A 48,752-nucleotide genomic window follows, 5' to 3' on the forward strand; every position below is an offset into this window, starting at 1 on the left:
AGATCTCCGATGCGGCTCGCGCACCGGCTCCGGCCCGTAAGCGCGCGCCCGCACCGATCGCCGACGCGGCCACGGAACTGGTCCGCAGGCCGGAAAGCAGGGTGAGCGAATGAACACACCTCTGCGTCGTGTCGCCGTCGCCGTCATGGTGATGGTGGTGGCGTTGCTCGTGAACGCGACCTACCTGCAGGTGGTCAAGGCCGACGATCTGCGCAGCGATCCGCGCAACTCGCGGGTGCTGCTCGACGAGTACTCGCGCCAGCGCGGTCAGATCTCCGCGGGCGGCACCGTGCTCGCCGGCTCGGTCGCGACCGACGACCGGTACAAGTACCTGCGCGAATACCCCTCCGACCCCTCGGCGTACGCGCCGGTCACCGGCTTCTACTCGATGCAGTACGGCAAGACCGGGCTCGAGTTGGCCGCGGACCCGCTGCTCTCGGGCAACGACTCGAGCCTGTTCGGGCGTCGGCTCATCGACATGTTCTCCGGGCGCGATCCGCGCGGCGCGAACGTGCTCACCACGCTGAATCCGATGATGCAGCAGGTCGCCTACGAACAGATGACCTCGAAGGGCTACACCGGCGCGGTCGTGGCGATCGAGCCGAGCACCGGCAAGATCTTGACCATGGTCTCCACGCCCAGCTACGACCCCAACGAACTGTCGGGCCACGACGGCGCGGCGGGCCGGGCGGCCTGGGAGCGGTTGAGCACCGACCCGAGTCAGCCGATGCTCAATCGCGCTGTCTCGCAGACCTATCCGCCGGGGTCGACGTTCAAGACCGTCGTCACCGCGGCCGCGCTGTCCAACGGTGTCGCCGGTCCGAACGACCAGTTCACCGCGGCGCCCAACATCACCCTGCCCGGGACCAGCACCACGCTGGAGAACTACAACGGCACCACCTGCGGTGACATGCCGACGGCCAGCCTCTACGACGCGTTCCGGCGTTCGTGCAACACCGCGTTCGTCGAACTCGGCGTTAAGGTCGGCGCGGCCAAACTCAAGGACGAGGCCGCCGCGTTCGGCATCGGAGTCGAGGATCCGCCCAGTGTGCCGATCCCGGTCGCCGAATCGACCGTCGGCCCGATCCCGGACAACGCCGCGCTCGGCCAGTCCAGCATCGGTCAGCGCGATGTGTCGGTGACACCGCTCAATGTCGCGGTGATCGCCGCGACCATCGCCAACGGCGGCACCAGGATGCAGCCGTATCTGGTCGATCAGACCCAGGCACCCGATCTGTCCGAGCTCAGCAAGACCAAACCGGTCAGCGTCGGGCAGGCGGTGAGCCCCCAGGTAGCGTCGACCCTGACCGATCTGATGGTCGCCTCGGAGGCCAATACTGTGGGCGGTGGGCGGTCGCCTTACCAGATCGCGTCGAAGACCGGAACGGCCGAACACGGCAGTAATCCCCGTAACACCCCGCCACATGCTTGGTATATGGCCTTCGCGCCCGCGCAGAACCCGAAGATCGCCATCGCGGTGATCGTCGAGAACGGCGGCAACAGGCAGTTGGCTGCCACCGGAGGCTCGGTGGCGGCACCGATCGCCAGGTCTGTGCTCGATGCGGGCCTGGCAGGGGGCTGAACGAAATGAGTGTGCGAGTGACAACACGGGGGCCCCGATGCTGAACAACGGCGCCATGATCGCCGACCGCTACCGCCTGCAGCGGCTCATCGCCACGGGCGGTATGGGTCAGGTGTGGGAAGCGATGGACACCCGGCTCGATCGCCGGGTGGCGGTCAAGGTCCTCAAAACCGAGTTCTCCGCCGACCCGACCTTCCGTGCGCGGTTCCGGGTGGAAGCGCGCACCACCGCGCAGCTCAACGCACCCGGGATCGCGGGCATCTACGACTACGGCGAGACCACCGACCCGTCGGGCGGCGAGACCGCGTACCTGGTGATGGAGCTCGTGCAGGGCGAACCGCTCAACGCGGTGCTCAACCGCATGGGCAGGCTCTCGGTCATCCAGGGTCTGGACATGCTCGAGCAGACCGGGCGCGCGCTCGAGGTCGCGCACGCGGCAGGCGTGGTGCACCGCGACGTGAAGCCGGGCAACATCCTGGTGACGCCGACCGGTCAGGTGAAGATCACCGACTTCGGCATCGCCAAGGCGGTCGACGCCTCGCCGGTGACCAAGACCGGCATGGTGATGGGTACCGCCCAGTACATCGCGCCCGAACAGGCCGTCGGCGAGGACGCCACCGCGGCCTCCGACGTGTACTCCCTCGGCATCGTCGGCTACGAAGCACTGGCCGGAGTCCGTCCGTTCACCGGTGAGGGCGCGATCACCGTCGCGATGAAGCATGTGCGCGACGCGCCCCCGCCGATGCCCGACGACCTGCCCGCGAACGTGCACGAACTGATCGCCATCACGATGGCCAAGGATCCGTTGCAGCGCTACAGCAGCGGTGGCGAGTTCGCCGACGCCGTGGCCGCAGTGCGCGCCGGACACATGCCGCCGATCCCCGGCGGCGCCACCGGTCCGTCGATGACCGGTGCGACCAGGGTGCTGCCGCCCGGCCCGACCGTCGCGATTGCCGCGGCCGGTGCCGCCGCCGCGGCCGACTACGACGGCGCGACCATGCGCTTCGGCCATCAGCCGGGCGGCCCGGTCGGTCCGCCGACCGGCGGTTACAGCGGTCCGGCCACCCAAGCGGCCGCGCCAGCGCCGGTTCCCGCGAGCAACGCCAAGAACAACCAGAAGTGGCTGATCGCGCTCGGTGTCGGCGCGCTGCTGCTCGGCGGCGGCGTGCTGTGGTTGCTGTTCGGCGGTGAACCGAACCGGGATTCGGGCACCACGACCACCACCGTGCAGACCACCAAGCCGGTGCCGCCGCCGGTGACCACCACCAGGCCCGTGCCGCCGCCGGTCGTCACCGAGGAACCGCCGACCACGACGGAACCGCCGCGTCCGACGACCACTACCGAGCCGCCGACGACGACCCCCGAGCCGACCACCACCACGGCGCCGCCGACCACCACCAGCAAGACCAAGCCGACGACGACGCCGAAGACGACCAAACCGGAAGCGACCACCACGGCGCCCGCCGGGGGAACCACCACCGTGGGCCGCCCCCGGCTGCCCACCTTCGACCTGCCGTTCCCCGATAGCGACACTGCCGTAGGCCCGACCATAGGACAACCATGACGACCCCGAAGAATCTCTCCTCTCGGTATGAGCTGGGCGAGATCATCGGGTTCGGCGGCATGTCGGAGGTGCACCGCGCCCGCGACGTTCGCCTGTCCCGCGACGTGGCGATCAAGGTGCTGCGAGCCGATCTGGCCCGCGATCCCACGTTCTACCTGCGGTTCAAGCGCGAAGCGCAGAACGCGGCCGCGCTGAACCACCCGGCCATCGTGGCCGTGTACGACACCGGCGAGGCCACCGTCGACGGCGGGCCGCTGCCCTACATCGTCATGGAGTACGTCGAGGGCGACACCCTGCGCGACATCGTGCGCGGCAAGGGACCGCTGGCCCCGCGCAAGGCGATGGAAGTCGTGGCCGATGTGTGCGCCGCGCTCGATTTCAGCCACAAGGCCGGAATCGTGCACCGTGACATGAAGCCGGCCAACATCATGATCAACCGCGCGGGTGCGGTGAAGGTGATGGACTTCGGCATCGCGCGCGCGATCGCCGACAGCGCCAACCCGATGACCCAGACCGCCGCGGTGATCGGCACCGCCCAGTACCTCTCACCCGAGCAGGCGCGCGGCGAGACCGTCGACGCGCGCTCCGACGTGTACTCGGTCGGCTGTGTGCTGTTCGAGATCCTCACCGGGCAGCCGCCGTTCACCGGTGACTCGCCGGTCGCTGTCGCCTACCAGCACGTGAAGGAAGATCCCCCGCTGCCGTCGTCGGTCAACCCCGGCGTACCGCGCGAGCTCGATTCGGTGATCCTCAAGGCGATGGCCAAGAACCCGGCCAACCGGTACCAGACGGCCGCGGAGATGCGCGCCGACCTGATCCGGGTACTCGGCGGGCAGAAGCCGAGCGCGCCGATGGTGATGAACGACGAAGACCGCACCGATTACGACGACGAGCCGGGCCCGCGGACCTTCCACGACCGCCGCGACGACACCTCCGAGCACCCCGCGGTCGGGCCGCCCGGCGAGGAACGTAACCGCACCGGGCTGATCGCGCTCGGTGTCGCGGCCGCGCTCGCCGTGGCGTTCGGGTTGTTCTGGGTGCTGGTCGGGCCGGGCAGCCGAGCTGATCAGGTGGCCGTTCCCGACCTGTCGGGCAAGCCGGCTCAGCAGGCGCAGAACGAACTACAGCAGTCCGGTTTCTATGTGGCCGTGCAGGAGAAGCCGGACGGCAAGGTGGCGCCGGGCAATGTGATCGCGACCCAGCCGCTCGGCGGTTCGCGCATCGACGAGGGCAGCACAGTGACGTTGCAGGTCTCGACCGGCCCGACGCAGGTGCAGTTGCCGCGATTGTTCGGGATGAGTCAAACCGAGGCCGAGCAGAAGCTGAATTCGATCGGCCTGCAAATGGATCCGAACGTGGTGCGCAAGGCGTCGAGCACAGCCGAGAACGGCAAGGTGATCGCGCAGGATCCGAGCGAGGGCGTGCGGGTCGACATCGACCGGCCGATCATCGTCACCATCGGCAGCGGTCCGGAGCAGGTCCGGGTGCCGACCGTGGTCGGCCAGGACATCTCGATCGCCCAGCCGAATCTGGTCGACCCCGCCGGTTTCAAGGTCGAGATCCAGGAGGTGAAGTCCTCGCTGCCGAAGGGCCAGGTGCTCGCCACCAACCCGGCGGGCGGAAGCAACGCGGAGAAGGGCTCGACCATCACGGTCCAGGTCTCCGCCGGTGACCGCATCACCGTCCCCGATCTCACCGGGCTCACGCCGGTGCAGGCCCAGGAAAGACTGCGCAGCGAAGGGTGGACCGGTCAGCTCAGCCAGACCACGGTGATCACCCTCGACGGTAATGCCTCGGGCAAGGTCGTCGGGCAGAGTCCGGCGGCCGGTTCGGCAGTGACGATCAACGGCAATGTGGTGCTGCATGTAGGAGCTTCACCGATTCCGCGTTGAGGTCTCGATTGGATGGCGAACGCGTCTGTCGCGCCTGCACGGGCGCAGAATGAGGCTGCTTTCATCCCCATCCAGCGTTGCTGACGAGGAGGTACAGCCCCTTATGACGACAGCCAGGGACATCATGAAGCCCGGTGCGCAGTGGATCACCCGCGGTGACACCGTGGCGACCGCGGCGACGGCGATGGCCGATCTCGGGGTCGGGTCGCTCGTCGTCGCCGACGACGACGAGCGCATGTGCGGCATCATCACCGACCGCGACATCGTGGTGAAGTGCGTCGCGCTCGGTCTGTCTCCCGATCTGACCACGGCCGCGGAACTCTGCGAGTCGACACCGCGATGGGTTAGCGCGGACGCCGATGTGGAGGACGTGCTCGACCAGATGGAGTCGCACCGGGTGAAGCGGATGCCGGTGATCGAGAACAAGCGCTTGGTCGGCATGATCAGCGAGGCCGACCTGGCTCGCCACCTCGACGACAATCAGCTCGGCGAATTCGTGACCGCCATCTACGGGCGGCCGTGAGCTAGCTCAAATCCAGGTGGGTGTTCATCGACATGGCTTCGGTGGCCAGGTCGGTGAGCTCCACTACGCGCACGCCGTGGGTGCGGAGTTTGTCCACACCCTCGCAGGCGGCGACGAACAGGCTCGGCTCGCGCCAGGCGATAACCACCGTGGGAATGCCCGCGGCCAGAATGCGATCGGTGCACGGCGGCCGGGTCGCGGTGGCGCGGGTGGAGCACGGTTCCAGGGTGCTGTAGATCGTTGCCCTGGTCAGGCGGGGGTCGTCGGGGTCGAGCTTGTTCAGCGCGGCCTCTTCGGCGTGTACCTTCGCATCGGTTTCGCGGGAGAAACCGGTCGCGATCTCCACCCCGTCGGCGACGATCACCGCGCCGACCGAATAGGCCGTCTCGCTGGGGGGACAGTTCCTGGCGAGTTCTATCGCCCTGTGCATGAACCGGTGGTCGGTGTCGTCGTAGCTCATGTCTTTTCCCTGTGGTGGGCGAGTTATCCACAACCCTCGCGTGATGTGGAATCTGTCATGTTCAGGTGTGGAGAAAAGTTGTCCGCGAACTGTGGACAGTGCAATTTTCCCAGGTCAGTGCAGTGATTCCATTCGCGGTACCAGTTAGTTGCGGGGCCTGGAAGCAGGTCTGACCAGGTAGTTCAGCACAGCGACATCCCCAAGTTGTTCCACATCCGCCAGGTGCAGCCTGCGACCGGCGCCGCCGGGGAAATCGGCCGGTCCGACGAAGCGTGGGGCCGCCGGGTCGCCGACCAGGATCGGAGCGATCGCCAGGCGGATCTCGTCGACCAGGTCGGCGGCGAGGAAGCCGGTGTGCATGCCGGTGCCGCCTTCGACCATGAGGTTGTGGATGCCTCGGTCGCCGAGGTCGGTGACGAGAGCGGAGAGCGCGAGTCGCTCACCGAGGCTGACCACCTCGGCGAGTCCGTCGAGCCGGTCGCCGAGCTTCGCGGCGCCCGCGCTGGAGGTGTAGACGAGTTTGTCGCCCCCGGTGTGCCAGAAGCGCAGGTGTGGATCGAGATCACCGGAATCGGTGACGGTCACTTTCACCGGATACTCCGGTTTGCCCGCCGCCACCCGCGCGGCCCGGCGCTCGGCGCTGTTCACGAGCAACCGGGGATTGTCGGTGCGCAGTGTCTGCGCACCGATCAGGATCGCGTCGGATTCGGCGCGGATCTGGTCGACCCGATCGAAGTCGGCCGTGTTCGACAGCAGCAGTCGCTGCGCACTCGCGTCATCGATATAGCCGTCGAGACTGGCCGCCACCGAGAGCAAAACCTTCACTGTGTTCTCAGCGGCTGGCGCCGCCCTCCGCGGCCCCATGGGCCTCGATTCTTCCCTCCGGCGTTCAGTCGCTTCGCTCCTTCTCTCTGTCAGTCCAGAATCGAGGCGGGCCGCTACGGAGTCACCAGCGCGGCGACCTCCGCCTCGAGTGTGGCGACGAGTGCCTCCGACGGACGTTCGCCGCAGACCTCCAGCCAGTTGGCGAGCATCCGGTGCCCGCCCTGGGTGAGCACGGACTCGGGGTGGAATTGCACGCCGTGGATGGGCAGGGTGCGGTGACGCACCGCCATCACGATGCCGCTCTCGGTGTGGCCGACGACCACGAGTTCGTCGGGGATGGTGTCGGGGAGAACGGTCAGCGAGTGGTAGCGGGTGGCGGTGAAGGGGTCGGGCAGCCCGGCCAACACGCCGGACCCGAGATGGAACACGTCGCTGGTCTTGCCGTGCAGCAGTTCGGGCGCCCGGTCGACGGTGCCGCCGAACGCCTCGCCGATCGCCTGATGCCCGAGGCACACGCCGAGCAGCGGCATGTTGTGCTTCGCGGCCGCGTGCACGAGCGGGATGCTCGCGCCCGCCCGGTCGGGGCTGCCGGGGCCGGGGCTCACCAACACGCCGTCGAACGCGCCGCCCTCGTCGCCGGTGGTGAGCAGGGTGTCCAGATCGTCGAGGCGGGGATCGTCATTGCGCCAGACCACGACGTCGGCACCAAGCTGGCCTAGGTACTGGACCAGGTTGAACACGAAGCTGTCGTAGTTGTCGACGACCAATACACGCATGCGTCGAGGGTACGTGGCGACCCAGTAGGTCGTCGCATCCATTACCTGGTGGGATAGCCTAGGAGTTACCTGTACTCCGAATTCGAGGACGTCATGCCCAAGTCCAAGGTCCGCAAGAAGGCCGACTACACCCCGAGCCCCGCCAGCCGTACGCCGGTGAAGGTGAAAGCGGGGCCGTCGCCGGTCTGGTACGTCGCGATCATGCTGGGCTTCATGCTCGCCGGCCTGGTGTGGCTGATCGTTTACTACCTGGCACAGGACCACATCGCTTTCATGCTCGATCTGGGCGCCTGGAACTTCCTGATCGGGTTCGGCCTGATGGTCGTCGGCCTGATCATGACCATGCGATGGCGCTGATCGCAGCGGATTACACCCGTGTTATTCATGCACACCTGTGGATAACCCTGTGCACAACTCGAGGATAGAGGGGCGAACAACCGCGTGAACGACGCACAACCTGTCTCGTGGTCGACCCCTACCGCAGGCCTGCTCGTCGTCACCGGCGGCGGAATCCTGCTGGTCGTGGCCGCAATTCTCGCTCAGGACGGACCGAGCAGGCTACTCGTCGGCGTCGCCGCTGTGGCGGTGCTGGCAACGGCCGTGCTCGGTTTCCGGCAGCGCCCCCGGCTCACCATGATTCCCGGCGCCGCGCCGCGCCTGGTGGTCGGCACGCTCACCGGTCCGAAGGACTACCCGATCGACCGGATCGACCGGATTCGGATGGTGTCCTACCGTCGGATCGGCCGCAAAAGCGCGATGCTCGAGGTCGACGTCCACCACGAGGGCACCGAGCGCTTGCTGATCTTCGGCCGCTGGGACCTCGGCACCAACCCCCACGATGTGTACGACACGCTGGTCGTCAACGGCTTCGCCTCGGTGACCTCCGACTGACGTTGTTTCACGTGAAGCAAAGAACTCCCCGCCGTGATTCGTCACGGCGGGGAGTTTTTTTGTGGCTGTGATCAGTCGATACTCACGGCTGAGATGATGACCGGGTCGGTCGGGCGATCATTGCGATCGGTCTTCACCGAGGCGATCGCGTCGACCACCTTGCGCGAATCGGGGTCGACCACCTCGCCGAAGATCGAGTGCTTGCGATTGAGATGCGGCTGCGCGCCGACGGTGATGAAGAACTGTGAACCATTGGTCTCGGTGCCGGCGCCCGCATTGGCCATCGCGAGCAGATAGCCGCGGTCGAAGCGCAGATCCGGGTGGAACTCATCGGCGAACTCGAAGCCCGGCCCACCTCGGCCGGTACCTGTCGGATCGCCGCCCTGGATCATGAACCCCGGGATGATCCGGTGAAAGACGGCGCCGTCGTAGAACGGGCCACTTTCCGTACCGCCGGCGTTGACGGTGGAGTACGGCGCGGTGCCGTCGGCGAGACCGACGAAGTTGCGCACCGTCTTCGGGGCGTGGTTACCGAAAAGCGCGATCCTGATATCGCCGTGGTTGGTGTGCAGAGTCGCCACGGCCGTCTGGTTGGGTGAGGTCACGCAGTTATGGTGCCACGCGGCACGCCGAATCCGTTTGTGCCACAGTGGTCGAATGAAGCTTCGTAATCCACTGCTCGCGTCGCTCGCGCTCGCCGGGGCGGGCGCCTTGGCCTACCTGGCCCGCGCCAAGCGTCCGCAACTGCCGGAACCGGCCGCCGAGCCGCCGCGTCTGGGGTATTCCCGCAACGGCTCGACGCACTAGTTCCGGCTGTCGATCAGCGGCTGACCGACTTCTTGTACTGGATCTGAGCCAGCGGCACGAACACGACCAGGATCACCACAATCCAGACCAGCGATGTGGTGATCGGATGCTGCATCGTCCAAGCCTGCGAGGGTGGCGCCAGCGGGTTGACGTTGCCGAACAGGTTGCGCACCGCCTGGGTGACCGCGGACATCGGATTCCACTCGGCGAACACCCGCAGCGGTGTCGGCAGAGCGTCGATCGGCACGAACGCGTTGGACAGGAACGTCAGCGGGAAGATCACCATGAAGCTGGCGTTGTTGAACACCTCCGGTGCCCGTACGAGCAGGCCGACCACGGCCATCATCCACGACAACGCGTACGCGAAAAGCAACATCAACGCGTAGGCCAGCACCGCATCGAGGAACGACCCGCGGATACGCCAGCCGACGAGCAGGCCGGTCAGCGACATCACCACCAGGCTCACGATGTTGATCACCACATCGCTGACGGTGCGACCGACCAACACTGCCGATGACGCCATCGGCAGTGTCCGGAATCGGTCGATGATGCCCTTCTGCATGTCCTCGGCCAAGCTCGCGCCGGTGAACGAGGCGCCGAACACCACGGTCTGAACGAAGATGCCCGCGATCAGGAATTCTCGGTAACCGCCTTCCACACCCTCGACCTTGATCGCCGAGCCGAAGACGTAGGCGAACATGAGCACGAACATGATCGGCGACATCGTCGTGAAGATCAGCACGTCGGGCACGCGCTTGATCTTGATGACATTGCGTTTGGCGATAGTGATGCTGTCGCTAACCACCATCGACAGTCGTTCGCCGAGGCTGGGACGGTGCACCTCGGCCTTGTCGAGTGCGACGCTCATCGGTTCTTTCCTTCCACGGCGCCCACGGTCTCCGACTCGCGATCGCCGTTGACGAGTTCTTCGGCCTCGTGCCCGGTGAGCGTCAGGAAGACGTCGTCGAGCGAGGGTCTGCGTAGTGCGACATCGTTGATGTCCACCTTGTGCTCGGTGAGCCTGCCGATGGCGGTGACCAGGTCCTGCGATCCATCGGCCACCGGCACGATGAGCTTGCGCAGGCCTGGTTCGAGATGGATCTCGCCATCGGCGAGCCCACTGAGCACCTGCTGGGCGACGGCCAGTTGGTCGACGGCGCCGACGGTGAGTTCGATCCGGTCGCCACCGACGAGGGCCTTGAGTTCGTCGGCCGTGCCGCGCGCGATCACCTTGCCGCGGTCGATCACCGCGATCGAATCGGCGAGGCGGTCGGCCTCGTCCATGTACTGGGTGGTGAGCAGCAGCGTGGTGCCGCCGGCGACCAATTCCTCGATGACATCCCACAGATCGAGCCGGGCACGCGGGTCGAGACCGGTGGTCGGCTCGTCGAGGAACAGCACCGGCGGATTGGCCACCAGTGCGCCCGCCAGGTCCAGGCGCCTGCGCATACCGCCGGAGTAGCCCTTCACCGGCCGGTCGGCGGCGTCACTGAGCCGGAAGCGGTCGAGCAGTTCGCGGGCCCGTTCCTTACTTCGCTGGGTGCCCAGGTGGTAGAGCCTGCCGACCATTTCGAGATTCTCGAAGCCGGTGAGGTATTCGTCGACCGCGGAATACTGGCCGGAGGCGCCGATGCGCGAGCGCAGGGCCTGTGGATTGTTGAGCACGTCGATACCCGCGACGGTGGCGGTGCCCTCGTCGGGGATCAGCAGAGTGGTGAGAACGCGAACAGTCGTGGTCTTTCCCGCGCCGTTGGGGCCGAGAAGCGCGGTGACGGTACCTTCCGGAACGGACAGGTCGAGTCCGTCCAGGGCGACGAGCTGCCCGTACCGTTTGACCAGACCCTCGGCGACGATTGCGTCGGGCATGATTCTCCTGAAGTCGTGGTTGGCGATGTTTTGCCCAGTATTGCCCTACCCACCGACAAGTCGCATCCCAAATTTCAGCGGGCCCGCGCATCAGATGTACACAATTGTTCGACATGCCGACGCGATGCGACACGCGGCGAATCGGACTGATTTTCTGTCGCAGAGCACGAACGAGTACGTCGGTTCCCTGGGTGGTTGCCAGGCGCGGCACGAGAACATGTTCACCGGCAATTACCCGTAAAACCTTGCGTACCAGCCGATTCCGTTCTTCGTAAGACACCTGACAGGTATCGAGCGCCCACACCGGCCTCTCGCCGCACCCCGGACCACCACCGATACCCGCGCCGACATCCGGAAAATCTCGCCAACTCGCCAGGTGCGCGCACACTAATTCCGCGCGTATCGCGTAGGATCGTTCACGTCGGCCCCTCCCCCCCGGGCCGACCCTACGCGGGCCTCGGCTAACTCCCCCCCTTCGCCGAGGCCCGCTCCCCATTTTCCGGCAAGGTCGCAGCTCGGTACACCACCCGATGCGCACCGATACGCCGAGCGTCACAGTCCGGCCACGTTCCGGCGATCACCCGGCTACCAGGGTTATCGTCGCCCCATGGTGCCTGGTCGCGGTGCGATCGCCGGGGTCGTCTTATCGATGACGATCCTGGTCGGCTGCACCGGCTCCACCGACGACGAACACCCCACCGCGACGCCCTCCGCCGAGGTCCCCCCGAATCAAGTCGCCGGTGTCGCCCTGCCCGCCGACGCGGTCGACAAGGCCATCGGTCGCCTCGACGAACTGGCGGGCTCGCTGATGGACTCCAGCGGTATCCCAGGGATGGCTGTGGCCGTCGTCCACGGTGGAAAGACCGTGTATGCCAAGGGTTTCGGTGTTCGCGAAGCCGGCGCTCCGGACAAGATCGACGCCGATACCGTCTTCCAGCTCGCCTCGGTGTCGAAGTCGCTCGCCGCGACCGTCGTGGCCAACCAGGTCGGCGCGAACACGGTCGAGTGGACGACGCCGGTGGTCGCTCACCTCCCGTCGTTCGCGCTGGCCGATCCCGCCACCACCGCCCAACTCACCGTCGGCGACCTGTTCGCGCATCGCAGTGGCCTGCCCGACCACGCGGGCGATCGGCTCGAAGACCTCGGCTACGACCAGGCCGCGATCCTCGACAAACTTCGCCTCGAACCCCTCGACCCGTTCCGCGTCACCTACCACTACACCAACTTCGGGCTCACCGCCGCGGCCGAATCCGTAGCCGCGGCGGCCGGAAATGACTGGGCCCAGCTGTCGGCCGATGCCCTCTACACACCGCTCGGCATGCGCGACACCAGCTCTCGCTTCGACGACTTCCGTGCCCGTCCGAATCACGCGGTGGGGCACGTGAACATCGACGGCGAATGGGTCGCCCGCTACGTGCGCGACCCCGACCCCCAGTCCCCCGCGGGCGGCGCGAGCTCGTCGGTGAACGACATGGCCCGCTGGCTCACGATGCTGCTCGGCGACGGCACGACGGGCGCGACCACCATCGCCCCGCCCGAAGCCCTGCTACCCGCCGTCACACCCCAGATCGTCTCGGCGCCGCCCACGACCCCCACCGCGCGGGCAGGCAGCTACGGGTACGGCTTCAACGTGTCGGTCTCCTCGGCGGGTCGCACCGCCAACAGCCATTCCGGCGCCTTCGCCCTCGGCGCGGCGACCAACTTCCTGGTGATCCCGTCCGCCGACGTGGCCATCGTCGCGCTGACGAACGCGGCGCCGCTGGGCATTCCGGAGACCCTGACCGCCGAGTTCGGTGATCTGGTGCAGTTCGGCGAGGTGCGCGAGGACTGGCGCGGGCTGTACCGCGACGCGTTCGTCGCGGCCGACGCACCGGAAGGCGACCTGTCCGGTAAGACTGCCCCGTCCGATCCGGCTCCCGCACAGGCACTGTCGACCTACACGGGCACCTACGACAGCGACTACTGGGGCCCCGCGACGATCTCGGCGACACCGACCGGCCTGGTCCTCACCATCGGCCCCGCACGGCAGGAGTACCCACTGCGGCACTGGGAGGGCGACACCTTCGCCTTCGAGCCCAGCGGCGAGAACGCCCCGCCCGGCAGCGTCTCCTCGGCACGGTTCACCGACGGCAGGCTGACCATCGACTACTTCGACGAGAACGGCCTCGGCACCTTCGCCAAGAGCGGTTGATCAGGCGAGCGCGCGCCATGCGGTCGCCAGCCGCGCCGCCCTGACCTTGCCCGCCACCCCGAGCAGCGGAACGTCACGCTCCCAGCGCTTCCTGACCTCGGGGTCCACCGGCGCCCACAGCGGCTCCAGTTCGGCCCGCAAGCCGGTCAGCCGATCGAAGAGGCCGCCGAGCGCGATGTGCACACCCGGCGAGCTCGGATCCTCGGCGCCGACCCCACGTACCGCCGCAAACAGCGCCAGCAGCTGTTCTACGGGCTCAGCGGGCCACTGGGACAACCTGGCCACCCGAACCAGCTGACCGAGCACAGCGGCCACCACATGCAGGTCCTCGACCGTCCGGAACGGCTTCAGATAGTCCGTGTAGCCGTCACCGGGCAGCACTTCGCCCGGCGCGGCATCGAAGGTGACTCCCGCGTGCGGGATCTCGGGCGCGAACGGCAACGCGGGCAACGGCGACACCGCGGCGGCCGCACCAGCGGGCACCAGCACAGCTCGCAGGATCGGCCTGCCGTCGGGCTGGGTACCGGATCGGGCGATCACCAGGAACCGATCGGCGAACGTACCGAGCGTTGCGAAGGATTTCGTTCCGCTGACGGCGCCGTCCTCGCCCACCGTGGTGGTCATCGTCGACGGCCGCGCGCCGGCGCCTTCGGTCGCGCACATCGAGGACAGCTCGGTGGGATCGAGCGAGGGCACCAGCGCGTGCAGCGCTTCCTGATATCCCCCGAGAAACGCGGGACCTGTGCCGGCACTGTCGAATCCGGCGATCGCCGCGCGGTCGATGGAACTCGCGAAATCGCGGGACCGTGCGCGGTGACGTGCCCATTCCGCCGCGAAGTCAGTCGAAACCGAGTCGGCGGGGGTGGCGGTGAGGAGAAAATCGAATACCGAGGAATTCACAGATGTGGAGCCTAGGGGAATCGAACCCCTAACCCCTGCCTTGCAAAGGCAGTGCTCTGCCAATTGAGCTAAGGCCCCTTACTGGTCGCTGACCAGTTGGCAACCCGAAATCAGCGGGTGGTGACCTCGCGCCAGAGGTCTGCGTCGTCGCGCTTGCGGAATTTGTTGACACCGATGAGAACGGCGATCACAACACCGACCATGAGGACAATCTTCATGATTCCCACCCTACTGTGCTGTTCGGGAGTGGGCCTAGGAGGACTTGAACCTCCGACCTCTTCGTTATCAGCGAAGCGCTCTAACCGCCTGAGCTATAGGCCCGAACTCATTTCGATCCCCTGCCGGAGCAGTGAACCGCAACGAGAAACGAGGTTACCTTACCTGGCTGCCGATAACCAAAACGGCCGGTCAGGCCCAGTTTCCTGAGTCGACCGGCCGTTCGGGAAAACCCAGTTCTAGTCGGGATCAGCCAGGGTTACCTGGATGCCACCGACCAGATCGCAGCACTGGTTGTAGATGAACACGCCGACGGTGGCCAGCGCGGTGAACAGCACCACGTTGATGAGGCCGATCACACCCGCGTAGCCGAACACCGTGCCCGCGTCGATCAGGCTCGACGAGTTGCCCTCCGGGTTCAGCATCTCGCCCAGCGAGTTGTCCAGGTTGTCCCAGACGCCCATGCCGGCCAGGACGATGTAGAGCAGGCCGACGGCCAGCATCCACACGAAGAACAGTGCGACGCTGATCACCAGCGTGATCTTCAGGGTCGACCAGGGGTCGATCCGGCGGATCTGCACCGTCGCGCGTAGTGGCTCACCCGACGCGGCGGCCGCGATGGCCACCGGTACCGCGGGCGAGACCGTGCCCGCGGCGGCTGCCCGCGCACTCGGCCCCGGGTTGTACTGCTGGGGCTGGGGCGCCATCGGTAGCCCTGGCGGCGCCACCGGCGCCTCGGGTGCCGGGTGGCGTACGTCGGACAGGTCGGGCATGTCCTTGACCAGTTCCGGACGCGCGATGCTGCGAGTCGGCCCGTCGATACCGACGGACTTCACCATCGCCGCTTCCTTGCGAGCCGCCTTGGCCGCCAGGTCGGCGGTGGTGCGTGCGTTGGACGCGCCGCTGCCCTTGAGTCCGCCTGCCGAGGCCCCGGACGAGGGCCGGCCCTGGCTCGGCGCTTCACCGGGCCGATACAGGTTCGACTGCGGTTCACGCTGCGGAAGCTGAGCCCACCCGTCCTGGTAGGGCGAGGATTTGCTGCCCTTACCGTCGAGCGAATCGGCACCGGCCGCACCGGATTCCGGCGCCGCGCCCTCGGCCGGACCGCCCTGGCGTGGGATCGGTCGCGGCGGGATCGGAGACGTGGCGATTCGCTCGGTGACGCCGTTGGTCTGGTTCCGATCGTCGTTCGACTGATTCGGTGTGGTCAATGGAATCCTCAGATCCGTTCGTTGCCGCCGCTATTTGGTGTGTTACTCCGAAGCCACGTCGCCGAGGAGCTGATCGGGATCGGGCTCGTCGGCGTTGCGCGCGATCGCTAGCAAGGTATCGCCATCCGCGAGGTTCATCAATCGCACGCCCTTGGTCTGGCGTCCGGCTTTACGAACCTGCTTGGCTGCGGTGCGGATGACACCACCACTGGAAGTGATCGCGTACAACTCGTCCTCGTCGTCGACGATGAGCGCACCCACCAGGCTGCCACGTTTCGGGTCGTACTGGATTGTCAATACGCCTTTTCCGCCCCGGCCCTGGGCCGTGTACTCCTCGATCGCCGTGCGCTTGGCATACCCACCAGCCGTCGCGACAAGCAGATACGTCTCCAGACGCACCACGTTGAGCGAGAGCAATTCGTCGTCGGTGTTGAAGCGCATGCCCTGCACGCCGGAGGTGGCCCGACCCATCGGACGCAGGGCCTCGTCGGTGGCCGCGAAGCGGATCGACTGGCCGTGCGCCGAGACCAGGAGCAGGTCGTCGTCGGACGAGCACAGCACCGCGCCGACCAATTCGTCGTCGTCGCGCAGGTTCACCGCGACGATGCCGCCGGACCGGTTGGAGTCGAAGTCTGTGAGTTTGGACTTCTTCACCAGGCCCGCGCGTGTCGCGAGCACGAGGTACGGAGCGTCTTCGTAGGTCTTGAGCTGGATGATCTGGGCGATCTTCTCGTCCGGCTGGAAGGCCAGCAGGTTGGCCACGTGCTGACCACGCGCGGTCCGGTTGGCCTCGGGCAGCTCGTAGGCCTTGGCCCGGTAGACGCGCCCCTTGTTGGTGAAGAACAGCAGCCAGTCGTGCGTGGACGACACGAAGAAGTGCTTGACGATGTCGTCCTGCTTCAGACCCGCGCCCATCACGCCCTTGCCGCCGCGCTTCTGCGAGCGGTAGAGGTCGGTCTTGGTGCGCTTGGCGTAGCCGGTCTCGGTGATCGTGACCACCACGTCCTCGCGCGCGATCAGATCCTCGTCGGCGACGTCACCGTCGGCGGCGATGATCCTGGTCCGACGGTCGTCGCCGTACTTCTCGACGATCTCGGCCAGCTCGTCGCGCACGATCGCGCGCTGACGCTCGGGCTTGTCGAGAATGTCCTTGTAGTCGGCGATCTCGATCTCGATCTTGGCCAGATCGTCGATGATGCGCTGACGTTCCAGGGCCGACAGTCGACGCAGCTGCATGTCGAGGATGGCGGTCGACTGAATCTCGTCGATGTCGAGCAGCTGCATCAGGCCGGTGCGCGCGGTGTCGGTGTTGGCCGCGCCGCGGATCAACGCGATGACCTGGTCGAGCATGTCGAGGGCCTTGACCAGGCCGCGCAGGATGTGGGCCCGCTCCTCGGCCTTGCGCAGCAGGTAGCGGGTGCGCCGGACGATGACCTCGAGCTCGTGATTCACGTAGTAGCGAATCATCTGGTCCAGGCGCAGGGTACGCGGCACGCCATCGACGATCGAGAGCATGTTCGCGCCGAAGCTGGTCTGCAGCTGGGTGTGCTTGTAGAGGTTGTTCAGCACCACCTTCGCCACCGCGTCACGCTTGACCGTGACCACGATGCGCATGCCGACACGGTCGGAGGACTCGTCGTGGATATCGGAGATACCCGCGATCTTCGCGTCCTTCACCTGCTCGGCGATGGAGTTGACGAAGTTGTCGGTGTTGACCTGGTACGGCAGTTCGGTGATGACGATCGTGGTGCGACCACGCGCGTCTTCCTCGATCTCCACCACACCACGCATGCGGATGGAACCGCGACCGGTGGTGTAGGCGTCGTGGATGCCCTGCCCGCCGACGATCAGGCCGTGGGTCGGGAAGTCGGGGCCCTTGACCCGTTCCATGCAGGCGGCGAGGGTGGATTCCTCGTCGGCCTCGTAGTTCTCCAACGCCCAGTAGATGGCCTCGGCCAGCTCGTTGAGGTTGTGCGGCGGGATGTTGGTCGCCATGCCGACCGCGATGCCGTTGCTGCCGTTCATCAGCAGGGCGGGCACGCGCGCGGGCAGCACGGTCGGCTCTTGCGAGCGACCGTCGTAGTTCGGAACGAAATCGACCGTCTCCTGGTCGATATCGCGCAGCATCTCCATCGCGAGCGGCGTCAGACGGCACTCGGTGTACCGCATGGCGGCCGCGCCGTCGTTGCCGCGGGAACCGAAGTTGCCCTGGCCGTCGACCATCGGGTAGCGCAGCGACCACGGCTGGGCCATGCGCACGAGGGTGTCGTAGATCGACGAGTCGCCGTGCGGGTGGTAGTTACCCATGGTCTCGGCGACCGGACGCGCGGACTTCACATAGCCGCGATCGGGGCGGTAGCCGTTGTCGTACATCGCGTAGAGCACGCGACGGTGCACCGGCTTGAGGCCGTCGCGCACGTCGGGCAGCGCGCGGCCCACGATCACGCTCATCGCGTAGTCGATGTAGCTGTTCTGCATTTCGGTCTGGATATCGACCGGTTCGGTCCGGTCGCCCGCACCGCCGGACGGTGGCAGCGTGGTCTCAGTCATCAAATCTCCTTCGAGGGGCCGACATGCGAGCGGGCGCGCCCTTCAGGCGCTGCGCCGCTTACACATCGAGGAAACGGACGTCCTTGGCATTGCGGGTGATGAAGCTGCGACGTGCTTCCACGTCCTCGCCCATCAGCACGGAGAACAGCTCGTCGGCCGCGGCCGCGTCGTCGAGCGTCACCTGACGAAGTACCCGAACCGCGGGGTCCATCGTGGTTTCCCACAGCTCCTTGGCGTTCATCTCGCCCAGACCCTTGTAGCGCTGGATGCCGTCGTCCTTGTTGATCTTCTTGCCCGCGGCGAGACCGGCCTCGACCAGCGCGTCGCGCTCACGGTCGGAGTAGGCGAACTCCGGTTCCGAACGCATCCACTTGAGCTTGTACAGCGGCGGCTGGGCCAGGTACACGTGACCGTGCTCGACCAGCGGACGCATGAAGCGGAACAGCAGCGTGAGCAGCAGCGTCGCGATGTGCTGACCGTCCACGTCGGCGTCGGCCATCAGGATGATCTTGTTGTAGCGCAGCTTGGCGATATCGAACTCGTCGTGGATACCGGTGCCGAACGCGGTGATGATCGACTGGACCTCGTTGTTCTTGAGGACGCGGTCGATGCGGGCCTTCTCGACGTTGATGATCTTGCCGCGCAGCGGCAGGATCGCCTGGTACATCGAGTCGCGGCCCGACTTCGCCGAACCACCGGCGGAGTCGCCCTCGACGATGTAGATCTCGCACTTGCCCGGATCCTTCGACCGGCAGTCGGCCAGCTTGCCCGGCAGTCCGCCCAGGTCGGTCGCCGACTTGCGGCGCACCAGCTCACGCGCCTTACGGGCGGCCATCCGGGCCTGCGCCGAGGACACCGCCTTCTGCACGATGGTCTTCGCGTCGGCCGGGTTGGCCTCGAACCAGTGCTGCAGGTGCTCGTTGCAGGCGCGCTGCACGAACGACTTGACCTCGGTGTTGCCGAGCTTGGTCTTGGTCTGGCCCTCGAACTGCGGCTCGCCGACCTTGACGCTCACGATGGCGGCGAGGCCCTCGCGGATGTCGTCACCGGTGAGGTTGCCGTCCTTCTCCTTGAGGAGCTTCTTCTCCTTGGCGTACTTGTTGACCACCGTGGTGAGCGCCGCGCGGAAGCCCTCTTCGTGGGTGCCGCCCTCATGGGTGTTGATCGTGTTGGCGAAGGTGTGGACCGACTCGGAGTAACCCGAGTTCCACTGCATCGCGACCTCGAGCTCGTGGCCGGTGCCCTTGACCGTGTAGCCGACGACCGAGTTGTGGATGGCCGACTTGGTGCGGTTGATGTGGCGGACGAAGTCCACCAGGCCGCCGGGGTAGTGGTAGGTGCGGGTCTTCACCTTGTGCTCGGTCGCTTCCGCGGCGACCACCTCGGCGTCCTTGGGCGCCTCGGCGGTCTCACTGACCACCTCGTCGATGACGTCGCCCACGGCGACCCGCTCATCGGTGAGCTTGATGGTGAGGCCCTTGTTCAGGAAGGCCATCTCCTGCAGGCGCCGCGCCACGGTCTCGAAGTTGTAGGTGGTGGTCTCGAAGATGTCCGGGTCGGCCCAGAACCGCACCGTGGTGCCGGTGGCCTTGGTCGCCTCGCCCTGCGCGAGCTTGCCGGGCTTGGCGTCCTTGTAGGTCTGGGTCCAGTGGTAGCCGTCGACGTCGATCTCGACCTCGACCTTGGTCGAGAGCGCGTTCACCACCGAGATACCGACACCGTGCAGACCACCCGACACCGCGTAGGAGTCGGAGTCGAACTTGCCACCGGCGTGCAGCTGGGTCATGACGACCTCGATCGTCGGCACGCCCTGCGCGTGCATCCCGACCGGGATGCCACGACCGTCGTCGATCACCTCGACGCCGCCGTCGGCGAGCAGGGTCACCTCGACCTTGCTCGCGTAGCCGGCCATCGCCTCATCGACCGAGTTGTCCACAACCTCCCAGATGAGGTGGTGCAGACCGCGTTCACCGGTGGACCCGATGTACATGCCAGGGCGCTTGCGCACCGCCTCGAGGCCTTCGAGGACCGTGATGGAAGAGGCACCGTAGCCTGAATTGTTGCCCGATGCGTTGGAGTCGTTGGCAGCCACTTCTCGGTAGCTCTCCTTACTTGCTGATCCCTGGCGCAGCGATCCGGGCAGCACGCGCACGGCTCGGAAAGAGCCATCAGATATCACGGACTGCACAGCACGCGCCGAAGGTTCGCCGCTGGTTACGTCACCATCCTACTGGTAAGCCCAACTTACAGTGCACCTACGACACCCCTGGCGTCGCCGTGAATGCAAGAAATCGCCCAACCGCGGGACATTTCCGCCTCTACGGGAATTTTGACGGTCGTGGGAGCGAATAGGCGGGCGCGTCCGAGGCGGCGGGCGCGTGGTGCGAGATCCGGCATGTGCTCTGGGTTTAAGTTATCCACAGGCGTTGTGCACATGTCCACAACTCGAGGCGCGAGAGCGGCGCAGGCACAACGGATCTCGCCCCGGTCACCGCGCGGCTACCCGTAGGTATCGCGCGGGCCACGGCCCTTGATGTGTCGATCGCCCTTGCGCCAGCTCGGCGCGGCGGGGCCGGTGATGCGCAGTGAGGTGACCACGCCGTGACCGACCGCGGCGTTGATCTTGGCCAAGATCTGGCTCTGCAACATGCGCAGCTGGGTAGCCCACGCGGTGGACTCCGCGGCGATCTTGAGCACACCGCCTTCGAGGGTCACCGGGGTGGCGTGTGAGGCGATGTCCTCGCCGACCACCCGTGGCCAGCTGCCGAACACCGTGCCCTCGGCTACCTTGCCTGACCAGCCACGATTCTTCGCCAGCGAGCCGCTGAGCGCGCCTAGGAGCTGGGGATCGCGAGCGTCGGGGCCCGACCCCGACCAGCCGCTGCGGCGCCTGCCGCCTGCCCGCAACTTGCGTACCGGCGAGGCCCTGCCCTGCCCGATGGACTTGCCACTCGCCTTGGCCGCGGCACGCGCCTCTTCCAGCGCGCGGCGGGCCAGATCGATGCCGCGCAGCTCCGGTGCGGGTTCTTCCGGCACGGGTTTCCGCCTTCCGGTGTCGAGGGTGGCCGAGTGTGGATGGAGTCTACGCCGGGGCGCCGACTGGCTCGTCGAGCACCGATCCGGCATATGTCCAGCATGTTGCCGGTTTTCCACAGGGGCTGGGGATAACTATCGCGATCTGTGCATATCTTCGGCATGTTCGACGACTTCGGTGACGATATGTGAGGTACGCCGGTCGGCTTCGCCGGTCGTTTGCACACGCAACGGTTCGGCGGCCAGTTCCGACGGCACGTCCTCGGCCACCGCGGCCGTGATCAACACTTGCTCGGCACCCGCGGCCACCTCCGCGAGCGCGGCGCGGCGGCGGCGATCGAGTTCGGCGAACACGTCGTCGAGCAGCAGCACCGGTTCAGAACCCTCGCTGCGCAACAGCTCGAACGAGGCCAACCGTAGCGCGAGGGCGAACGACCAGGATTCACCATGACTGGCGAAGCCCTTCGCGGGGGCGCTGCCGAGCAGCAACTCCAGATCGTCGCGATGCGGGCCGACCAGACAGACCCCGCGATCGAGCTCCCGGTTCCGTGCGGCGGCCAGCTCGCGCAGCATGATCTCGTGCAGCAGCGGTGCGTCACCGGCCTCCGGCGCCCTGGCCGGATCGAGCAGTTCCGGTGGGAGATACCCCGAGCGGTAAGTGATTGCGGCAGGACGCGATTCGGGCGCGATCGACCGATATGCCTGGGACAGATGGGGATACAGGTCGTGCACCAGGCGCAGCCGTTCGGCGAGCAGCACCGCCGCGTGGTCGGCGAGATGCCCGTCCCACACGTCCAGAGTGCCCAGATCGGCGCGCGAACGCGATTGGCGCCCAGCGGTTTTCAACAGGGCCGAGCGTTGGCGCAGCACCTTGTCGTAGTCGGCTCGGACACCGGCGAGCCTGGGCAACCGGGCTGTGGACAACTCGTCGAGGAACCGACGCCGCTCCCCCGGATCCCCACGCACCAGCGCCAGATCCTCCGGCGCGAACAAGACGGTGTGCAGAATCCCCAGGATTTCGCGGGAGCGGCGCACCGGCGAGCGATTGATCTGCGCGCGATTGGCACTGCCCGCCTTGAGTTCCACGTCTACGCGCAGTTCGCGGCCGGTATTCACCACGGTGGCCCCGATCCTGGCCTGGGTAGCGCCCATCCGGATCAGTGGGGCGTCGGCGGAGACCCGGTGCGAGCCGAGCGTCGCCAGATAGCCGACCGCCTCGAGCAGATTGGTCTTGCCGTTGCCGTTTGCCCCCAGCAGCACTGTGCGCCCTGGGGACAACTCGAGGTCGGCGTGCTCCCACGAACGGAAATCACGGACCGACAGCTCACGAATGAACATGCGGGCCTTACCGGCGCCTGCCGGCTCAGCCGGGCAGCCGGACCGGCATCAACAGGTAGATGTACTGGCTCTCCAGCGCCGCGAACGCGCCCGACTCGAGCACCTTGGGCTCCTCGTCGGAGGCGGGCAGCAGCACGGCGGGACGGCTGGGGGTGGTGAACCCGAAGGTGACCCGGTCGGTGTGCAGCGCGGCGAGGCCCTCGGTCAGGTAGCCGGGGTTGAAGGCGATGGTGAGCGGTTCGCCACGGAAATCCGCCTCCAGCCATTCCTCGGCCCGGCCCGCGTCGTCCCCACCCGCTGACAACAGCACGCCGTCTGTGGAGAACTCGAGCCGCACCTGGGCACCGCGCTCGGCCACCAGGGCGACGCGCTTGATCGCCTCCGACAGCACGGCGACGGGCAGGGTGGCGATGGAGGTGTGCTCCTTGGGGAGCAACTGGCGGAACTTGGGGAATTCCGCGTCGAGCAGCCGGGTGGTGGTGCGCCTGCCGCCGTTGACGATGCCGAGCAGGCCGTCGGCGCCGCCACCGCTGCCCAGCGACAGCTGCACGGGCGCCTCGGCGGCACCGAGGGTCTTGGCGGCCTCGGAGAGCGTGCGCGCGGGGATGAGCACCGCGGTCTCGATATCGGAGCGGGTCGGCTGCCACTGCAGGTGGCGCACGGCGAGGCGGAAGCGGTCGGTGGCGGCGAGCACCACGTCGTTGCCCTCGATCTCGACCCGGATGCCGGTGAGCATCGGCAGGGTGTCGTCACGGCCGGCGGCGACGGCGACCTGGCCGACGGCCTCGGCGAACACGTCGACGGTGAGTTCACCGGTCTGCTGCGGTACCTCGGGCAGCTGGGGATAGTCCTCGACCGGCATGGTCGGCAGGGAGAACTTCGCGCTGCCACAGGCGATGAGCACGCGGGTGCCGTCGACCGAGACGTCGACCGGCTTGTTCGACAGCGACTTGGTGATGTCGGCGAGCAGGCGACCCGAGACCAGCACCTGACCGGGACCGGCGACCTCGGCCGCGACGCGCATCTGCGCGGAGACCTCATAGTCGAACCCGGAGACCGTCAGACCGTTCTCGTCGGCCACCAGCAGCACACCGCCCAGAACAGGCACCGGAGGCCGGGACGGGAGACTGCGCGCCACCCAGGCCACCGATTCGGCGAAGTCCTCTCGGGCGACCCGAAACTTCATGCTCGCAAGCTCCATCGCCCGATTTGTCCTCTCCGAGTTTCGAATCCGTGTGCGGGGGTGTGTCAGCGGAGTTGAACTGCTGTGTCGGCCGCGCATTGAGTCTCGCACAACCAACCGACAACCAAACGGTACCCGTGCAGTGCGCGAACTCCGCATCGACCCTCCCGGCCGATTCCTGTTCGTCGATCTACCCCTGTTCCTCCTTGCCTGCCTGTGAGTGGACAACCGACGAAGCCGAGCTTCCCCAACCGAGTTTCCACACACCCTGTTTTAAAAGAGTTCTCTCTAGAAGGAGAACTGAAGTAGTAGTAGGCACTGTGGAATCTGTGGATTTCGACCGAATCCGCAGGTCAGAGCGCTTGGTGGCATGGGGATGGCCTTGGGGTGACTCGAGGATGAATCGGCGGTGGCTGTGGAGGGGCGGAGTTGTCCCCATTCCATCCTCGAGTTGTCCTCGAGTTGTTCCACCGGATTCACCCAGTTGTTCACACGTCGGGCCAGCCTGGTGGCAAGGGTGGGGATTCCTCGAGGACTCCACAGGGACTCCTCGAGGAATCCACAGGCCGGATTCGGTGACATCGCAGGTCACCGCTAGTGCACAGGTGTTAGTGGAGCGTCTTGTGGATGATGTGGACAACTGCCTGTGCATGAACGCTGCACACCCGCGCCCAACACCCTGTGCACCGACCGGTGCACAAAGGTGTGGATTCCTCGAGGAGTCCACAGGAATTCCTCGAGGAATCCACAGGGCAAAAAAGAACACCGCCCCAGGTCAGGGCGGTGTTCGAGGTTGGGGATGAAATCAGCGGGAGCGCTGTTTAATTCGGGCTGTGAGTTCTTGGACCTGGTCGTAGACGCGACGGCGCTCGGTCATCTCCTTGCGCACCTTTTTCTCCGCGTACATCACCGTGGTGTGGTCGCGACCGAACGCCTGCCCGATCTTGGGCAGCGACAGATCGGTGAGTTCACGGCACAGGTACATCGCGATCTGACGAGCCTGCGCCAGCGGACGCGCCTTGCCGGGCCCGGTGAGCTCCTCGAGCGTGGTGTTGAAGTACTCGGCGGTGACGGCCATGATCGTCGCCGCGTTGATCTCCAGGGCCGCGGTGTCGGGCATCAGGTCGCGCAGCACCACCTCGGCCAGCGAGAGGTCGAGCGGCTGGCCGTTGAGCGAGGCGAAGGCCGTGACCCGGATCAGTGCGCCCTCGAGCTCGCGGATATTGCGCTCCACCCGGCTGGCGATCAGTTCGAGTACGTCGTGCGGCACATCGAGCCGGTCCATCCGCGCCTTCTTGCGCAGGATCGCGATGCGAGTCTCCAGCTCAGGGGGCTGCACGTCGGTGATCAGGCCCCACTCGAAGCGGGTCCGCAGCCGTTCCTCCAGGGTGGCCAGCTGCTTGGGCGGGCGATCCGAGGACACCACGATCTGCTTGTTCGCGTTGTGCAGGGTGTTGAAGGTGTGGAAGAACTCCTCCTGGATGCCTTCCTTGCCCTCGATGAACTGGATGTCGTCTACCAGCAGGATGTCGGTCTCGCGGTAGCGCCGCTTGAACGCGACCTTGCGGTCGTCGCGCAGGCTGTTGATGAAGTCGTTGGTGAATTCCTCGGTGGAGACGTACTTCACCCGCATGCCGGGGAACAGTCGCTGCGCGTAGTGACCCGCCGCGTGCAGCAGGTGGGTTTTGCCCAATCCCGAAGCGCCCCAGACGAACAACGGGTTGTAGGCGCGTGCGGGCGCCTCCGCGATGGCGACCGCGGCAGCGTGCGCGAACCGGTTGGACGCGCCGATGACGAAGGTCTCGAACGTGTATTTGGCATTGAGACTGGCCGACGAGGACGACTGCGGCGGCGCCTCGGGCGACTTGTTGAAGTAGGTCGGCCAGTTGTTGCGGTTGCTGACCACCGGTTCGTCGTCGACCGGCTGAGCGCCGGGCTGGCCGGGGAACGGCTTGTCCTGGCCGTCGGCGTTCGACTCCTCGGCGCGGGCCGGTGCGGGCTCTTCGGACGGCCTGCGGTTGGGTGCGCGCTGCGCGGACGGCTCGGGAGTGAACAACGACTCCTGCCCGGAGTGGTCGCGGCGCGGCGCGGCCGGCTGCTCACGGCGTGCCGGCGGTGCGGTCTCGGGAACACGCTGGTCCGGACGCGCACCGCGGAACTCACCGCGGCCGCCGAACTCGCCACCGGGGTAGTCGGGTGCCGGATACGCCACGGTCGGCTCGAAATCGCTGCCGGGGAACTCGTTGCGTTCCCCCTGGTACTCGGGTTGCTGGGGGTATTCGGAGGGTGGCTGCTTGTACTCCGGCTGCTGGCCGTATTCCGAGGGCGCCTGCTGATATTCGGACTGCTGGCCGTATTCCGATGGAGCCTGCTTGTACTCCGTCGGCTGGCTGAATTCCGCGGGTGCCTGCTGGTACTCGGGCTGTTTCTGCTGGTAGTCCGGTTCGATCGGGTACTCGCGGTGCCCGGCGTAGTCGTTGCGTTCGCCGTACTCGCCGGCCTGCCCGGGGTACTCACGGCCGCCGTAGCTGTTCGGGTACTCGCCATTGGCCGGATAGTCGGGCGACGACTGATAGTCGTTGCCGTACTCGCCGCCCTGGACGGGGTACTCGCCCGCGCCGTAGCGCGGCCTGCCGTACTCACCACGGGCGGCATAGTCGGGAACACTGAAATCGGGGCCGGGATATCCGGCGGGGGGACGGACCTGCTCGCGCGGACGCTCCGGCCTGCTCGTCATCCTGGCGTGCCGAGGCGAACTACCGGCCCGCTCCCCCGCGGCCGGGCTCGGCGCGGCGATGCGCACGCCGAGTCCTTCCACTTGGGGACCCAATCGGCGGGCGAGCGAGCGCAGGATCGGCTCGCGCAGATCACGCTCGATCGCCTCCTGTGCCAGCGACGACGGAACCGACAGCAACGCGAAACCCTGCGCGACGGTGAGCGGCTTCACCAGCTTCAACCAGGCCTGCTGTGCGCGACTCACCGCGGGGATGGCGCCGTCGGCCGAGCCGGTGGTGAGTTCGGCAACCACCTCCGGCCACACTGTGGCCAGCACGTTCTGCTCGTCGTCCATACAGCGTCCTCCCCGGACCGGTTTGTTGGGGCCCACGGCCTTCGCGCACGCCGGAAAGCACCCGTGAACAGGTGTATTCCAGTGATCCTGCGTACAACCGAAGCCGGTTCGAACGCTGTGGTCCGGTGATTCCGGACTGCGGCGCGGGCACCGACGGCCCTACGAATATGCCACTGCGGCCGTCTGTCCACATAATTATCCACAGATGTGGACAAACCTGGGGATAAAGGAATTCTGCCAGCGTGTGGCAGTGAATGGGGCTGGACCTGCGGTTCTTCAGCAATCCCCCGGCTACAGAGGTTAGCTGGCCGCGCCACGCAACGCCAGGGGTGTGGAAGAACTCACGAAAAGTGGCCGGATGCGTCACTGTAGCCCGGGCGTGTCGTGCCTGGTCGGGCCGATCCCCTGGTCCATTCGGGAGTCCGGTAGCCTTGACCCGTGCCGGTGACAGGTACGTGGGGGCCGAGTTTGACCCGTTCCTTCGGGGTAAGTACCCTCGTACAGTCACCCCTTGGCGCGGTTGGCGGCTGTCTGCTGCACATCGATCGCCAAGGCAATCTGTGCGTAGACCGCGGTCCGCAGCGCAGACAAATCATTTGTACAGACTTCGGGCGCCGAATGGTGCCCACCTACTACAGGAGTGTTGACCGTGGCCAAGGGCAAGCGGACGTTCCAGCCGAACAACCGTCGTCGGGCGCGCGTCCACGGCTTCCGTCTCCGGATGCGGACCCGTGCGGGCCGCGCCATCGTTGCGGCGCGTCGCCGTAAGGGCCGTACCGAACTGACTGCCTGATCGCGCGTAGTCGGACGCTCGGGTGTTGCCTGAGCCGTATCGGTTGCACCACCGTGCCGAATTCTCCCGCACGGTGCGCCGCGGTCAGCGAATCGGGAGGCGAGATCTCGTCGTACACGCGCTAACGCACGGGTACGACGATGTCGCCGACGGCGATTCCCTGGTCCGCGTAGGCGGTCCTCGGTTCGGGCTGATTGTCAGCAAGGCGGTGGGTAACGCGGTGGTTCGCCACCGGGTGGCCCGCCGCCTGCGTCATATGTGCGCCCAGGTGGTCGACGAACTACCGGTCGGCACCGACGTCGTGATCCGGGCCCTGCCCGGCGCCGCTACCGCTGATTCCGCCGAGTTGCTGCGCCAGCTGCGCACCGGCCTGCGCAAGCTCGGCTTGCGCGGGGAACCGGAGCTCGCGCTCGGTCGCACCTCGGCCGGTGAACGGCGATGAGGACCCTCACCCGCCTGCCCGCGAAAGCCCTGATCGCCCTGATCGAGCTCTACCGGACCTATGTCTCCCCCACCCGGATGCCGATCTGCCGGTTCACCCCCACCTGCAGTGAGTACGCGGTGACTGCCTTGCGTACCCGCGGGTTGCTCGTCGGATCGGCGCTCACGGTCGTGCGGCTCGCGAAATGCGCGCCCTGGCACCCTGGAGGGTGGGATCCCGTGCCTGAGCGCGGGTCGAAAGCCTGCACACAGTCATCGCCCGCGCTGATCGGCGATACGAACGACGGGAGTACCTAGAGCCGTGCTCGACATCATCTATTGGCCGGTATCCGCAATTCTGTGGTTCTGGCACAAGGCCTTCGGCTTTGTGTTCGGGCCTGACAGCGGTCTCACTTGGGCACTGGCGATCGTGTTCCTCGTGTTCACGCTGCGCCTGGTGCTGTACAAGCCGTTCGTCAAACAGGTACGCACAACCAAACAGATGCAAGAGCTGCAGCCCCAGATCAAGGAGCTGCAGAAGAAGTACAAGAACGACCGCGAGACCATGGCGAAGGAGATGCAGAAGCTCCAGAAGGAGCACGGCTTCAACCCGCTCATGGGCTGCCTGCCCGTCCTGGTGCAGGTGCCGGTCTTCCTCGGTCTGTTCCATGTGCTGCGCTCGTTCAACCGAACGGGCACCGGTTGGGGCCAGATCGGGATGTCGAACTACGACAACGCGCACACCGCGAACTACATCTTCAGTGCGACGGATGTCCAGTCCTTCCTCACCGCACGCATTTTCGGTGCGCCGATCGCGGCGTTCATCACCGCGCCTCCCGAGCAGCTCGAAGCCTTCGCGGACTGGGGCGGCACCCCGACGAAGATGAACATCGCGATCGTCGCCGTCCCGCTGATGATCATCGCCGGTCTGGCGACCCACTTCAATGCCCGTGCCTCGGTCCAGCGGCAGACGCCAGAAGCCGCCGCCAACCCGCAGGCCGCCATCATGAACAAGCTGTCGCTGTGGGTCTTCCCGCTCGGCGTGATGGTCGGTGGCCCCTTCCTGATGATCGGCATCCTGCTCTACTGGGTGGCCAACAACATCTGGACCTACGGACAGCAGCACCTGGTGTTCGGCCGGATGGAAAAGGAAGACGAAGAGCGCAAGCAGAAGAAGTTGGAGCTGCGGGCGCAGAACGCACCCAAGCCCGGTGTCAAGCCGGTCGACATCCGCAAGAAGCAGGACGCCCCGGCCGACGACGAGTCGTCGACCAACGGCACCGCGGCGACCAACGGCACCGCCCCCAAACAGTCGGCCAAGCAGGGCGGCGGCAAGCGTAGGCCCGGCGGGCAGCAGCGGCCGGGTAACCGTGGCCGTGCGAACCAGAAGCGTAAGCGCTGAGACGCGATCGGATAGAGGGAATCCAATGACTGTTGAGACCGAGACCGACGGAGGGGACGCCACTGTGGCGACGACTGCTGTTGACGTCGTGAACGACGCCGAAGAAGCGTTGATCGAAGAGGGCGAGATCGCGGGCGACTACCTCGAGCAGCTACTCGACGTGCTCGACTTCGACGGCGATATCGACCTCGATGTCGAGGGCGACCGCGCCATCGTGAGCATCGACGGGGGACGCGATCTGACCAAGCTCGTCGGGCGCAATGGTGAAGTGCTCGACGCGCTGCAGGAGCTGACCCGGCTCGCCGTGCAGCAGGCAACCGGCGTGCGTAGCCGGCTGATGCTCGATGTGGCCGGTTGGCGGGCGCAGCGCCGGACCGATCTCAGTGAGATCGGCGTCGCTGCCGCGAAGCGGGTACTGGAGTCGGGAGCGCCCGAGGCGCTGTCCGCGATGACTCCGTTCGAGCGCAAGATCGTGCACGACGCTGTCGCCGATATCGAGGGTGTGGCGAGCGAGAGCGAGGGCGTCGAGCCGAATCGTCACGTGGTGGTAGTGCCCGAGTAGGCTGACTTCCGCCGCAACCACGAACGATGTGATTAGGCCTCCGGTCTCGGACCGGGGGCTTTTTCATTTGCCCTCAACGGAGAAGGATGTTTCACGTGGAACGAGATTTGGGTGCGCCGTCCGACGAGCAGGAACCGCCCGCCGCCGCAGCCCGAGTGTTCGGCGACCGCTTGGACACCGCCCGCCGGTACTACGCGGCCCTGGCGACGGCCGGCGTGGAACGCGGTCTCATCGGTCCCCGTGAGGTTCCCCGGCTGTGGGAGCGCCACATCCTCAACTGTGCCGTCATCGGCGAGCTGATCGATGAGGGTGCTTCGGTTGTCGATATCGGCAGCGGCGCCGGGCTTCCCGGAATCCCCCTCGCGATCGCCCGGCCCGATCTTCGCATCACCCTCGTGGAGCCGTTGCTGCGTCGGACCATCTTCCTGAGCGAGTTCATCGAAGAAGCAGGGTTGGATGTCACGGTGGTTCGCGGTCGTGCGGAGCAGTCCGGCGTGATCAAGGAAGCGGGCGGAGCGGATGTTGTTACTTCGCGCGCGGTGGCTCCGCTCGCCAAACTTGCTCACTGGTCACTCCCCCTTCTCCGTGACCACGGACGCATGCTTGCTCTCAAAGGAACCAGTGCTGCCGAAGAGCTCGAGCGCGATGGTGCTGAGTTGATTCGCGACGGTGCTACTGATCTCCGTGTTGTCGGGTGCGGTGCGGGCATCGTGGAAATCCCTACGCTTGTCATCAGTGCCGAGCTACTCCCCCGTGCCGAGCGTCCGACTCGTCGTAGTGAACGGAAGGCTGCCGGGGTGGAGAAGAAGGCTCGAAAGCGTCGCGAAAGCTGATCGGGTTGAAATTTCTTTCGCCTTGCGGGTTTGTGCGTTTCGTAACGTGACGAATCGTGGCGAGGGTCGTTGCATGGGGCTCGGGCGGGGCTATTTTCGGTAGTTGCGGAGGGGTGGCGTGTTCGTGGAGCGGAAGTGTTTCACGTGGAACGCGACGGCCCTTTCCTCGCTTCGCCGCTGACCGAATTTCGTGATAGTCGCGGAGTCCGCTAGAGGATCGTTCTGGTGGTGGGTTCGCTTGCTCGCCTTGTTCGCATCGAGATGCTCTTTGTAGCTGAGTGAGTCGACGGCTCTGTCGGACGTGAGTGAGCTGAGCGGCATTGTCTCGGAAGCGATGTGTGGTGAGTTGGGTCGTGTCCTGCGGGATCGGATCTTCGGCTCGCTGGTAGGGGTGATCGCCGGGTGAGGTCTGTCGGGTGGGGTGAGCTTCGGCGGAGTCGAGGGCGGGAATGTGGTCGTTTGTCGTGTGGCAGTTCCGGGGATGGCAGTTGCCGTGGGTGAGTGTTCCAGGCGCACAAGGCTGTCGAACGTTTCGCGGGCCTGGACCCCAACCTGTTCTCCGGGCACTTCCTACGCGCCGGCTTCGCCCCCCGTTGTCAGCACTTAGAAGGGCTAGCCCAATTGCGGCGCGGCAGTTCGCGCTTTCAGTTCGGTATTGGGCGTTGGTGTTCCGATGGGAAGTTACGCGGCTTCGGTTCTTCTCGGCGGCAGTTGGTTCGCTTGTTGAGTGCGGCCATGGTGGTCGAGTGGAGTTCGGGGTGGGAGGAAGTCTGGCGGTTGTCTGGGCGTATCCGGTCCGGGTATGAGGTGGGTTCGGAAGCTTGGAGGTCGGATGTCAGCTGGGGATGTGAGCTGACGCCTTCGCTGACAACTGCGTGCGGCATATGGATCTGCGCGCGATAAGTGCGTGTGTGTGGTGAGCGGTGAATGTGGGAGCGGCATCGCCGCACTGACTCTGCGGGGTGGCGGTTCGGTGCTCACGCCGAGGACTGCGCCTGGGGCGAGTGGGTGACTGTGTTCGGTGGGCGGTGTTCCAAAGTCGGTGTTGTTGGGTGGTGGGTTGATGCTGAGGGGCGTCCTCGGCTGGACTCGGGGGTGGCTTGGTGGTGGGGAGTGCGGGGGTGATGGTGGGTGGGATTGGATGTTCGGTAGGCCCAGGCGGTTTGACGCTGTGTTTGTTGGCGCGCTGGCGCGCGCGTGTCCGCGGCCCTGAGGGGCCGCCGGTTAGCGCTCGAGACTCGCGCCTGCGGCGCATGCGCTTCGAGCGCTAACCGGCGACCCGGCCGCGGACCGGCCACTGCGTGTCCGCCGCTCCCTAGGGGTCGCGGGTGCGGGGTGGGGAGTGCGGTCATGGCGGATCTGGGGAGCGCCGCGTGGCTGGGAGTGCGGGAGGGTGTCGGACTTTGGTGTTGACCGGTGGGGCGCTGGGAGTGCGGGTGGGCTTGGGCTTTGGCCCGGCCTGGCTGGGAGTGCGGGAGGGTGTGGACTTGTGGCGGAGTGCGGAGGGTTTGGACTTGGGGCGCGGTGCGGCTGGGAGTGCGTGCGGGCGGTGGTCTTCGGTAGGTAAGGCGTGGCGCTGGAAGAGCGGTGCGCGTGTGGTTGGGCGTGTGGGAGGGATTGGTTCGGGAGGAGCGGGGGAAGCAGTTGGTTACCGGGGAAGCGGATCGGATCCAGTGCTAACTGGGCGGGCTAACTCTGCTGCGGAGCGAACGTGGTGATGCATCGAACCCTCCGGGCCGACCCCTTGTTTCACACGCCCAGCTGGTTGGGAGGCAGTCGGGGTGCGGGCTTCGTGAGGTGTAGGCCGGTGCGTGGGCCGGTGCGTGTAGGTGAAGTTGCGCGTGGTCCCGGACTCGCGGGCCGGGCCGGGGTAGGCCGGGGCGGGGCACGGCGGGACGGGGCACGGCGGGACGGGGCACGGCGGGACGGGGACGGGTTGGAGTGGGAGCTGTTTGGACGAGCTCGTTCTAGGTGCTGTGACGCTCAACGGTCGTCGGATTGTGGTGCCCCACTCCCCCGTTGTTTCCCGTGAAACATCGATCGCGGGATCAAATCCGTGAGTGTTGGGTGTGTCCTTGTCGGCGTGCCGCGATTCAGCTTTCCTAACTGTCTTGGGGCTGGCAAGCTGTCAGAGTCGGGCGGGAGTGAGCCACCCTCCTCGAGTCTTCGAGTTCTCCACCGACACAGTTTGTTTGTGACGACACGGCGCCGACGCTCGTCGGGGATACGTGATCTGAAGTTTCTCGGGTTAGGAGCAATCTATGTCGAGCGGTCCGGCGAATGTTTCACGGGAAACAGCGTCGCGGGTCCCGGGGATGCTGGATTCCAGCAGCTTCGACGCGGAGACGTTCGGGAATACTCCTTTCGGGCACATCTCCCCGGCCGAGACCCCGATCGCGGCGGAAGCGCAACGCGCCAGCCAGATTCTGCATCCAGGAAAGGTCAATGTGCCGAAACCTCGCGAGCAACGGATCATCACTATCGCCAACCAGAAGGGCGGCGTCGGTAAGACGACTACGACGGTCAATCTCGCTGCGGCGCTAGCGCACCAGGGAATGACGGTCCTTGTGGTCGATCTGGATCCGCAGGGCAACGCGAGTACGGCGCTGGGCGTCGCGCACAACTCGGGTGTGCCGTCCAGCTACGAGCTGTTGATCGGCGAGGTGACGGTCAAGGACGCGATCCAGGTGAGCCCGCACAGCGAACGCCTGTTGTGTGTTCCGGCCACGATCGACCTGGCAGGCGCCGAGATCGAATTGGTCTCGATGGTCGCCAGGGAAGGTCGGTTGAAGACCGCGATCCGCGAGGCGGGCATGGTCGGCTTCGACATCGATTACGTGCTGATCGACTGCCCGCCCTCGCTGGGTCTGCTCACGGTGAACGCGCTCGTGGCAGCCAAGGAGGTGCTGATCCCGATCCAGTGCGAGTACTACGCGCTCGAAGGCGTGGGTCAGTTGCTGCGCAATATCGGTTTGGTCCAGGCGCACCTCAACCCGGAACTGCACGTGTCGACCGTCCTGCTGACGATGTACGACGGCCGCACCAAGCTGGCGGACCAGGTGGCCGAGGAGGTGCGCAACCACTTCGGTGACGTGGTCCTGAAGTCGATGATCCCGCGCAGCGTGAAGGTCTCGGAGGCGCCGGGCTACGGGATGACCGTGCTGGATTACGATCCAGGCTCGCGCGGTGCGATGAGCTATATGGACGCGGGGCGCGAGCTCGCCGCTCGTGCGCAGCTGAAGCAAGACGCGTCTTAAGCGTGAGTTGGAACGAGAAAGGGATCGGTAGCCGATGAGTCAGGCGAAAAAGGGCGGTCTCGGTCGCGGGTTGGCCGCATTGATCCCGACGGGTCCGGCCGTGGCGCCGGGCTTGAGTAGTGCCGCGGCGAGCGTGATCGGGATCAATCCGATCGGCCCGCAACCGGCCGAGGCATTCCTGCATCGGGTCCCGGACGCAGAGCCGGAGCCCGAGCCCGAGCCTGAATCCGATCTGGTCTCCCCCGGCGGCGCGGTGTATCGCGAGGTCCCCGCGGAGCTGATCGAGCCGAACCCGAAGCAGCCGCGTCAGGTCTTCGAGGAAGACGCACTCGCCGAGCTGGTGCACTCGATTCGCGAGTTCGGTCTCATGCAGCCGATCGTCGTGCGCCGCGTCGAACCGGGCGTCGACAAGTTCCAGTTGGTCATGGGCGAGCGCCGCTGGCGCGCGTGCCAAGAGGCCGGACTCGCCACGATCCCGGCGATCATCCGCGACACCGACGATGGCTCGATGCTGCGCGACGCACTCCTGGAGAACATCCACCGGGTGCAGCTGAACCCCCTCGAGGAGGCGGCGGCCTATCAGCAGCTGCTCGAGGAATTCGATGTCACCCACGAGGAATTGGCTACGCGAATCGGTCGCTCGCGACCGGTCGTGACGAATATGATTCGTCTGCTGAAGCTGCCGATTCCCGTGCAGCGTCGGGTGGCCGCCGGGGTGCTCTCGGCTGGACACGCCAGGGCGCTGCTCGGCTTGGATGCCGGCGCGGACGCACAGGAAGTATTGGCGGCGCGGATCGTCGCCGAGGGTTTGTCGGTTCGGGCCACCGAGGAAGCGGTGACTCTCGCCAACCGCAATCCCACGGAGACCGCTCCCCCGGCGCCGAAGCGCAAGCCGATCCACATGCCGGGTCTACAAGAAGTGGCCGAGCGGCTGTCGGGTTCCTACGACACTCGGGTCACCGTGAGCCTGGGCAAACGTAAGGGCAAAATCGTTGTCGAGTTCGGGTCCGTCGAAGATCTCGAGCGCATCGTGGCGCTGATGGAGCAAGTCGGCCCCGAAACGTCACTGTGACTGAAAGAGGCGGCACGTACTGTGGATAGTGATGTGGCGTGAGCGTGGATGAATCCGACAGCTGGAGGCTGAACAGGGCGGTGCCGACCAGCGTCACGGCTTTGACTCTCGACGGGTTGGGTCAGCTCCCGGCGCACACCCGGCGGTGTGTGTTCTGGGAGCTCGATCCGGCCGTCGCCGAGGACTCGCACGCATTCAGTGATCCGGTCTTCGAGAAGGAGGCCTGGCTCTCGACGGTGATGCTCGAGTGGGGCTCGTGCGGGCAGGTGGCGCACGTGGAGAACAACCTCGCGGGCTGCGCGCTGTACTCCCCTCCGAGCGCCGTGCCGCGCTCCGCACTGTTCCCCACCTCCCCCGTAAGCCCGGACGCGGTCCTGCTGACCACGCTGCAGGCCGAATTCCCCTACGACGAGGCCGATGTAGCCCACCGCCTGGTTCAGGCCGTGGTGGCCGATCTGGTGCGTCGTGGCGTGCGAGCGCTCGAGGCGTTCGGCATTCGCAACGGCCCACCGTCCAGTTCGGTGGCCGATCGAGGCTTCGGATCGTCGATGCGGCTGATGGAACGGATCGCGGCGCCACTGCGCGACCCGTCGTCGGCGACGAGGTGTACCCCCGAAACCTGCATGATCGACGCGGACTTCCTCGCCGAGGTCGGTTTCGAAGTGGTGGCCCCGCATCATCGCTTCCCGCGCCTGCGGCTGGAGCTCGACTCCGACCACGGCTGGAAGGAAGACGTCGAGCGCGCGCTGGACCAACTCCTCGCCGCCGCGTCGATGGAACCACCGTCGCGCGTCGGCGCGCACTGACCCGAGACGACAACAATGGCCCCGCGGAAAACCGCGGGGCCATTGTTGTCTGAAGAACTACACGCGCGGGGCCGCGTCGGCGGCAGCCAGTTCTTCGGCCAATAGTTCGGCGAAGGTGTAGGTGCCGGTGGGCTGGTCGTCCTGGCCGAGCAGATAGAGCCGCTTCACCGAGATGAGAATCGCTTCGGCGATCACGTCGCGCATGCGCGGGTTGGTGAGCACCGAGGCGTCGTAGTCGTTGGTGAGATAGCCGAGGTCGACCTGGACGGTCGGCATCTTGGTCAGGCGCAACAGGTCCCAGGTGCGCTGATGAGTCCGGCAGTCCTGCACCGAGGTTCGGGCCACCACTTCGCGCTGGATGAAGCCGGCGAGTACCTGACCGATCATCGACACCGAACCGTGCGAGTTGCCCCAGTAGAAACCGGCCACTCCCTTGGCGGACGGGTTGTCACTGGTGGCGCAGCGCAGCGAGATCATCAGATCGGCATCGAAGGCGTTGGAGGTGTCGGCGCGTTCGACATCGGTGGGGTTGGCGCCCCACGGCCGGGACAGGAAGGTTTCCATGCCGGTCGCGGCCATCCGGCCCTCGAGCCGGGATGCCAGATCCCACAGGATCTCCGACTCGAAGACATCGCCGAATTCGGTGGGCACCGCGAAACCCTTGTCGGCGCCGCCGAATCCGGGATCGATGACGATGCGCTTGCCGGTGAGCTGCGGGCCCGCCCGATGCACCACTTCTTCCTCGGCGATGCGATGCGGGTTGCCGCCGGTGACGCGCGCGCCGAGCAGATCCAGCGAGCGCAAGGTGTCGGGTCCGCAGATACCGTCGGCGGACAGGCCGATCTCGCGCTGGAACGCGCTGAGGCCCTCGTGGGTGTGCGGGCCGAAGTGCCCGTCCACCCGGTACACGTAGAAGCCGAGGTCCTGCAGCTTGCGCTGCAGGGTGGCTACGTCGTCACCGTAGAGCGGCGCCGACAATTGGTAGATCAATGTGCGAGCACCCAGCCGGTAGGAGGCTTCCTTCAGCGCGCGGTAGGTGGCCGGACCGACCACCCCGTCGACGAGAAGACCGCGCTGCTGCTGGAACGCGCGGATCGCCGAATCGAGCGGCCGGTCGAACACCGCCTCGGTGTCCTTCCAATACTCCGGTCCGTCAGTGGATTCGACGTGTGGGAGATGCAGGAAGCCGAGGCTTGCGAGGGTGCTCCGAACCTCTGCGACGGCTGGTCCTGAATCGCCGTGACGAAGTCGGTGCATGCGTAAGAGCCCTTTCCTTCGGCCGGAGCGTCCGTCGATTGTCTCAGACCCGGGCCGCTTTGCGGGAATCCCGGGTCCAGGCATCCTACGGCGCGTCGGCCGGTAGGAGACGCTTTTATCGGATGCTCTGTGTTAGATGAGGCCGTCGAGCTCGCGCAGTAGTGCGGCCTTGCCTTTGGCGCCGACGATCTGCTTCACCGGCTTGCCACCCTGGAACAAGATCATCGTGGGCAGCGACAGGATCTGGTAGTCGCGGGCGATACCGGGGTTGGCCTCGGTATCGAGCTTGGCGATGGTCAACTTGTCGGCGTGGGTGCCCGCGATCTCCTCGAGTACGGGGGCGACCATCTTGCACGGGCCGCACCAGTCGGCCCAGAAGTCGACGAGCACCGGCTTTTCGCTGAGCAGGACGTCATCGGCGAAGGACTGGTCGGTGACGGTGATGGTGTTGGCACTCTCGGCCATGGGTGTCTCCTCGACAGGGGTGGAACTCGAAATCAGTTGGTGCGCACGGCGGCCGGGCCGTCGGCGTGGTCGAGCGTGTTGGCGGTGATGTCGCCCTGCTCGGCGAGCCAGCGTTCGGCGTCGATCGCGGCGCGGCAGCCGGTGCCGGCGGCGGTGATCGCCTGCCGGTAGGTGTGGTCGACGAGGTCGCCCACAGCGAACACGCCTGCCACATCGGTGGCGGTGCCCGGATCGGTCACCTGCACATAGCCTTCGCCGTCGAGCGCGATCTGGCCCTTGACGAGTTCGCTGCGCGGGTCGTGGCCGATGGCCACGAACAGCCCGGTCGCGTCGAGCTCGGACTCCTCGCCGGTGCGGGTGTCGCGCAGGGTGAGACTGGTGACGCTCTTCTCCCCGTTGACCTTCACGACCTCGGAGTTGAGCCGGAACTTGATCTTCTCGTTGGCCTTGGCGCGCTCGAGCATGATCCGTGAGGCACGGAACTCCTCACGGCGGTGCACGATTGTGACGCTCGCGGCGAACTTGGTGAGGAAGGTCGCTTCCTCCATGGCGGAGTCGCCGCCGCCGACCACCACGATGTCCTGGCCCTTGAAGAAGAAGCCGTCGCAGGTGGCGCAGGCGCTCACACCGCGGCCGAGCAGGTCCTGCTCCCCCGGCACGTTCAGGTAGCGCGCGGCCGAGCCCATCGCGAGGATGACGGCGTAGGCCTCGAAGGTCTCGTCACCGACGGTGACCTTCTTCACGGGGCCGGACAGGTCGATCGCGTCGACGTCCTCGGTGCGCAGCTCGGCGCCGAAACGCTTGGCCTGGTCGCGCATCTGCTCCATGAGGTCGGGACCCATGATGCCGTCGCGGAAGCCGGGGAAGTTCTCCACCTCGGTGGTGGTCATCAGGGCGCCGCCGAACTGGGTGCCTTCGAAGACCAGCGGCGAAAGCTCCGCGCGGGCGGCGTAGACGGCTGCCGTATAGCCGGCGGGTCCTGAGCCGACGATGATCAGGTCGCGAACTGGCGTGCTCATGGGGCCCTTCCGAAAAAACAATCTGGGGACGTGTCGGTCAACAACACCCTAATCGGTGTTGTTCCCGGTGATGGCTTCGCGGCTGGCACCGCTGCTTCTCGGTGCCGGTTCGCCGGCGGCTCTCAGCCGATGTCGCGCAGGGTCAGCTGCTCGGGGGTGCCGGTGGTGCAACCGGTTCCGACGACGAGTGCGGTGATGGTGGGAGCTTCGGCGCCCTGTACGAGGACGAGGACGGCGTCGGAGCCACGGAAGGTGATATTCGACGCTCCGAGCACCGCTCGGTCTATGCCGTTGGCTTGCACACATCGGGTGAGGGCGGCGTCGTCGGCCAGCGGGCCGATCACGTCGCGTTTGCCCAGTGTGCGCAGTGCGGCGGCGGTGGTGAGCTCGTCGGCGGCCGCCGGTTCGGTGAACGGTGCGGCCGTGGGGGTGCCCTCGGTGGTGTCGAACGTGCTGAACACGGCACCGGCGCCCGCCAGGACGGCCACCGTGGCCGCGGCGGCGGCGAGTAGCCCCAGTCGGCGCCGGGAACGGTAGCGGTCGAGCGAGACGGGAGCTTCGTCGGCGGTGGGTACCGGCTCGGCAGGGGGCGCCTGGGCGGCCGAGAGCGGCGTGATGCGGTCGGTCGGCCCGTCGCCCGCGTCGAGTTGGGCGACGAAACGGAACATGCGGTCGGCCACGTCGTCGGGCATGCGGTGGGCGACCCGCTCGTCGGTGGCCAGCGTGCGGAGGTGGGTGTTCACCTCGTCGAGCTTGTTCAGGTAGTGCAGCGCGTCTACGTCGGTGCGGACCACGGGCCACAGTTGCTCGCGCACTTCGGGCGCGAGATTGTCGGCATGCAGATCGGCCAGCAGTTCCGACGGGAACGGAGGCTGCGGCACGGATCGAGACATCCTCGCACCTCCCCTGTTCTGTCGATATCGGATCGCAGGATTTACATCGCTGACTTACTCGTCACTGTTAATGACGCATCCCGGCTACATCCGGTTCCCTGGATCCCGGAAAAATTCCAAACGTTCTTGCAAACGTACGCGCGCTCGGGCGCATCGGCTCTTGATCGTGCCAGGCGCCACGCCGAGCGCAGCGGCGGTTTCGGCGACGCTGCGGCCTTCCATCTCGGTCATGACCAGGGCCAACCGCTGTTCGTCAGGGAGGGTGAACAGCGCCTCGCTCACGACGGTGGACAGCTCGTAGTCGGCGAACGCGTCGTGCGGGTCGACCGACTCGGGCATGGTGTCGGGCAGGATCGAGACGGCACGGCGGGTCTTGTTGCGCCGGATCCGGTCGAGGCAGGCATTGACCACGATGGCGTGCAGCCAGCTGCGCACCTCGGACTCGGCGCGGAACGAGGCGGCGGTGCGATGGGCCGAGAACAGGGCGTCCTGCAGGCAGTCGGCGGCGTCCTCGCGGTTGTAGGAGGTGCGCAGCGCGGTCTGCCAGAGATGGTCGGAGTGCCTGCGTAGTAGTTCGGCGAAGACGTGCGGTTCCCCGCGCACGTGGGCAGCCAGCAATTGCTTGTCGCTGCCGTTCTCGAGGAACGAGCGGACGCTGGACGCGACCTGCCGCGGTGGCACACCGCGGACTTGCTCGTTGACTTCCGGCGACAAAACTGACCCCTTGGACAGCGCTCGTTACGGCGACTTCGAGTCGGCGAAACAAGGCCGATCCATCACCTGACCACAACGCGGCGTCCAGGATCGACGTCGACAAATCCTGGGTAACTCTCAACCGAGAGCGCGCAGGGATCATATCGTTGATAACAATTACGCACCAACCGGACCGCAGTTCGACAAAGCTCGGCGATGGACCCGGAAATGATCGACCACCTGCGGCGATGCGGAGGCGGGAGAGTTTTACGGCGCAGTGAGACTAAGGGGCCGCGTCGAAGCGGACGTCGGCGATCGCGGTCTGGAACTGACCGCCGGAGTTGGCGAGCCCGGTGATCCAGACCAGCACGAAACGAGCGGCCTGATCGGTCTGCACGGCGATATCGGTGACCCCGTCACCGAGCTTGGCCGAACCGATCAGCTGGGTCTGGTCGAGGGTGGGCGCCTCGGTGGGCGAGGTGCGGATCTCGACGGTGCTCCCCGCGGAGGGCGAGGTGATCGACACATTGGTCAGCTTCGCCGGTGTGGGCAGCGTGGCCAGCAGCCCCACGCCCTTCTTGAGGGCGGGGAACTGCTGGAAGTACTGATCGGTGCGCCACACCGTCGCCGCGTTCTGGTCGAGCACCGCACCCGCCGCCGCGGCGCCGTCGGGAGTGCCCTCCGGGGAGAACACCGCGGCACCGGTGACCGGCAGCGGCACACTCGTCGGCGGTGCCGCGGGGTCGTCGGCGGGCGGTGCGGACGCCGCGGGCGGCGCCACACTCGAGGTGAGCCCGATATTGATCTGCTGGTCGAGTGGCTTGTCCGACGCGCCGGGCGCGAAGATGCTGACCATCCACCAGATCAGCACGCCGACCACCAGCGCCGCGAGCACGCCGAGGGCGACCATGATCCACATCATCCGCTTGGAGCGTTCCCGCTCGGCGGCGAGCAGTTCCGGGTCGGCGAGCGAATCGGCGCCGGGGGCAACCGCCCGCTGACCCAGTCGTAAGACCGGAATGAAGTCGGTCTTCTGGTCGACGACCGAGGCCTGCTCGAGCACGTGCTGCACGGTGGCAGCGGTGCGCACGCCCTTGTTGGATTCCAGCGAGCGAACCGCGACGGCCGAGATCTCGAACGGCACCTCCGGCCGGATCTGCCGCGGTTCCACCGGCGTGCCGTCGGGCCCGAAATCGGCCAGTCGCAGACCGCCGATGGTGGCCGCCGAGCCGGTGACGCCGCCGACGCGAATCGGCCAGCGCGCGGTGATCAGGGCGTAGAGCATCGCGCCGAGACCACGGACATCGCCTTGCGCGTCGGAATCGCCGAGGGTGCCGGGGAACGCGAGGACGGCGTCGCCGGAGGCACTGATCCGGATCCGATCGGGATGATCGATCGACAGCGAGCCGCCGCCACGGTGGGCGAGTTCGGCCGCCGAGGCGAGCGCCCTGATGGCCCTGGCCGCGCCGACCGGGGACGGCACGGTCTCAGCCATCTCGCGCAGCGAACGGCCGGGGGTCCACTCGGCCACGACGATGCCGCCGGAGCTGCCACGGACCACGTCGAGGACCCTGGCCAGGCCGGGCGCATTGATCCGGCCCAGTCGCAGCGTGCGCGACAGCACCGCCTGCGGGCCGTCGTGACCGGAGTTCTCGCCGGAGGTCTGATCGGCGTCAACGAAGGTCAGCGCGACCTCGCGATCGAGCTTGATATCGAGTGCCTGCCAGAACTTCAGCCCACGCGCACCGCCGTGACCGGCCAGCAATCGGTATCGGCCACCGGCGACGGACGCGCCGGGGATGAGTTTGGGGCCACGTTGCCCACGGTTGGCCGCGGCGCTCGGGGGCACCTGCGGCGGAATCGGCAACATGCCGGTGTCGTATGTCGGATCGTGCGGCGGCATGGCCGAACGCGCGCCGTCTTCGTGCGTATCGCCTTCGTCTGGCGCGTCGGTATGCTCGGAATCCGTCGAGTTCGGCGCATCGGGCCCGACCTCGGTGGACATTCCTGCTGCCGCGCGCGCCGCAGAATCAGCGGCCGGGACGCCGCCCACCGCGTCATCGCTCACCCTCGGTCCTCCTTCGGCCTGAAAACCCGTGTCGGTCTGCGGAACAGCGTACGGGAACTGTGCTTTACCGGTGCTGTCAACAGCGCCCGGTCGAATGACGGGGAGCACCATGGTCTGGGTATCCAAAGACTGCCCGTATGCGGGGAATCCATAGGTGTCGGGACGGCGGAGCACGGTGGTCGCGTAGATGTCGTCTGCCGGGGTGTCGTCGAGTCCCAGATCCGGCGCGGGCGGGGTGATGCCGAGCTTGCGCGAGATCGCGACGGTGATGGCGACGACCTCGGGAATACCGGCCAGACGCATCAGACCGAAGGCCACCGAGAACATCACCACCGAATCGATGACGACGCGCAGCAACGACCCCGCGCCGCCGGAGACCCGGTCGAGTCCGGTCACCGTGTCGACGATCAGCATCACCGCGCCGCCCGCGATCGAGGCGAGCAACACTCTGGTCACAGTTCGGCCGACATTGACCATCCGCAAGTCGCCGAGACTGCGGTGCAGCAGCACGCCGCCGATCACCGCGCCCGCGGTGAATCCGAGGCCGGTGGCGACACCGAGCACGATCACCACGTCGTCGCTGTCGCGGGCGATGACCGGTGCCAGGGCCGAGATCAAGATCTTGATCGTCGTGATGCCGAGGATGATCCAGGTCGGTGTCCACGCCTGCTCACGCGCGTAGAACACCCGCAGATGGATGAGCACGAGCGAATACGGGATGAGCGAGAACGCCGACCAGCTCACGGCGCTGCCCAGCCGTTCGGCGTCCCCGGAGAATCGCGCGTAGCCGTAGAGCGCCTGGCCGATCTCCGGGCCCGCGAGGGTCATGAAGGTGACGATCGGGATCATCGCGATCATCGTGAGGCGGGTGGCTACGGACAGGTCGTCGACCACCGCGGGGGTGTCGTCGTCGGCGGCGCTGCGGCTCAGCCTCGGCATGATGGCGGTGAGCAGGGTTACCCCGATCACGCCGTAGGGCAGCTGCAACAGTGCCCATGCGTTCGCGAAGATCGCGGGACCCGCCACGTCGGCCTGGGAGGCGACGTTGTTCGCGACCACCAGTCCGACCTGGCTGATCAGCACGTACAGGATGATCGCGATGCCCATCTTGCCGAACTGCTTGAGGCGCGCGTCGACTCCCCACAGCGGCCGCAAGTTGATCCCGTGCCTGCGGATCGCGGGCAGCAGGCACAGTGCCTGTGTCGCCACGCCCGCGGTGATACCGAGGCCGAGGACCAGCAGTTTCGGATCGCTCATCCGCACCGGATCGAGGGTGATCTCGCCGGGTGTCAGCGCGTAGACCGCCAGCACCGTCAACGCGACCACATTGTTCATCACGGGGGCCCACGCACCCGGCTTGAACGCCTGCCTGGTGTTGAGGATCGCGGTGAACAACGCCGACATGCCATAGAAGAGCAGCGCGGGCGCCAGTAGGTAGGTGAGCGCGACGGTGAGGTTCGTGTTCACCTTGCCGTCGGAGGAGACGAGCACGTGACCGGCCAGGATCGGCGCGGCCGCCAAGGTCAGCACGGTGGCGACGAACAGCACAGTGAAGGCCGCCGTCACCAGTCTGCGCACGAACGTGGCGCCGTTGTCGGCGTCCTCCTGCTCGGCACGGATCAAGGTCGGCACGACGATGGCGGTGAGAACGGCGCCGAGGACGAGCTCGGCGACCATGTTCGGGATCAGGTTCGCCGAGATGAACGCACTCGCGATGGCCGGACCGAGCACGGTCAGCAACAACAGCTGCTTGGCGAACCCGGTGATCCGGCTGATCAGCGTCGCGACCGCGATCGAACCCGAGTCCTTGAGCAGCTTCGCGTTGGCGCTCATCGGGGCGGCGCCCGCTTTGTGGGCAGGTTCGGCCGCCACCTTCTTCGGCCTGGCGATGACCTGAGTCCGCTCCGCCGACCGATCAGCAGCAGGCGGACCGCCCACGGCTCGTCCACGGTCGTCGAATCCTGCCTGACGCCCGTCCCGCGCGGGATCCGCGGCAGGCATCCCGGGGAAACTTCCACGCGGCGGCGGCGCAGGCCGCCCCTGCTCCGGCGCAACCGGCCGGCGTCCACCGGCTTGATCGGGCCGATCCTGTCTCGGAATGGCGCCGGAAGGCGCACCACGCGGCGGGAGCGGTCGTTGCTGGGGGAACTCGCCCGAGGGGTTCGGGCCGGGCCGCCGTGGGGCGAACCCCTCGGGCCCGGGGCGCTGCTGTTGTGGGAACTCGCCCGAGCGCGCGGCGGAACCCGGTGCGCGGCGTTGCGGTGGAGGTACAGGCCGACCGTCGGGGCCGTAAGCAGCAGGACGTGGTGGTTCGCCGGAGCGTCCGGGAGGACCGCCGGGGCGCTGAGGCGGCACGCCGCCGGGACGTTGCTGCTGGGGGAACTCACCCGAGCGATTCGCCGGACCGGGTGGCTGTTGACGCGGGTTCGGGACCGGCCCTGGCCGTTCGCCCTGCGGCGGACGCTGCGGATCCGGGGAGCGGTAGCCGGCGGGTGGTTGGGGCGGACCCGGTCGGGGTCCTGGGCGCTGTCCAGCGGGCACGTCCGGTCCAGGGCGGTACCCGGGCGGCGGCGGTTCAGGGCGATAGCCCGGCTGACCCGGCGGCATGGCAGGGCGGGGGCCGCGATGTGCCGAGGGCGGCGCCGGTGCGCCGGGGTCGGCGGATCCCGGCCGGTAGCCGGTCTGTTCGACGGGTCGGTAGCCGCCACGACCCGGATTCTCGGGCGGAAGTTCGGCGCCGGGGACACCAGGATGACGAGGTGCGCCGGGCTGGCCGGCAGCGGGATGACGCGGCATCGGATGCGGATCGACGGCCGGATCACCGGGTCGGACCGGCGGACGGCCGTCTCGGGGCGCGACGAACTCCGGTCGATGACCAGCCGCGCCAGGGCGCCGATCCACGTGCGGCACGGCCTCGTCGCGATCGGCGTCTTGCCCGGCCGTCATCCCACGTTCCCACGGAGCGCTGGGGGCCCGGCGCAGGGTCGGGTCGTCGTCGTGGTCGCGCCGATGAGCGGAATCATCGTCGCCCATCATGCCTCCTGTACCCGGCGTAACCCGCGAATCCCGCCGGTCCGATGAGCGTTTCGCTCACCAGTGCCACTCTCGTCCTTGTCTGTCATGGTCCCCTGACCGCGCGTCAGGCGCGGGGGTTCACTGCCGTTGCAGCCGCTGACGTGCGCGTCGCAGCCGACCCGCCCGTTCGACCGTCTCCGGGGCGAACCCTTCGTCGGCGGGATCGGGTTGCCCGCGGAACCGCCGCAGCAGTCGGCGCCCGGCGAGCAGCAACAGCAGTATCGCGGCACATGCGGTAATTATGGCCAGCGCCTGACCGTAGGCGTTCGAGCGCACCGAGACCGAGGTGGCCTCTCCTAGCGCTATCCCGTCCGGGGTGGTAAGGGCGATCGGAATCACCAGCTTACGGCTGTCGCTCACCTCGGTCGGGATCTGAAACGACCGGGTCCCGGACGGCGGAAGCAGCTGTTCGCCGATATCGGTGATGTTCGTCTCGGCCGGTGCCTCGATCCGGAACATCACCCGGATGGCGACCGGCAGTTCATTGCGCGCCACCAGCAACAACGGGCTCTGCTCGGAGGCCAGCGTATACACCCCGCCCGGCGGCAGCACCGACACCGAGGAGAACATCGTGTCCAGTTCTCGGGTGGCCTGATCGATGCGTCGCTGGGCGTGCAGGTCGGCGAGCGTGTCGTTGTCGGCCCTGCGGTCGGACAGGCTCAGCGCGCGCAGCAGATCCTCGCGCGCGGGGGTCAGGAACGCGTGCGGCGTGAGCTCGGATTCGGGCAGTTCGACCAGTGCGCGCATCAGTTCGGTCACCCGGGCGCCCTGGGCGTGCACCGGTCCGATGAACTGTTCCGGCGCGGCGTCCTGGGCGGCGCGCGGCAGATACTCCAGCGCGAACGGGCGCGGATCGGGCGCCTGGGCGACGAGCTCGGTGAAGCTGCGCGGACTCGCGAGGTTGTTGCGGGTGAGCAGTTCGACCTGCTTGAGCAGCGCCACGCCCTCCTCCCGGCTGGCGCCCCACTGCTGCGGCGGCATCAGCAGCTGCGAACGCGGCCGGTCCGGCGCCGGATTGAGCGCGCTCCAGGCCATCGCGCCGAGCGCGTCCTGCAATCGGGCCGCGCGCGAGTCGTTGGTGACGTCGAAACGCACCTTCGACGGCGTGAACGACGGCGTCGGCGGATTCGAACCCACCGCGGCCAGCGCGGTCGCCGACCAGATATCGAAGGTGGTCACGCGCAGCGCGGGATCGGTTCCCGCGGCGGCGCCGACGGGCGGGGCGACGCTCACATCCGGCACCCGGACGACATCGGGCGCGGGCTGTTCCCCTCCGACGACGACATCGGGCGTGAGCGTGGTCGGGGCGGTGGTGAGCGCGTTGTCGGTATCGGCAGGCGACCCGTCACCCGAGACCGCCGAACCGGCCAGCACCGCCGTTCCGTATCCGTGCTCGCGCAACAACCGTCCGGCGGGATCGTCGATGCTGCCCGAATCGGGCAGGCTCACCCCGCGCAACGACTGCGTGCCGAGGATCGAGTCCACCACATCGGCGGGCGCGAGCAGGGCCCGCGCGGACAGTCCCGGATCGTTCACCGCGGCCAGCGCCGACACGTCGACCTGCGCGAACGGCAACGCGACCGTGCACATCGAGCCGGCCAGCGAGCGCAACCGGTCGAGCCAGGCCAGCGCACTCGCCGCCCCGGTCCCCTCCCTGGTCGCCCCGCTCGGATCCGACGGACTCGCCAGCACCCGATAGCCGCGCGTCATGGTCTGCACGGTCGAGACCAGGTCCGGATCGATGCCGATGCACACCGATCCGGCCACACCTTTGTCTTTGCCCGGCGCGGGCACCACCGATTCCAGCGCCGCGACCAGCTGTTCGAGACGCCCACCTTTGCTGACCGAGGCCGCCAGTTCGTCATCGAGCAGTTCGGCCTGGCCGTTCACTGCCCCCGGCTTGCCCGCGACCATGCGCGGCCGGTCGGCCAGCGGCCAGATCATCGTGGTCGCGACGGGCGTGGCCTCCGGCGGCGTCGACACCGGTGGGTTGGCGTCGTCGGTGCCGGGCAACCCGAGCACGGGCAGCAGGAAGCGCGCGTCGTCGAGCCTGGCCTGGGTGCCGTAGGCGGGTTCGCCGTTGACATTGAGCAGCAGCGGATACACCCCGGGATCGGTCAGTCCGAGCGAGGCCTCCGAGCCCGCGCGCAACGCGATGCTCACGGAGAACTGTTTGCGCTGACCGGGACTCAACTGCGGCGCCACATCCTGGAACGGGCCGGTCACCTCGTAGTTCACCTGGTCGAGGCGCAACGAACTGCGCAGCCCGCTCGGCGAATCCACCGCGGCCGCGCGCTGGATTCGCACGCTCACATCGTCGACGACCCGATCGCCGATATTGGTGACCGTGCCCGACACGGTCAGCTTCGGATCGCTGCCGGTGGTCACCGTGCCCGGCGCCACCGCGTCCAGGGTGAGCTTGAGAAACTTCGGCGTTCCCGACCCGTCCGTTTGAGCGTGCGCGTGCGCGGGCAGCAGCGTCATCGAACCCAAGATGGTCAGGACCGCCGTGATCAGCCGGATCAGTCCACCCGTCATCGCTTGCCGGTCTCCATCCGGTCGATCAATCGATTCGCCACTTCGGCCAGCCGCCGCTCGTCGGCGTAGGCCAATCGGGAATCCAACTCGCTCAACGGAACCCACGCAACCTGGGTGACTTCGACGTCGGCGTCGGACAGCTCACCGCCGAGACATCGCAGCAGGAAATGGTGCACGGTCTTGTGTACCCGTCTGCCCTCGGTCACGAACCAGTAATCGATACTGCCGAGTTCGGCGACCACTTCGCCGTCGATCCCGGTTTCCTCGGCGACTTCGCGGATCGCGGTCTGCTCGGAGGTCTCGCCCGCTTCGATATGGCCTTTGGGTAGCGACCACAGGAGACGGCCTCTTCTGTCGGTCCGCCCGATCAACGCGGCGGTGCGCTGCTCTTTCGGACCGTCGAGACCTTCTACGACCAGCCCGCCCGCTGAGGTTTCCCGGACGGTGCGCATGCGCGGTTTACCGGCAGTGTTCGCCGAACCGCGCCGCCGCGGCTGGCGGCGTCGACTGTTCGCGCGATCGGCCGGAGGAGACACTCGCCCAGCTTAGCTGTGCAGATTGAGTGCGGGCGCGAGTGAGGGGGCGGGGGCGGGATTTGGTGTTCGGTAGTCCCAGGGGGGTTGAGGCTGTGTTTGTTGGAGCGCTGGCGCGCTCGAGTCGCGGCCCTGAGGGGCCGCCGGTTAGGCGCCGTTGCTTGCTCCTTCGTCGCCTACGCAACGGC

General features: G+C 66.9%; 42 protein-coding genes and 2 tRNA genes (1 of these 44 only partly in view). 19 read left to right on the forward strand and 25 right to left on the reverse strand.

Annotation, left to right across the window (positions count from 1 at the left end; translation table 11 throughout):
• From ASD42_RS29225 to ASD42_RS29245, 5 genes are all read left to right on the forward strand, one after another.
• Positions 1-113, forward strand: the end of a protein-coding gene (locus ASD42_RS29225; RefSeq protein WP_056822556.1) for an FtsW/RodA/SpoVE family cell cycle protein. The gene continues 1,360 nt to the left of window position 1, outside the view; the window shows 113 of its 1,473 coding nt (coding positions 1,361-1,473); its start codon lies beyond the left edge, outside the window; it ends in the stop codon at positions 111-113.
• Complete coding sequence (locus ASD42_RS29230; RefSeq protein WP_056822559.1) at positions 110-1,582, forward strand: peptidoglycan D,D-transpeptidase FtsI family protein; 1,473 nt, start codon at positions 110-112, stop codon at positions 1,580-1,582. The genes ASD42_RS29225 and ASD42_RS29230 overlap by 4 nt, the downstream gene beginning before the upstream one ends.
• Positions 1,583-1,619: 37 nt before the next feature.
• Complete coding sequence (locus ASD42_RS29235) at positions 1,620-3,146, forward strand: protein kinase domain-containing protein (protein ID WP_056822561.1); 1,527 nt, start codon at positions 1,620-1,622, stop codon at positions 3,144-3,146.
• Positions 3,143-5,038: a Stk1 family PASTA domain-containing Ser/Thr kinase gene (pknB, locus tag ASD42_RS29240; RefSeq protein ID WP_056822564.1), complete on the forward strand. Its 1,896-nt coding sequence runs from the start codon at positions 3,143-3,145 to the stop codon at positions 5,036-5,038. The genes ASD42_RS29235 and pknB overlap by 4 nt, the downstream gene beginning before the upstream one ends.
• Positions 5,039-5,141: 103 nt before the next feature.
• Positions 5,142-5,561: a CBS domain-containing protein gene (locus tag ASD42_RS29245; protein WP_056822566.1), complete on the forward strand. Its 420-nt coding sequence runs from the start codon at positions 5,142-5,144 to the stop codon at positions 5,559-5,561.
• A gap of 1 nt (position 5,562) precedes the next feature.
• On the opposite strand, the gene ASD42_RS29250 is transcribed toward ASD42_RS29245, so the two are convergent.
• From ASD42_RS29250 to ASD42_RS29260, 3 genes are all read right to left on the reverse strand, one after another.
• Positions 5,563-6,021 carry a deaminase gene (locus ASD42_RS29250; RefSeq protein ID WP_056822568.1) on the reverse strand — a complete coding sequence of 153 codons (459 nt, stop codon included), beginning with the start codon at positions 6,019-6,021 and terminating at the stop codon, positions 5,563-5,565.
• Positions 6,022-6,165: 144 nt separating this feature from the next.
• Complete coding sequence (locus ASD42_RS29255; RefSeq protein WP_235569874.1) at positions 6,166-6,846, reverse strand: RibD family protein; 681 nt, start codon at positions 6,844-6,846, stop codon at positions 6,166-6,168.
• Positions 6,847-6,959: 113 nt separating this feature from the next.
• Entirely contained in the window at positions 6,960-7,622 is a 663-nt protein-coding gene (locus tag ASD42_RS29260) for an aminodeoxychorismate/anthranilate synthase component II (RefSeq protein ID WP_056822828.1), read from the reverse strand.
• 93 nt (positions 7,623-7,715) lie between these two features.
• On the opposite strand from ASD42_RS29260, the gene crgA reads away from it, so the two are divergent.
• Together crgA and ASD42_RS29270 are read left to right on the forward strand one after the other, a co-directional pair.
• On the forward strand, positions 7,716-7,979 hold the full coding sequence (gene crgA / locus ASD42_RS29265; protein WP_056822573.1) for a cell division protein CrgA: 264 nt from the start codon (positions 7,716-7,718) through the stop codon (positions 7,977-7,979).
• Between the two features lie 84 nt (positions 7,980-8,063).
• Positions 8,064-8,513, forward strand: a complete 450-nt coding sequence (locus tag ASD42_RS29270) for a PH domain-containing protein (RefSeq protein ID WP_056822575.1) — start codon at positions 8,064-8,066, stop codon at positions 8,511-8,513.
• Between the two features lie 71 nt (positions 8,514-8,584).
• On the opposite strand, the gene ASD42_RS29275 is transcribed toward ASD42_RS29270, so the two are convergent.
• Complete coding sequence (locus ASD42_RS29275) at positions 8,585-9,118, reverse strand: peptidylprolyl isomerase (protein WP_056822577.1); 534 nt, start codon at positions 9,116-9,118, stop codon at positions 8,585-8,587.
• A 52-nt stretch (positions 9,119-9,170) separates the two neighbouring features.
• Between ASD42_RS29275 and ASD42_RS34985 the strand changes: the two genes are divergently transcribed.
• On the forward strand, positions 9,171-9,320 hold the full coding sequence (locus ASD42_RS34985; protein ID WP_200950532.1) for a hypothetical protein: 150 nt from the start codon (positions 9,171-9,173) through the stop codon (positions 9,318-9,320).
• Between the two features lie 13 nt (positions 9,321-9,333).
• On the opposite strand, the gene ASD42_RS29280 is transcribed toward ASD42_RS34985, so the two are convergent.
• Both ASD42_RS29280 and ASD42_RS29285 read right to left on the reverse strand, forming a co-directional pair.
• The gene (locus ASD42_RS29280; protein ID WP_056822830.1) at positions 9,334-10,128 is read right to left on the reverse strand and encodes an ABC transporter permease; all 795 of its coding nucleotides are present in this window, start codon (positions 10,126-10,128) and stop codon (positions 9,334-9,336) included.
• A gap of 56 nt (positions 10,129-10,184) precedes the next feature.
• Positions 10,185-11,186 (reverse strand): ATP-binding cassette domain-containing protein, encoded by a 1,002-nt coding sequence (locus ASD42_RS29285; RefSeq protein ID WP_056822578.1) that lies wholly within the window; start codon positions 11,184-11,186, stop codon positions 10,185-10,187.
• Positions 11,187-11,793: 607 nt separating this feature from the next.
• Here ASD42_RS29285 and ASD42_RS29290 point away from each other — a divergent pair.
• The gene (locus ASD42_RS29290) at positions 11,794-13,377 is read left to right on the forward strand and encodes a serine hydrolase (RefSeq protein WP_056822581.1); all 1,584 of its coding nucleotides are present in this window, start codon (positions 11,794-11,796) and stop codon (positions 13,375-13,377) included.
• Here ASD42_RS29290 and ASD42_RS29295 read toward each other — a convergent pair whose 3' ends face one another.
• The 11 genes from ASD42_RS29295 to dnaA form a co-directional block, all read right to left on the reverse strand.
• Positions 13,378-14,277 (reverse strand): acyl-CoA dehydrogenase family protein, encoded by a 900-nt coding sequence (locus tag ASD42_RS29295; RefSeq protein ID WP_056822583.1) that lies wholly within the window; start codon positions 14,275-14,277, stop codon positions 13,378-13,380. It abuts the gene before it with no gap.
• Between the two features lie 5 nt (positions 14,278-14,282).
• A tRNA-Ala gene (locus tag ASD42_RS29300) sits at positions 14,283-14,355 on the reverse strand.
• 32 nt (positions 14,356-14,387) lie between these two features.
• A complete protein-coding gene (locus ASD42_RS35500) occupies positions 14,388-14,495 on the reverse strand; it encodes a DLW-39 family protein (protein ID WP_214516728.1) in 108 nt (35 codons plus the stop codon).
• Positions 14,496-14,524: 29 nt separating this feature from the next.
• A tRNA-Ile gene (locus ASD42_RS29305) sits at positions 14,525-14,598 on the reverse strand.
• 134 nt (positions 14,599-14,732) lie between these two features.
• Positions 14,733-15,704: a DUF3566 domain-containing protein gene (locus ASD42_RS29310; protein WP_056822585.1), complete on the reverse strand. Its 972-nt coding sequence runs from the start codon at positions 15,702-15,704 to the stop codon at positions 14,733-14,735.
• A gap of 42 nt (positions 15,705-15,746) precedes the next feature.
• Positions 15,747-18,254, reverse strand: coding sequence for a DNA gyrase subunit A (gene gyrA, locus ASD42_RS29315; protein ID WP_056822588.1), 2,508 nt, complete (start codon positions 18,252-18,254; stop codon positions 15,747-15,749).
• 58 nt (positions 18,255-18,312) lie between these two features.
• Positions 18,313-20,346: a DNA topoisomerase (ATP-hydrolyzing) subunit B gene (gene gyrB, locus ASD42_RS29320; protein WP_056822590.1), complete on the reverse strand. Its 2,034-nt coding sequence runs from the start codon at positions 20,344-20,346 to the stop codon at positions 18,313-18,315.
• Between the two features lie 407 nt (positions 20,347-20,753).
• A complete protein-coding gene (locus ASD42_RS29325) occupies positions 20,754-21,290 on the reverse strand; it encodes a DUF721 family protein (protein WP_056822592.1) in 537 nt (178 codons plus the stop codon).
• Positions 21,291-21,422: 132 nt separating this feature from the next.
• A complete protein-coding gene (recF, locus tag ASD42_RS29330; RefSeq protein ID WP_056822594.1) occupies positions 21,423-22,625 on the reverse strand; it encodes a DNA replication/repair protein RecF in 1,203 nt (400 codons plus the stop codon).
• A gap of 25 nt (positions 22,626-22,650) precedes the next feature.
• Positions 22,651-23,826, reverse strand: a complete 1,176-nt coding sequence (gene dnaN, locus ASD42_RS29335; RefSeq protein ID WP_056822597.1) for a DNA polymerase III subunit beta — start codon at positions 23,824-23,826, stop codon at positions 22,651-22,653.
• Between the two features lie 787 nt (positions 23,827-24,613).
• A complete protein-coding gene (gene dnaA, locus ASD42_RS33535; protein WP_063893762.1) occupies positions 24,614-26,878 on the reverse strand; it encodes a chromosomal replication initiator protein DnaA in 2,265 nt (754 codons plus the stop codon).
• Between the two features lie 649 nt (positions 26,879-27,527).
• Here dnaA and rpmH point away from each other — a divergent pair.
• The 9 genes from rpmH to ASD42_RS29385 all read left to right on the forward strand — a co-directional run bounded on the left by rpmH (position 27,528) and on the right by ASD42_RS29385 (position 36,023).
• Entirely contained in the window at positions 27,528-27,671 is a 144-nt protein-coding gene (gene rpmH, locus ASD42_RS34050) for a 50S ribosomal protein L34 (protein WP_082843828.1), read from the forward strand.
• Between the two features lie 22 nt (positions 27,672-27,693).
• Positions 27,694-28,113 (forward strand): ribonuclease P protein component, encoded by a 420-nt coding sequence (gene rnpA, locus ASD42_RS29350; protein WP_056822600.1) that lies wholly within the window; start codon positions 27,694-27,696, stop codon positions 28,111-28,113.
• On the forward strand, positions 28,110-28,409 hold the full coding sequence (yidD, locus tag ASD42_RS29355; RefSeq protein WP_056822602.1) for a membrane protein insertion efficiency factor YidD: 300 nt from the start codon (positions 28,110-28,112) through the stop codon (positions 28,407-28,409). The genes rnpA and yidD overlap by 4 nt, the downstream gene beginning before the upstream one ends.
• 4 nt (positions 28,410-28,413) lie before the next feature.
• Complete coding sequence (yidC, locus tag ASD42_RS29360) at positions 28,414-29,493, forward strand: membrane protein insertase YidC (RefSeq protein WP_056822604.1); 1,080 nt, start codon at positions 28,414-28,416, stop codon at positions 29,491-29,493.
• Positions 29,494-29,518: 25 nt separating this feature from the next.
• Entirely contained in the window at positions 29,519-30,055 is a 537-nt protein-coding gene (locus tag ASD42_RS29365; RefSeq protein ID WP_056822606.1) for a Jag family protein, read from the forward strand.
• A gap of 86 nt (positions 30,056-30,141) precedes the next feature.
• On the forward strand, positions 30,142-30,888 hold the full coding sequence (gene rsmG, locus ASD42_RS29370; protein WP_056822608.1) for a 16S rRNA (guanine(527)-N(7))-methyltransferase RsmG: 747 nt from the start codon (positions 30,142-30,144) through the stop codon (positions 30,886-30,888).
• A 2,261-nt stretch (positions 30,889-33,149) separates the two neighbouring features.
• Positions 33,150-34,145 (forward strand): ParA family protein, encoded by a 996-nt coding sequence (locus tag ASD42_RS29375; RefSeq protein ID WP_056822612.1) that lies wholly within the window; start codon positions 33,150-33,152, stop codon positions 34,143-34,145.
• Between the two features lie 34 nt (positions 34,146-34,179).
• Positions 34,180-35,217, forward strand: a complete 1,038-nt coding sequence (locus ASD42_RS29380; protein WP_056822615.1) for a ParB/RepB/Spo0J family partition protein — start codon at positions 34,180-34,182, stop codon at positions 35,215-35,217.
• Positions 35,218-35,297: 80 nt separating this feature from the next.
• Entirely contained in the window at positions 35,298-36,023 is a 726-nt protein-coding gene (locus ASD42_RS29385; RefSeq protein ID WP_056822618.1) for a hypothetical protein, read from the forward strand.
• A 57-nt stretch (positions 36,024-36,080) separates the two neighbouring features.
• On the opposite strand, the gene ASD42_RS29390 is transcribed toward ASD42_RS29385, so the two are convergent.
• The 6 genes from ASD42_RS29390 to ASD42_RS29415 form a co-directional block, all read right to left on the reverse strand.
• Positions 36,081-37,280: an N-acetylmuramoyl-L-alanine amidase gene (locus ASD42_RS29390; RefSeq protein WP_056822620.1), complete on the reverse strand. Its 1,200-nt coding sequence runs from the start codon at positions 37,278-37,280 to the stop codon at positions 36,081-36,083.
• A gap of 132 nt (positions 37,281-37,412) precedes the next feature.
• Positions 37,413-37,745: a thioredoxin gene (gene trxA, locus ASD42_RS29395; RefSeq protein ID WP_056822621.1), complete on the reverse strand. Its 333-nt coding sequence runs from the start codon at positions 37,743-37,745 to the stop codon at positions 37,413-37,415.
• 32 nt (positions 37,746-37,777) lie between these two features.
• Positions 37,778-38,764: a thioredoxin-disulfide reductase gene (gene trxB / locus ASD42_RS29400; protein ID WP_056822623.1), complete on the reverse strand. Its 987-nt coding sequence runs from the start codon at positions 38,762-38,764 to the stop codon at positions 37,778-37,780.
• 122 nt (positions 38,765-38,886) lie between these two features.
• Positions 38,887-39,657 carry a hypothetical protein gene (locus ASD42_RS29405; protein WP_156677623.1) on the reverse strand — a complete coding sequence of 257 codons (771 nt, stop codon included), beginning with the start codon at positions 39,655-39,657 and terminating at the stop codon, positions 38,887-38,889.
• A gap of 84 nt (positions 39,658-39,741) precedes the next feature.
• On the reverse strand, positions 39,742-40,338 hold the full coding sequence (gene sigM, locus ASD42_RS29410) for an RNA polymerase sigma factor SigM (protein WP_056822833.1): 597 nt from the start codon (positions 40,336-40,338) through the stop codon (positions 39,742-39,744).
• A gap of 295 nt (positions 40,339-40,633) precedes the next feature.
• Complete coding sequence (locus tag ASD42_RS29415; protein ID WP_156677628.1) at positions 40,634-44,251, reverse strand: murein biosynthesis integral membrane protein MurJ; 3,618 nt, start codon at positions 44,249-44,251, stop codon at positions 40,634-40,636.
• Between the two features lie 918 nt (positions 44,252-45,169).
• Here ASD42_RS29415 and ASD42_RS34630 point away from each other — a divergent pair.
• Positions 45,170-45,499: a hypothetical protein gene (locus ASD42_RS34630; protein WP_156677624.1), complete on the forward strand. Its 330-nt coding sequence runs from the start codon at positions 45,170-45,172 to the stop codon at positions 45,497-45,499.
• 72 nt (positions 45,500-45,571) lie between these two features.
• On the opposite strand, the gene ASD42_RS29425 is transcribed toward ASD42_RS34630, so the two are convergent.
• Both ASD42_RS29425 and ASD42_RS29430 read right to left on the reverse strand, forming a co-directional pair.
• The gene (locus ASD42_RS29425) at positions 45,572-48,031 is read right to left on the reverse strand and encodes a DUF6049 family protein (protein ID WP_056822631.1); all 2,460 of its coding nucleotides are present in this window, start codon (positions 48,029-48,031) and stop codon (positions 45,572-45,574) included.
• A complete protein-coding gene (locus ASD42_RS29430; protein ID WP_056822633.1) occupies positions 48,028-48,483 on the reverse strand; it encodes an NUDIX hydrolase in 456 nt (151 codons plus the stop codon). Before ASD42_RS29430 ends, ASD42_RS29425 begins: the two co-directional genes overlap by 4 nt.
• Positions 48,484-48,752 lie beyond the last annotated feature (269 nt).

The organism is Nocardia sp. Root136 (genome assembly GCF_001427185.1).
Taxonomy (GTDB): Bacteria; Actinomycetota; Actinomycetes; order Mycobacteriales; family Mycobacteriaceae; genus Nocardia; species Nocardia salmonicida.

What these genes read in the sequence shown, in the direction of transcription:
- ASD42_RS34985 (WP_200950532.1), top strand. Translation starts at nt 9,171, where the DNA reads ATGAAGCTTCGTAATCCACTGCTCGCGTCGCTCGCGCTCGCCGGGGCG.
- recF (WP_056822594.1), bottom strand. Translation starts at nt 22,625, where the DNA reads ATGTTCATTCGTGAGCTGTCGGTCCGTGATTTCCGTTCGTGGGAGCAC.
- ASD42_RS29250 (WP_056822568.1), bottom strand. Translation starts at nt 6,021, where the DNA reads ATGAGCTACGACGACACCGACCACCGGTTCATGCACAGGGCGATAGAA.
- ASD42_RS29430 (WP_056822633.1), bottom strand. Translation starts at nt 48,483, where the DNA reads ATGCGCACCGTCCGGGAAACCTCAGCGGGCGGGCTGGTCGTAGAAGGT.
- dnaN (WP_056822597.1), bottom strand. Translation starts at nt 23,826, where the DNA reads ATGGAGCTTGCGAGCATGAAGTTTCGGGTCGCCCGAGAGGACTTCGCC.
- pknB (WP_056822564.1), top strand. Translation starts at nt 3,143, where the DNA reads ATGACGACCCCGAAGAATCTCTCCTCTCGGTATGAGCTGGGCGAGATC.
- ASD42_RS35500 (WP_214516728.1), bottom strand. Translation starts at nt 14,495, where the DNA reads ATGAAGATTGTCCTCATGGTCGGTGTTGTGATCGCCGTTCTCATCGGT.
- ASD42_RS29235 (WP_056822561.1), top strand. Translation starts at nt 1,620, where the DNA reads ATGCTGAACAACGGCGCCATGATCGCCGACCGCTACCGCCTGCAGCGG.
- crgA (WP_056822573.1), top strand. Translation starts at nt 7,716, where the DNA reads ATGCCCAAGTCCAAGGTCCGCAAGAAGGCCGACTACACCCCGAGCCCC.
- ASD42_RS29405 (WP_156677623.1), bottom strand. Translation starts at nt 39,657, where the DNA reads ATGTCTCGATCCGTGCCGCAGCCTCCGTTCCCGTCGGAACTGCTGGCC.
- rsmG (WP_056822608.1), top strand. Translation starts at nt 30,142, where the DNA reads ATGTTTCACGTGGAACGAGATTTGGGTGCGCCGTCCGACGAGCAGGAA.
- trxB (WP_056822623.1), bottom strand. Translation starts at nt 38,764, where the DNA reads ATGAGCACGCCAGTTCGCGACCTGATCATCGTCGGCTCAGGACCCGCC.
- gyrA (WP_056822588.1), bottom strand. Translation starts at nt 18,254, where the DNA reads ATGACTGAGACCACGCTGCCACCGTCCGGCGGTGCGGGCGACCGGACC.
- ASD42_RS29415 (WP_156677628.1), bottom strand. Translation starts at nt 44,251, where the DNA reads ATGAGCGCCAACGCGAAGCTGCTCAAGGACTCGGGTTCGATCGCGGTC.
- dnaA (WP_063893762.1), bottom strand. Translation starts at nt 26,878, where the DNA reads ATGGACGACGAGCAGAACGTGCTGGCCACAGTGTGGCCGGAGGTGGTT.
- ASD42_RS29375 (WP_056822612.1), top strand. Translation starts at nt 33,150, where the DNA reads ATGTCGAGCGGTCCGGCGAATGTTTCACGGGAAACAGCGTCGCGGGTC.
- ASD42_RS29245 (WP_056822566.1), top strand. Translation starts at nt 5,142, where the DNA reads ATGACGACAGCCAGGGACATCATGAAGCCCGGTGCGCAGTGGATCACC.
- ASD42_RS29280 (WP_056822830.1), bottom strand. Translation starts at nt 10,128, where the DNA reads ATGGTGGTTAGCGACAGCATCACTATCGCCAAACGCAATGTCATCAAG.
- ASD42_RS29230 (WP_056822559.1), top strand. Translation starts at nt 110, where the DNA reads ATGAACACACCTCTGCGTCGTGTCGCCGTCGCCGTCATGGTGATGGTG.
- ASD42_RS29380 (WP_056822615.1), top strand. Translation starts at nt 34,180, where the DNA reads ATGAGTCAGGCGAAAAAGGGCGGTCTCGGTCGCGGGTTGGCCGCATTG.
- ASD42_RS29285 (WP_056822578.1), bottom strand. Translation starts at nt 11,186, where the DNA reads ATGCCCGACGCAATCGTCGCCGAGGGTCTGGTCAAACGGTACGGGCAG.
- ASD42_RS34630 (WP_156677624.1), top strand. Translation starts at nt 45,170, where the DNA reads ATGACGAGGTGCGCCGGGCTGGCCGGCAGCGGGATGACGCGGCATCGG.
- yidD (WP_056822602.1), top strand. Translation starts at nt 28,110, where the DNA reads ATGAGGACCCTCACCCGCCTGCCCGCGAAAGCCCTGATCGCCCTGATC.
- ASD42_RS29290 (WP_056822581.1), top strand. Translation starts at nt 11,794, where the DNA reads ATGGTGCCTGGTCGCGGTGCGATCGCCGGGGTCGTCTTATCGATGACG.
- ASD42_RS29260 (WP_056822828.1), bottom strand. Translation starts at nt 7,622, where the DNA reads ATGCGTGTATTGGTCGTCGACAACTACGACAGCTTCGTGTTCAACCTG.
- ASD42_RS29425 (WP_056822631.1), bottom strand. Translation starts at nt 48,031, where the DNA reads ATGACGGGTGGACTGATCCGGCTGATCACGGCGGTCCTGACCATCTTG.
- trxA (WP_056822621.1), bottom strand. Translation starts at nt 37,745, where the DNA reads ATGGCCGAGAGTGCCAACACCATCACCGTCACCGACCAGTCCTTCGCC.
- ASD42_RS29365 (WP_056822606.1), top strand. Translation starts at nt 29,519, where the DNA reads ATGACTGTTGAGACCGAGACCGACGGAGGGGACGCCACTGTGGCGACG.
- ASD42_RS29390 (WP_056822620.1), bottom strand. Translation starts at nt 37,280, where the DNA reads ATGCACCGACTTCGTCACGGCGATTCAGGACCAGCCGTCGCAGAGGTT.